This is a genomic window from Pseudomonas sp. MM211, assembly GCF_020386635.1.
In the GTDB taxonomy this organism is placed as follows: Bacteria; Pseudomonadota; Gammaproteobacteria; order Pseudomonadales; family Pseudomonadaceae; genus Aquipseudomonas.
In genome coordinates this window covers 2,471,609-2,529,279 of record NZ_CP081942.1, presented here as the reverse complement: position 1 = coordinate 2,529,279, position 57,671 = coordinate 2,471,609, and the positions used below count along the sequence as shown (strand labels likewise).

Genomic DNA, 57,671 nt, shown 5'->3' with positions numbered 1-57,671 from the left:
GCGCTCGCCTGCCTCTACCAGCGCGCAATACAGCGTAGAGAACACCCCGCCCTGACGTGCCAGGCTACGGGCCAGGCCAACGCCCTCGGCGAGGGAGCCGCGTACCGCCACCAGCAGGCTGCGCAGTGCTGGCTGGACCAGCTGCCGCTCCAGAGTGCCCAGTGCGTCGACCAGCGGAATGCCCGCGCCGGTGAGTGTCGCCAGTTGCCGGGTCAGCTCGCACAGTTGCGCGCGGCTGACCCGCTGACGACGTGGCTGCCGGCTTTGCGGGTCGTGACGGTGCAGCTCACGGGCGAACAGCCCGCTCTCGCGCAATAGCTGTCGGGCGTGGCGCTCGCTGTCCGCCTGCAGACTGGCCTTGTGCGGTTTGCCGGCCAGGTCGACGGCGTGATAGCGATAGGTCGGCATACTCAGCCCTGCACCGCGCGCAGCACTTCGGCGAGGCTGGTGTCGCCGCGTGCCAGGCAGTCGCAGGCCATGGCCGACAGGCTCTGCCGTCGATCCTCTAGGTAGGCCTGCATGCTCACCTCGCTGGCGCCGCTGTACAGCAGCGCGATCAGCCCGGCATCCAGCTCGATGAATTCGTAGAGCCCCAGGCGGCCCTGATAACCGCTACCCTGGCACTGCTCGCAACCGACTGGATGAAAGCTGTGTTCGAGGTCGGCCAGCTCCGGCAGCAACTGCCGTTCGGCGTCCTGCAAGGGTCGACGCTCGGCACAGCTGCACAGGCGGCGCACCAGGCGCTGGGCGAGCACGCCACGCAGGCAGGAGGCGATCAGGAAGGGCTCGATACCCATGTCGCGCAGCCGCGTCACGGCGCCCACTGCACTGTTGGTATGCAGGGTCGACAACACCAGATGCCCGGTGAGACTGGCCTGCACGGCAATCTGCGCGGTCTCCCGATCACGGATTTCGCCGAGCATGATCACGTCCGGATCCTGGCGCAGGATCGCTCGCAAGCCAGTGGCGAAGGTCAGCCCGGCACGCGGGTTGATGGCGGTCTGGCCGATACCGGTGATGGCGTATTCCACCGGGTCTTCGACGGTGAGGATATTGCGGCTGCCGTCATTCAGGCTGTTGAGGCTGGCGTACAGGGTGGTGGTCTTGCCCGAGCCGGTTGGCCCGGTGCTCAGCACGATGCCGTTGGGGCGGCCCAGACAGGCACGCAGGCCCTGCTCCACCGCAGGCGGCATGCCCAGATTGGGCAGCGCCAGCAGGCTGGCCTGCTTATCCAGCACGCGCATCACCACCCGCTCGCCGTGAATGCCCGGCAGCGTGGAAACCCGCACGTCGACTTCGCGACCAGCAGCACGCAGGGTGATACGTCCATCCTGGGGCTGACGTTTTTCGGCGATGTCCAGCCGCGCCATAACCTTGATCCGCGACACCAGCATGGCCGATAACGCCCGTGGCGGGCGCAGGACTTCGCGCAGATGGCCGTCGATGCGCAGGCGCACCACCAGACTCTGCTCGAAGGTTTCGATATGGATATCCGAGGCCTGCAACTGCAGCGCCTGGGCGAACAGGCCGTTGATCAGGCGGATCACCGGCGCCTCGTCATCGCTCTCGAGCAGATCCTCGATGCGCGGCATGTCATTCATCAGGCTGTCGAGATCGACCTGCTCGCCGATGCCCTCGATCAGCGCCGCGTTCGCCCCCTCGCCGGCCTGATACAGCAGGCCGAGACGTTGCTCGAACTCGGCCCGCGGCAAGCGACACACCGATCCGGGCGCGCCTTCGACACGCAGCAACTCCTGCAGTTGATCGCTATCGGCGTCATCGCACAGCCACAGGCTCCAGCCGTCATCAGCCGGCACCCAAGCCACGCCGGTCTGACGAGCCAGGCGATAGGGCAACAGGCTCATTACCAGACGCCCTCGTCGAGGCGTGCGCGGCTGGCCGGAAAGAGCTGCTGCAGCCTGGCGTCGCCGTCCAGTGCGGGTAGTTTGAGCGCCGTTTCGCGTTGCAGGTTCTGGTATTTGTCGGCACTGAAACTGGCGATGCTCGGCCCGTCACGCAGAATGCGCGGACGAATGAACACCATCAGATTCTGCTTCACGCCGCTCTTGCCCGTGGAGCGAAACAGCCGGCCGAGCCCGGGAATGTCGCCTAGCAACGGCACCTTCTGATCCCTGCTGCTGACTTCATCGCTGATCAGCCCGCCGAGAATGATCAGGCCGTTGTCCTCGACCATCACCTTGGTCTTGATCTCGCGCTTGTTGGTGATCACGTCGCTGGCCGAGGCGAAGTCGGCGATCGACGATACTTCCTGGACGATATCCAGGCGCACGCTGTTGTCGATATTGATCTGCGGCTTGATGCGCAGCTTCACACCGACTTCGCGGCGCTCAATGGTCTGGTACGGGTTGCTGTTGTTCTGGGTCACCGAGCCGGTGACGAAAGGTACCTCCTGGCCGACCAGAATCGACGCCTCGGCGTTGTCCAGGGTCAGCAGGGTCGGCGTGGACAGCAGGTTGAAGCCGCTCTTGCTCTTCAGCGCGTTGAGCAGCACCGCGAAATTGAACCCGCCACCGAAATGGCCGATGCCGGCGGTCGCGCCGTTGACACCCGAAAGCAGCTCACCGAGGGCGGCGTTGTCACCACTGGCCGCGGCACCGGCGATACCCGCGATGTTCGCGCCGCCCGCACTGAAGTTGACCACTCCGGCGCCAAGTTTCTCGTCGGCGAACAGCCATTGCACGCCCAGCTCCTCGGCACGAGAGTCGGAGACCTCGGCGATGATCGCCTCGACCACCACCTGGGCGCGGCGGATGTCCAGTTGCTCGACGATGGAGCGGTAGGCCGCCAGCTCGCTGTCCGGGCCGACCATCACCACCGCGTTGGTGCCTTCCTCGTACTCCAGGCGCACGCCTGAATCGCTGATCGGCAAGCGCGCAGCCTGGACGCCCTCCGCCCCCTCGCCGGGTGCCTGTGGCGCCTCCTGGCTGAGGCCGCGCAGCACCTTGACCACCTCACTGGCGTTGGCATGGCGCAGGTAGATCACCTGTGTATTGGAGCTGCGCAGCTCGCCACCCGGCCGATCCAGCTGCGCCAGCAAGGCGCGCACCCGTTCGCGGCTGTCGGCACTGCCGCGCACCAGCAAGGCGTTGCTGCGCGGGTCGGCGATCACCTGGGCGCTGTCGCCGCCCTTCTCGCTGGCCAGCAGGCGAGTGATCAGCACGCTGGTATCGGCAGCGCTGGCATGCTGCAAGGGCATCACCTGCAACGGCTCGTCACTGACCTGATCGAGCTCGGCCAGCAGGCGATCGATACGTTCCAGATTGCTGCGCCAGTCGGTGACCACCAGCAGGTTGGCAGCAGGATACGGCGTGATGACGCCCACCCGTGGGTCGATCAGCGGCTTGAGGATGCCGAGCAACTGTTCGCTGGCGGCATTGCGCACGCTGAACACCCGGGTGGCGATACCGTCGCCGCCGGCCTGCTGCCCGCCACTGGGGTGCACGGGCACCGGTTCCAGACGTGCGGCCTGATCGGGGAGAATCTTCACGCTGCCGTTGGGCAGGTTGACCGCGGCAAAGCCCTGGGCACGCAACTGGGCGAGAAAGATGTCGTAGATCGCTTCGCTGTCATGGCGCTCGACCGTGCGCACGGTGACCTTGCCCTTGACCCGCGGGTCGACGATGAAGGTCGTCCCGGTGATCTGCGACACGCTGTCGATGAACTCGCTGAGCTCGGTGTCGACGAAATTCACCTCGTATAGCGGCGACTCGGCGACCGGCAAATCCAGCACGTCATCGGCCAGAATCTGGGTAGCGCCCAAGGCCAGCAGAGCGGCCAGGCAGTAGCGAACGATCATCTCTTATCCTTGCCGCTTGAAGCCGGTCACGGCAGGCCGTGGCGGCCAGGGCAAGCGCTCGCGCCGCCCCTGGTTATCGAAAATCAGCCCCGTCTCGTCGATGTCCTGCAACACGACGCCAGGCCCCAGGCGTTGCCCACGGCTGAAGCTGCGCACCTGCTGGCCGTAGCGCAGCACCACCACCGAGGCGCTCAGGGGCACGGCACGCAGGCTGCCGAGGTACTGAACCGGCAGGCGCGTCAACGGCAATGCACCGCTGTCGGCGGTCACTTGCCAGTGGCCCACCAGCAGCCCCGGCAGCGCAGCCGTATCGACAGCAACGGCACGGGCCGGCTGCGGTTCACGGCTGAGTTGCAGCACGCACTGCGCCGCCAGCCAGGCACCGAGGGTCAGCCACAGTCCGCCCCACAATCGCTGTGCGCTGATCAACTGACGCCTCTGGGATGCCATCCGGGATGCCCTTGCACATAACGCACGCTGGGCAGATGCAGAGCAGGTAACTGCCAACCGCTCGATTGTGTGACCAACCACGCCTCGACGCGCTGCCACAGCGGTTCACCGGCGTTGGCGTCGTAGGCCATGGAAATACTGCGGCACAGGCCGTCGGGCGGAGCCAGGCCGGAAACACGCTTGCCGGTCGGGCTGTAATTGACCTGCCAGGTTTGCCCCTGCCAACGCGGCAGATCACGACTGTTGTCGAGCAACAAGGGGTTGCCGAACAGCTGATCCGCTGCACTCTCCAGCACGCCTTCGAGAGCCTCGAGCGGCGCCTCCACGACGGGAGCCGGATAACCGCCAGTCAGGCTGATCAGGTGTTCACGGGTGATCGCCTCGCCGGCGGCAACCGGGCTGTCATAACGCAGGCCAGGCAACAGCACCTGCATCTGGCCGTCATCGGACAGTGCCTGATGCAACAGGCGGTCCCCAGCTACCACCGCGGGTATCGCGGCGCCACAGTGCTTGTGGCGCCGTTGCCAGGGGCTGATCGAGCCAGGCCGCGTGAGGCGCTCGCTGGCCTTGCAACTGGGTACGCAGGCGTGCGGCGTGCGCCTGCCCCGCCGGTGAAAGCACCTGCTCGAACGCGGGGTGAAAGCGCGCAACGAACTGCCATTGCCCGGCCTGCCGCTGGCACCCGATATGAAAGGCACCGCTGGCCCGACAGCCACCGAGCACTACCGGCACCAGCCTGCCGCTGGTCTGCAGCACCTCGATCGGCGCCGGCCAGAAATCCTGCCCGCGGGCACACAAAAGCAGATCGGCATCGCTCAGCCGCTCGGCCAGCCAGAGGCCGGGCCCGGTGCCCACATCGGCCAGGGCGATGACCAGATCGGCCTGGGCACGTGCTTCCTTGAAAGCTGGCAGCAGCGATTGGTACCACTGCTTAAGGGAGGCGTTCTGATCGGCGGCATAAGGGTCGGTCACCCCGACGACCGCGATCCGCACCCCGGCGCGCCGGATGATGGTGAAGGGTTCGATGCCCAACGTTTGTGACTGGGCGTCTGCCAGGCCGGCGCCGACGACGGGCCTAGCGAAATGCCGATAAAGACCGGCGCAGCGTTGCGGCCACAGGACGCGCTCATCGCTGCTGACCCGCACCTCGCTGCCAAGCATTTGGCTGCCCTGCGCGCCGCTGCTTCCCTGCGTCAGATAGGCCAGGCCACTGCCGTTCCAGCCCTGGCCGTTTTCCAGGGTCAGGCAGCGATCGGCGCCATGGCGCTGGCGCAGCTCTTCCAGCAAGGCACCCAACACTGCATAGCCGCCCGTGCTGACACCTTCGGCCAGACGTGCATCGAGCAGTGGATTGAGTTCGCTGCGCGACTGGTGGGCATTGCTGCCACTGAGCCAGGGCGCTCGCCCAAGGTGCGAAACCGGCCCCAGCCGAGTGGCCGGCACTACCGGTTGGCCAGGCTGGCGGGCATCCAGCGTATCGGCGAAATACAGCAATTCCAGTTCGGATTGTCCGTCCTGACGCGGGGTCGCGAAGCCCGAGCAGGCGCCAAGCAAAGGCGTCATTGCACCGATGCCCATCCAGCTCATCACTTCACGTCTGCCGATGTTCGTCATCGCCCCGCCCGCCTCACCTTTATGCATTGTCGGGGCGGGATACTGGGCAGCTTATGTGACAGTTTAATGGCGGTTATTCGACAGCCCCCGCCTGACCGCCACTGGAAAAAATCAGATAAATCAGAAAGGTAGCGTCACAAAGCTTTCAATAGCCGTTAACAGAACTGCCAGAAAATCATCACATTCGGTCTCTAAAGTCCCGGTTTCCTCAAGGCGCTTCACCAAAAAAAGGACATGACCTGATGAGTCGAGATACCGGCGATAACCTGGATCGTAATCCCAGTGGCAACCTGCCGATGGCATCGGTTCTGGATTCGTACCTGAGCCGCCGCAGCGTTATGCGCGGAGGCCTGGGCGCCGCGATCGCCATGATCGCGGGCACCGGCCTCACCGGCTGTTTCGACAGCGGCGGTTCCAGCAACGACAGCCCTTCCACCGAGCCACCCGTCGAGCCGAAACTGGCCCTCGGCTTCCAGTCCATTGCCGGCTCGCGCACCGATGCCTGCATGGTAGCTGCCGGTTACAGCGCCTATGTGCTGGCCCCCTGGGGAACGCCGTTCAACAGCGCCGGTGGCACCTGGCAAGCCGATGGCAGCAACACCTCCATCGAGCAGGAAAACTCGGCCGGCATGCACCACGACGGCATGCACTTCTTCCCCATCAACGGCAGCTCCGATGATGGCCTGCTGGCGATCAACTACGAGTACATCGACGAAGACGCCCTGCACCCGAACGGCCAGACCTTCGTCAACGGTCAGCGCCCGGCCGAAGAAGTACGCAAGGAGATCAACGCACACGGCGCTGGCGTCATCCGCATCAGCAAGGTCAGCGGCCGCTGGCAGGTGGTCGATAACGATCCGCTGAACCGTCGCTTCACCACCGCCACCGTCATGGACATCTCCGGCCCGCTGCGCGGCACCGATCACGTCAAGACCAAGTTCTCCACCGCCGGCACCGAGACCCGCGGCACCAACAACAACTGCGGCAACGGTTACACCCCGTGGGGCACCTACCTGACTTGCGAAGAGAACTGGCCGTCGATCTTCATCAACACCGGCAACCGCCCTGCCGATCAGGCACGTATCGGTGTCAGCACCGGCACAGGCCGCTATAGCTGGGAAACCGCTGCCGGGGATGCGTCGGAACAGGACGACGAATTCACCCGCTTCAACATCACCCCGAGCGGCGCGTCGGCGACCGACGATTACCGCAACGAAGCCAGCACCTATGGCTACATCGTCGAGATCGACCCGTACGACTCCAGCACCCGCGCCGTGAAGCGTACCGCCCTGGGCCGCATCCGCCACGAAGGCTGCTGGCCGGCACTGCCGGTAGTCGGCAAGCCAGTGGTGTTCTACACCGGCGACGACTCCAACAACGAGTACCTGTACAAGTTCGTCTCCGACGCGGTTTGGGACGCTGCCGACGCCAACCCGAGCGACCGCCTGGCCACCGGCGCCAAGTACATGGACAGCGGCACGCTCTACGTCGCTCGTTTCGACGCCGACGGCAGCGGTGTATGGATCCCGCTGGTAGCCGCCACGCCGACCACCGATGGCAGCACCCTGGGCACCAAGTTCACCGACCTGCCGGGCATTATCCTCAACACCCGGGGCGCAGCCGATGCTGTGGGCGCGACGCCGATGGATCGACCGGAGTGGTCCGCCGTCAACCCGCTCAATGGCGACGTCTACCTGACCCTGACCAACAACAGCGCGCGCACTGCGGCGGCCGTTGACGCTGCCAACCCACGCGGCCCGAACCGTCACGGCCATGTGATCCGCTGGCATGACAGCGACGATCAGCTCAGCTTCGCCTGGGACATCTTCGTATTCGGCGCCAACGCCTCGGGCACGCCCGATATCAACCGTTCCGGCCTGACCGAGCTCAACCAGTTCGCCAGCCCGGACGGCATGAGCTTCGACAGCCGCGGGATTCTCTGGATCCAGACCGATAACGGCGAATCGAGCGTGACCAGCTACACCAACGACCAGATGCTGGCGGTAATTCCCACCAACCTGGTCGACGCCAACGGCGAGCAGGTACCGGTCAACGCGCAAAACCAAGCGGATCTGCGCCGTTTCTTCGTCGGCCCCAACGGCAGCGAAGTGACCGGCATCGCCTTCACGCCGGACAACAAGACGATCTTCGTCAACATCCAGCATCCGGGTAACTGGCCATCCACCAACGTCGCCACGGACGAAACGCCAGCGGGTACCAGCGTCCGCCCACGTGCTTCCACGGTGGTGATCCAGCGTAACGACGGCGGCGAAATCGGCGTCTGACCTACCCACACGGCACGGGGTCATCCCGTGCCATCTCTCTCCGCCTGGATCGAGCTCCGCGACGTCCAGGCCCTTCTTTCCGTGTATCGCCACGCTCGACACCGGCTACCAAAACACCCGGTGCGCAGCCTGCGATTGGTGGCAACGGCATGCCCATCTGCTCGCATCGCCCGCAAGCGGACTCCTACGGATTAGATCACCATGCATCGTAGGAGCCGCGACCCTGCGGTGAATGGTGGCAACAACGCGGACGTTCAGAATGGCTACCAGCGCATTCGCGCCGAGGTCGACGCTCCCACAAATGTGGTGCCGGACGCTCCTCTTGCAGGCGCCTCGATATTGTAGGAGCCGGCTTGTCGGCGATCCGCGAACGCCCTGTCAATTCATCTGAATGAGCGCTTCGTAGCCTGCGATTGGCCGCATCGCCCGCAAGCGGATCCCTACGGATTAGATCACCATGCATCGTAGGAGCCGCGACCCTGCGGCGAATGGTGGCGACAACGCGGACGCTCAGGATGGCTACCAGCGCATTCGCGCCAAGGTCGACGCTCCCACAAATGTGGTGCCGGACGCTCCTCTTGCAGGCGCCTCGATATTGTAGGAGCCGGCTTGCCGGCGATCCGCGAACGCCCTGTCAATTCATCTGAACAACCGCTTCGTAGCCTGCGATTGGTCGCATCGCCCGCAAGCGGGCTCTTACGCAAGTAGGCGACTTGCGCTACAAAGCGAACGGCAAGGGTTCTCGACTAATCACCTGCACTCGCTGCACCGGCACCTGTGCGTGCCAGCGCACCACACCCTGAGCCTGCACCTGGAACTGGCTGCTGATCAGCCGGCCATCCTGCTCGAACTCGAGCTGCAGCATGAAATCACCGCTGTTGAGCAGCAAGCCCTCGCTCAGGCGCTCGAAGGTCGGGTCATCCACGGCGCCCACTGCCTCGCGCAAGGCCGCCACGTCACGGTAACCATTGGCCGGTCGGCCAGTGATGATGCGAGTCAGCAGCGAGCGCGCGAACTCACCCTCGTAGAGGGCGTCGAGCAGGGGCAAATGCTCCAGGCTCAAGGCATTGGCATTCAAGCGCCAGCCCGAGGTCTGCGGTAGCGCACAGAGCTGGGGATAACGCTGCTGTCGCCCGGGCTGCGGCGTGAGCAGCAGATTCAGTTCGCTCATATCCACCATGGGCTGGTTGGCGGCGAGCCGAGGCGGCGTCTGGCGCAGGTACTGGTCGCTTTCGGCGCCGTGCAGGCGGCTCTGGCCGTCGCTGTCGATCCAGTCAGCCAAGGCATGCACCAGTTGTTCGGCGGCCAGGTCGTCACCGAGCAGGTACTGCAGCTGACGCCCGGCACGCTCAGCCTCCTGGCCGGCCAGCGCATTGACGTTGAAGCAGCTGTGCAGATCGCGGATGCGCAAGGTCGCCGCACCGCCAGCAAAATCGTAACGCAGCGGCTGCCCACGCAGGGCTTGCCAGAAAAGCGGGCTCTGCCGCCAAGCCGGATCCCTCAGAGCTTGCTCGGCGAAAGCCAGACCGGCGACTTCCATTGCCCGTGCTTGAATCCGCTGCTGCTGCAAGCGCACCGCATCGACCTGCTGTCGCCCCTGCTGCACCATCCACGCCAGCCCACCGGCGAGCATGGCCAAGGCCACCAACACCATCAATAACGCCGCGCCGCGCTGCCGCCCGTACCCCATCGCCTACCCCTCGTTCCAGAGAGTCGACAGTCAACAGGCTGAATGTTGCAGACGCGTGGCAACAGCCTCTTTTCGTCATCACCACGTCACCGTAGCGTCATAAAGCACAGGCAGATTAGTCCTTCAATTTCATAGTGTTGGAGATTCTTCATGGGCGGCATCGGTATCTGGCAACTGGTCATCGTGCTGATGATCGTGTTCCTGCTGTTTGGCAGCAAACGCCTCAAGACGCTGGGCGGCGATCTGGGTGAAACCATCCAGGGCTTCCGCAAATCCATGGCCAGTAACAGCGAAACGGATGAGACGCCGGCACAGGTGCAACAACAGGCGCCGTTGCAGGGAGCTGCTCAGCAGTCCCACAGCCAAACGGATCGTCAGGCCTGATGTTCGAAATAGGCTTTACCGAACTGCTGCTGGTGAGCGTGGTGGCGCTGCTGGTGCTAGGCCCGGAACGCCTGCCGGTCGCAGCCCGCACGCTGGGTCGCGGCCTGGGCCAGGCAAAGCGGGCGATGGACATGCTGCGCGATCAGGTCGAACGTGAACTGGATGCCCAGGCCGTGAGCAAGGAACTGGACGCTGCGCCGTTACGGCAACTGGAACAGGAACTGCGTCGCGGCATCAGCCTGCAAGCGGAGCCGCAGCCAGCGGCAACCAAACCCGAGGGAACCGTATGAGCAGCATGCCGTTGACCGCCCACCTGGGCGAACTGCGCAAGCGGCTGGTGCGCTGCCTACTGGTTATTCTGCTGGCGTTCCTGGGCCTGTTTCCCTTCGCGCAGACGCTCTACACGCTGATCTCCGAACCGCTGCGCCGCTACCTTCCCGAAGGCGCGAGCATGATCGCCACCAGCGTGACGTCCCCCTTCCTGGCGCCATTCAAACTGACCATGATGGTCGCCGTATTCATCTCCATGCCCGTGCTGCTGCATCAGGCCTGGGGGTTCGTGGCCCCGGGTCTGTATCGCCGCGAGCGGCGCATCGCGGTGCCTCTGCTGGTCTCGAGCATTCTGCTGTTCTATGCAGGCATGGCCTTCGCCTTCTTCGCGGTGTTCCCGATGATGTTTGGCTTCTTCGCCAGCGTCACGCCGGACGGCGTGGAAATGATGACCGATATCGCCCTGTACCTGGACTTCATCCTGGCGCTGTTCCTGGCATTCGGATTGGCCTTCGAAATTCCGGTGGCCACCTTCATCATCGTCTGGGCCGGGCTGACGGATGTCGACACGCTGCGCCGTAGCCGGCCTTACGTGATCGTCGGCTGCTTCGTGGTGGGCATGTTGCTGACGCCACCCGACGTATTCTCGCAAACCATGTTGGCGGTGCCGATGTGGCTGCTGTTCGAAGTCGGCCTGCTCGCCTGTGGCAGCATCCAACGCCGGCCGGAACAGGAAAGCGAACAGGAACTGGCAGTCACTGAATAACGCTCAAGACGGGTGCCTTGAGCGTGGGAAAGATGGCGGAAGCCAGTCTATCGATAGACTGCTGGCAGGCAGCAGGCTGAGTCAGAACTGCAAATCGGACAAACGCCACACCTCGAAAGCGGGCATCTCGTAGGGATGGCTTTTCTTCATGGCCTTGACCGCGTTGTGGATCAGCTCATCGGCGACTACCAGTTCGACCTTCCACTCCGCGAGCGTTGCCAGCTCACCGCTCTGACCAATGAACGGCGTGCTGTTTTCCAGAGGGCGAAACTGTCCGCGACCCAAGGTTTGCCAGCAGCATTGCTCATAATCGCCAACGCGCCCGGCACCAGCCGCGAACACGGCCGACTTCACATTTTCCAGATGACTCTCAGGAACGTAGAAACAAAATTTATACATACACTGCCTTATGGCCCAGCATTTCCGGGCCTCTCAAGGGTTTACAGGTGCTTTTGGGTAGAAAAATTGGGTAGAATTGCTGCGTAGAAACGCCTCTTGAGATCATTATGCCATCAGCCTCCAAACACCTTGTGCTCCGTGTCTCAACATGGCATTGCCGAATCGACATTCCTGCTGACCTACGCCCCGCATTTGGTAATCGACGCATCCTCAGCCAGAGCTTGAAGACAGGCGACAAGCGCCTAGCTAATGATTTGGCGTCCGTGCAGATTGGACAATGGAAATCCGAATTTCGTCGACTTAGGGAAGAGAGAATTCGACAGGGAGACCGGTGGCAAGAAGGTCTCGCCCAAAAGGCCAAAGAGCATCTTGAAAAAGCAGATGCCGAGATTCTTCGAGCAGTGCGGGGAACGCTGATCCCAGCTAATCGCCCTACACCCACTATCGAAAGCGTGAAGCGCGATCAGGAGGCTTTGCATAGTGCCTACCAATCGCTCTATGACGACGTCTCTCGCATGGAGCAGGAACTAGGTATTCCTGGCCTGCTTGATGAGGTTTATTCGTTGCTGAATGACGAAACTCTACCAACACCCACGAAATTCCAGCGCTTCAGTGAGATTCAGCAACGTGTACTTGCTCATAGCGCTAAAGCTAAGAATCTGCTGCCCGCCTCTGGCTTGGCAGAAGCCTTGCAAATCGCCGCAAAACCGGAGACATACAGCCCCAAGTCGCCGATCAGTGCCAGCGCTCAGTCTCGATTCGCCACGCACCTTGCCGAGCAGAACGCCAATGCTCGCACCAACGATGTGTACCTGAGCAACATCAATCGTTTCTCAAGGTGGCTTACAACGAACGGCAAGGAGCTTGTTTTTGACCATGTGGCGGAATATCTCAACTCCGTCTCCAAGGTTCGCCAAACGCGGCTAGGTCATCTGGCAGCCCTACGAAAATTCCATAAATGGGCTGTACGTTACGACCAGTACTACCGAGAGCAGCAAGCAGCGAAGCAAAGCCCCTTTGAGAATCACGAACACCCTAGAGTCGGTGCCAGCGCTGGCAAAAGTTGGGTAGCGTACACACAGCAGGAAGCTGAACGCCTACACGCTGCAGCCATGGCGAAAGGTGATGCAGATTTGGCCGATTTAATTGCCTTCGCTTGCTTCACTGGGTGCCGTATCGAGGAGCTTGGCCGAATCCGTGTTGATACCACTATCTTCGACGCTGACGGCACGCCGACAGGGTTCAAGGTCGATCAGTCTAAAACCCCTTCAGGCGTCCGAGAGGTGCCGCTTCACCCTCGGTTGATACCGATCTATCAGAAGCGCCTCAAACACCCGCTAGGAGCCACAAGGGCGCTCTTCCCAGGCAATGACGAGACAAAGCACGGTCTCCGCATCAGCGCCTTGTCGCAACGGTTTACGAAGCTCAAACGTTCAGTAGGCTTTGGCGATCAACACGTCTTCCACAGTTTCAGAAAGTGCACGGCCACCCTGCTTCAACAGGCTGGGGTCACTCCACTGACAATCCCTTTCTTGCTGGGGCACGACGTGGGGAACGTTACATTTGACGTGTATTCAGCAGGGCCATCGTTTGAGCAGAAGCGAGAGGCCATAGCCACCCTGAAATTCAGTTTTCAAATATGAAAAAGCCCGCATCACCGGGCCTAGCCTAGCTATCGCGGCCACATCGACCGCCTATCAAAACCTTACGATAATTACAAGCATTTTTCGTGCCAGGTCTTGACACCACAGGATTCTGTGGTATTATAATGGTGAAGATATAGATTTAGTTTCTTACTTCACCATTGACAGGTTTCCTCGATATTCCCTCGCAAAAAAGTTCAACGGTGACTTCGTCACGAATACCGTTCCCTCCGAAGTTGTTTATTGCCATTCCTACCTTGAAAAACTTCCATCAGCCGGTGTGATGACCGATTGCAAGCGCGCTAGCCGCTGCTGATAAAGCTAGCATTAATTCTCCGAACACATTCTCTCCTTGTGTTTTTAAAAGGCGGCTTCTTGTCGCCTTTGTTTTATCTACCCCTTATTACATTACCTAACCTAACTCGAAAGGAGGCCCACTATGGCCCATGAAAAACTCTGCATCGAATGTGGAACAACTCTTCCACTCGATTCACACCCTAGGAAAGTTCTATGCAGCAACCGCTGTACAGTCGCGAGACACAGACGCATCAAGAAAGAGCTAAACCCAGCGGCACCCAAACAACCAAAAATAACGGTACGCTCTCTTAAAGAGGAAGTGCACCAAGTTTTAAAACAAGTACAAGAAGCCCTATCACAAATCAAACTCGCCCAATATCAGGAGAAAATTTAATGTCCAAGATTACCCATGAATTCAACCAAGCAGAACTTGATCACCGCATCACTAATGAACGTGAATTCTATTTAGCTAGGGAGTCCGTGTCGCATGCTCCACATGAAGGCGCCCGTGTTTTAGTATCTGGAGACTACCCTGGCGCATTGATAACAAATGTTATTGAGAAAGTGTCCGAGGGATACACGTTTCTTCCTGAAACTGTAAATGCTTCCAGCGGCTACTCTTTTGCAATGATGTTCAAGCCAAGCTCTGAACAAGAAGCAGATATCAAACTTCTCAGCGACCGCATTACGGCCGAATATAATGCTGAACGTAAATCACTCTATGATGCTCATGTTGCAAAAGTAGTTAGCGAGTCTTTAGATAGAGAGCGCCGCAGTGCTGAGAAAAAACAAGCTGAAGCTGAAGCAAAACTCAGAGAAAAGTTGGAAGCTCAGGCTCTCGCCGCTCTTGGGGCATTTGAATAATGACAAAGACAAGAGAGTACAAAGAACTGACTTTCAAGTATACAACGCCAATTGTTAGTTGGCATGCTGCTGAGTTAGAACGTCATAACGATCAAGAGTGCATTAACTGCGGGGGTGTCCACCGGAAGGACAGTGCATTCTGTAGTTATTTTTGTCAGGTCGAATACAAAAGGGCGGCATGAGCTGCCCATAACCAAAGAGGTTAAATATGCGAATCCTAACTTGTTCATGCCGCCAATGTGGCAAACAAATCATCGTTAAACGCCCTCAACCTTTTTGTAGTGGCGAATGCAAACGAACATACAACTTTATTCATGATCCAGAAGGAATGAGATATGCAACTCAAAACCAAACCTTGCCGATTCTGCAACCAGCTATTTGAATTCAAATCAGCCAAAGCCCAATACTGTACTGAGGCACATAAGAAGCAATTTCAACGTGCAAGATCGAAGAAACTAGATGATCAACGAAAATATCGATTCTCAACAAGCGCATTCATATATTATCTTGCAGATTCCTGCCGCAGAAGTGGAACGATTGAGGTTCTACCAAAAACACTTTCCGAGTTAGAAAAACTTTTTTCTCTTTACAAGTTTTCACTAAAATCTAACGGTTACGGTGAAGACGATCAATTTTCTTTATGCCATATCTTCCCCGCAAGCCATCCCCACTACGTCGGCACCATGCATGCCGAGAACCTGACAGTGAGTTACCGCGACCTTAACAGCAGCCACAGCAACGGTTTCATCGCTGGCGCTGGGCACAAGATCAGCCGCTTCTCACTATCACCAAAATGGATGGTGGGCAAAGAAGATTCCAAAACATCGGTAGTTGCTAAGATCATCGAATACCTTGGTGAGGAGTACACCGCCACTATCGCTGTTAAGTTGAAACTCCAACCGGCTAGACGCCAAGCAGTTCTAGATTGGCTTGCATCATGTAGTGATGATCGTGTTCCAGCTCTTGCAGAACGTGAGGCGATGACAACAGCATCGCTAACCAAGTTGAAAGCTGAGATTACTGGAAAGTCAGCTGGTTATGCTCCAGTTGCTGGAATTAACAGCAATGACGTGTTCTTAGCAGAACTCAAGCGCTTATCACAGCATCGCCCCGACCTGCAAAGAGTTATCGAGCCTTGGTTAGAAGCTATGCCAACTATCCTGCCCTTGGTCTTTGATTTGCAGTGGTGTGGAAAGTCTCAATCAGAGCACAACTCCGCTCTCGCTCCCCTGAAGGCTCTCAGAGAAGCTCAGTTCATTTTGCTACATGGTGGAAAGGTTAAAGACTTTCTAATCGTGCTCAACACTTACCACACTTCTGAAAGCCTAGTGCTGCCTATTGCTCCTAAAGTTGTCCCTGTTTTTAAGGACGATACTGCCTCTCAGATTGAACCAACTAGGAGCGCTATTTTCCTCTCTGAGGATTTTGCCGAACTTGCAGCGCTTGAAGCTGCGTTTGACAGCATAGTACACCCTGATCTAGCCCCCTTCATCATCGATGATGACGATGACAAAGAACCCATATTCGAACTATACAAGCCAAAAGAAAAACAAACCAATCACACATGGAGATTTAAATTATGAATACCGTATCTTATAACCTAGACCTCACAGACGAAGCTTTTGCTGTTATTCAACACTACGCAAAGCGTTTTGATTATTCCCCTGACCTAGCTCTTGAACTAATCCTCAGAACAGTTGCTGACCTACATACAAACGACGCGTCAGAAGGAGATGAATGATGAGCAACGTAGATCGAACAAAGCTGTTACTTCTCCAAAAGTATGGCACACCAAGCATGCAAGAGAATGCAACCATCGTTCTTAAAGCGCTGCAAAAAACTATCGTGGAAGATGAAGTCGCAGTAACTAAGGCGCTACTTGATAAGGCCAGTCAGCCATTACTACACGGAAGTGCATACGACAGCATCGACGCCATCATCGAAGACATTCAGCTAAAACTTTCGAAGTCGCCTAGAAAATCTCAAGCTGATGTTTTCAAGCTGCTTCTGGAACAGAGAATGGGAGTATAGAAATGGATCACACAGCTGAAATATTGAAGGCCAAGTATCACCAACAACCAAAGCTTAACGTACATGACATTTCACAATGGTTTAACACAGCAACGCCTATTGATCAGGCAATCACGATACAAGATTGGTTCTCTGACAATCGACACCTTTTGAACACTCTACCTGATGATGTTCGCATTACAGTTGATCAAGCGGCTAAAGATCGATTTGCTTCAGCAATGCGGGAAAGGGTGAATAAACCAGATCCATTTTTAACCATACGATCTAAGGGCGCATAATTCGTGTCAGAAAGAGTAATAGCTAGCTTAGTTGGTAAGCTGAGGTTTGATGTTGACAGCGCTCCCCTTCTTAGATTCGAAAGAATGATGGATAACATCAACCGTAAAATGCGAGAACTGGAGAAACAAGCTACACGCTTGGAGCGTAAGCTAGGCATGGCGCCTAAAGGCTCAGCCAACGTTCAAAAGCAACTGCAACAACAACAGCGACTAACACAAGCCCAGTTTCAACAGATGCTGAAAACTTCGAAGCTCCAACTGTCTGTCGATCAGCAGCAGGCGAAGCTTCAAAGCCTTCAGGCCAAAGCTGGAACACAGCAGGCCCGACAATCACAAGCTGAACATCGTGCAAGCCTGGGTAGGTTGAAAACCGAACAAGCAGCCCAGGCATTCAGCCTTCGACAAGAGCAGGGTCGTTTAAAGCTCCAGCAAGAGCAGTTGCGTACCAGTGCAGCAGCAAGCCGCCTTGAAGCCACCAAAGCACGCACACAGGCTGCTTCTGATCGTGCACGTATCACGGCATTACGCCTTGAAGAACGCATCAACAAGCGCCTCCCTGGCTCGATGCGAAGTCCTGCTGGCCGTTCCCCCACTTCTACTCCGTCCCATAGCATCTGGCGTAGTGCTGGGGGTCGTGGTTTCGGTAGTTCGCTCGGTCAGGTTGCAAGTGCTGGCCTTGGTGGTGGTATTGGTGCCTCGATTCCTGGCCTTGGCATGTTTAGTGGTGCTCTGCATCCTGCTGCAATCGCCATAGGTGCCTTGGGTACAGCCGCAGTGCTTGCCCAAGCGAAGCTCAATGAGTTTGCCAAGACAGACGTAGCCGCAGGCGATACAAGAGCTGTAGAGCGTGCCAACCTGCGTGTTTTGACTGGTGGTGATGCTGCCCTAGCAGCTCAGCAGGAACAGGCCCTAAACAAGTTCGTTGATGACCTGGGCTTGCTTCGTAGTGCCATCGCCAAGCCATACGTCATGAGCGCTGTGAACCTCACAGATGCTGGCCTGCAACGCGATCAATCAGTGTCTCTCATCCAAGGCATCATGAAGTTTGCCCGTGGTACAGGGACGACAGAAGACGACATGGCAGGTGCCCTGCGTGCTATTGGACAAGCCTTCTCGAAAGGCCAGCTCTACGCAGAGGAATGGAAGGGTCAGTTTGCTGAACGTATCGGTGGTGCTGACAAGCTGGGCGTACAGGCATGGGCAGCGGTAACGAAGTCCGGCTTGACAGGTGAGAAAGCCAAGGGTGATTTCGCTAAGAACATGAGTGACGGCAAGATCACCGGCCAGTTGATGAACAAATTCTTCATCACGCTCGGTCAGATGATGGACGACAAGTCCAACCTCGAAGGTCGTCTTGACCTCATCTCACAGAGTGCTCAGTCATCCGCCAACCGCATCACCAACATGCAAGCGGAACGTAGCATCAGAACATCTGAATTCAATGATGGCGCCCTCAAGCAATCCTCTGTCGAGCTTTACCAAGCTAAAGAACGTCTTCAGGTTTCGCTTGAAAAATTGATCCCAGGATTCTCAACGCTGGAATCTGCAAGCTTGAGACTGGAAACCCGTTTCGTCGATGGCAGTACGCGCATGGTGCTGTGGATCGAGAAGCTGCAATCCAAGATCAACGAGCTTACCGGCGATCCAAAAGCCATCCAATACCTCGACCAGCTTGGTGCCAAGTTCGATCAGTTCGTCACACACATCGAGCCGTTGCTTGAGCTGCTAACAGACGTTGTGACGTTCATGGGTAGCGTTGCCCTGGACAAGCTAGCTGACAATTTCGAAACGCTCGCAGAGCGCCTAGATACAGCATGGACAGCGCTTGAACCGATCCTTGGCGAAGTGCCAGACGCATTCGACTTCCTTGTCACTCAGCTCAGAACCATCATCGATAAATTCTTTGGTGCCATTGGCCTTGGTGACCGCTGGCGGAAGCATCTGGAGCAACGCGATCAGGAAGACACAGGGCTTTCCACAGAAGCCCGTATCCCGTTCCTTGATCGTCCATCGCCGCTGATACCGACAATCAGCCCTCGCATGCTGGAACGGTTAGCTACGAACCCAGCCCAGGCCATGCAGCAGTTGATCGACTCCAGCACGACGAACACCAACAACGTCACAACCAACCAGTTCAACGTTGCGGTTACCGCGTCAGGTGCCAATGCTGAGGAGATCGCTGACCAATTGACGGATCGCTTTCAAAAGATGGCGGTAGAGGCCTCGCGCTATCAGTTCGATAAGACCGTGGCCATCACGAAGGTCAACTTGTTGGAAACCAAGCGATGAAGCACCTCAGCTCAGTTTTGCAGGTGCTCAATTCGATAGTGTTGTTTGTTTTCCTGGGGGTCGTCTGCTGGAACACCAGCGAGATCACTACACGCATCGAGGCTGTCAGGTTTCAACACCAGCACACAGAATCGACGTTGTTACGTGCAATCGATCACCAGTCACTGAGGGTATCCGAGGTGGCTGGAATCATCCGATCACCAGCGTTCTGCAACCCGGCATACCTTAGTCAGAGTAAGACAACAATTAGTGCAGGAACCAACAAGATCGAAGTCCCAGGCCCTGGCGGAATCATCAGCGCTGGCAGCATTTTCAACATCGGAACTGATGCAAAGAAGCCCTGAACGCCTACTCCCACCTATTGCTCCTAAAAGTGTCCCGATTCTTGGGCGTAACTTATCGCCAGATTATTCGCGCTTAGGAGCTTAAATTCTCTCGTCACGCTCGTGACAGACAAAGGAACTCAAAATGGATACAACACCTCAACAGCACCATGATTGGCTTGCCAATCGATATGCCATACACCCACCTATACGACTATCCACCCTCCACGACGAAATCGAGGAAGAAGTCTTTGTAGACCAGCTTTTCGCTGGCGTAGCCCACGTCCGTGGCGTCTACGCAGAGCCGGTGAAGCGTGGGCCGGGAAGGCCAAGAAAACACCCTATCAAGGGGTGAGACGCTAGCGTCGAAATTACCCTGTAAATACATAGAAAATGCCCCGCCATGTGCGGGGTTTTCTTTTGTCTGGGTTATGTAGCCCGTCTGTAGCCCAGCAATTACGCTCCCCCAGATTCCCTTGGGTTAAACCAGACAGCTTTCCCCTCCCCTTTTGCAAAATTGCTCCAGATAACCCAAACGAAGCAAAACATGCCGCATGCATGAGCCGCGATATCGAGTCAACAGGGAATTTTCTACGTAATACAAATCCAGCTCCTGCCGGGCAGCCTCTTCGCGTTTACAGTCTTATGATTGCTACGTCTTCAGAGTGATTCCATACGTTGAGTGCTCCATACAAGACAACAGCTTTCGACTGCTGCTGGTGGGCGTAATCATAAATATCCGTTCTGGGGTGATACATACCATTTTCATGCAAGATCGCGACGTTAGCCTGATCCCCAAGATCTCTCAGAGCAACAATCCAGTTGTCCCCCTTGATCAGCTCACTAGGCTCCACATCCTCGACTCTCCCGGATGCAACCACCACTCCTTCGATAATCAATTTGTATTCCGTGCCCATGCATCACCTCCTGCTGGTTGTATTCATTCAAGTGTAGCCATACGACCATTCATCCGTGACTACAGAAGCCATACGAAAAACGTATTCATTAGGATTGCTTTAGATAATGAATACACATAACATGACAACCTCTAGACCCAATTGAATACAAAGAGGCAGGTCATGGCTCAGGTTGCGTACATTCGCGTTAGCTCGGTTGACCAGAACACAGCCCGTCAGCTCGATGGCCTGCAATTCGACAAGGTGTTCACTGACAAGGTATCGGGAGCCACCACGGATCGCCCCCAGCTCCAGGCCATGCTTGGATACGTGCGAGAAGGTGACACGATCAATGTTCACAGCATCGACCGGCTAGCCCGCTCCCTGGCCGACCTTCTGGGTATGGTCGAATCCCTCACCGCAAAGGGTATCGCTGTGCGCTTCCACAAGGAGCAATTGCACTTCACTGGTGAAGCCAGCCCAATGCAGAAACTGATGCTTTCGATGATGGGTAGTTTTGCTGAGTTTGAGCGTTCGATGATCAAGGAGCGTCAAGCGGAAGGTATTGCAGGTGCCAAGGCCAGAGGGGTCTACAAGGGACGTACAAAGACGATTGATGATGATTCGATTCGTGCAGAGGTTACTGCTGGCTTGTCATTCCGCAAGACAGCAGAGAAACTTGGCGTCTCCCTCTCGACAGTGCAACGAGCTATGCGCCCTGCCTGACTTCGAATGATGGGCTGTGCCAATGAAACACAGCTCTCCCAACTGACTCCATTAGAGCCTTCTGATCCCGCTCAGAACACGCCCTGACAGCGCGCGTGAGACGTCTACGTCGATTCCCAATACCATCGATAAGGGCTGTGCTAACGCACCTCACAACGCCTGCTAGGAAGACACACAGTGTCGCCCCCTCTGATATTTTAGAAAGACCAGCGCTCAGCAGTGGCCTGGGTGGGCTGTGTTAAGTGGCGCTCCTCTAGCGAAGCATTGATATTTTCCGGTGCAAGAACCAGAGGACGGGCCGAACAGAACCCCATTTCGGCGGGGGAAATAGCAAGGTTGTTCCCCAGGCCACGCACCAGACGGAGGATCAGGTGTATAGCGTCTTGACACGGAAAAGGTGTTGTCCGCTGTAGGTCTGAGGGGCTATCTTTAAGAGGCTTCAACCTAAAGAGGTTCAACACAGCGAGAATCCTAATGGATGATCACCCACCAATGGCTAGACAAGACAGCTCGTGTGCTGATGCCGAGCCATTGCTCGATAGCGTCACTACTGAGCTGAAAGCTGAGTTTGCAAGACTTAATAGAGAGGCAGCACTAAACGACCTATCAAGTAGAAACAATGCTACTCACGAGCGGAGAGCATTTAGCAGCTCGCCAGTTCGCGGTGTGCAACGAGAAGAGCTGACCCGACAAGCCGGCCGCCTACGCGTAATCATCAGCAGATATGAAAGTTGCAGCTTCTACCCTGAACCCACCCTCGACCACTGCGGCAGGAATTACAGTTCTGGGTTGACGCTCTTGAATCTACTCTAGAGGCACTGGCCAAGCTAAGTGCTCATTTCGCTCGCTCCCTTCAAGCAGTCCTACGTACTCCCCTCTTCCTCGACGGCCCCGAGCTGAGCGGTTACAAGCACCGCCTTCGCTGATCTCCCACACCTCGAAAAATCTTGTCTTTTCCTTTCCTTTTTTCGAACTGGGAGCATGTACTCATGCCCGCAAAAAATCGCCGTCCCCGTTCACGCCGCCGCGAGCGCCGTGCAGCAGCTATTCCGCCTCAACCTAAGCGAAAATCAAGGCATAACCCAATCCAGCCCCCTGGAAAATCGTGGCAGGATCGCCTGTTTAGTATCGTGCCGGCGCTAATCTCATTAGCCGCCGCGATCATTAACTACTTTAAGTCTTGAGGAACGCGAGTAGGGGCATGGGAGCCTTCTGGCTCCCTCCCCTTCTGTCAGCAGACGGTTAGGAGTGCTCTCAAAGGGGTGAGTTAACACCTCAGGTAGAGAGATAATCGGCTGTCGCCTCGACGTAGCGAGCTTCTGGCCCGCCAGATATTTCTCTATGGCTTTATGGCAGACTACGACGCTAGTGTTTGGCTCTGTTTCGGCGGGAGGTCAATTGGAAAAAGATAATCCTGCATTACGACCGTGCAAGCTTTGCGGCGAGAATAAAAACCTCTGCAACTCCCACATAATCCCCAAAGCCTTCTTCAGAAGAATAAAAGACGGCGACCCACAGCTTTATAGAGTTACTGTTGACTCAGACCCCATAGCCCGATCATCTAATGGTGATGAAATTCAGCGTCTCTTATGTTTCGAGTGCGAACAATTTTTCCAGAGAACATATGAAGACTACGGAACAGAGCTATTCATCAACCAGAAAAATATTTGCGAAAATGAAGACTTCGTATTCATCACCCGCTTCCAGTATGAAAAATATTATTTATTTATTATAAGCATTCTTTGGCGAGCCTCGGTATCCACGCTAAAGAACTTCAGAGAAATACATTCTCTGATAAGTGCCAATAAAATTCTTAATCCATGCTTGAGACTACAAACTCTTAATATCTCATTGAAGAACAACATTCGGCTTGACGATTTCATCAAAATCTCTGCTACCAGGATTATTGATCCCCAAGACAACATCCCTCAATCTGTTATTGACGGTGTGATGAGTGGCCTTAGTTTTGGGCGAGGAAACTCCCCAGAAGAAGGGGTGCACTATTACTTCATGGTTGATGGGTACATTATTCTCATCAACTTATACCCACCAAACTCCCCAACCCTGAAAAATTGGCATCCTAAGTGCGCTATAAAAGATAGAACATATCTTAAAATCCCTAAAATCCCTTACTACGAAATTAAAGAAGTGAAAGAAGGAATGGCAGCATTGGCACAAGCAAGAGCCCCTGAGCCGAAGAGAGGCCGTGGCAAGCAATAGGCAACGCCAACCTGCGATCTTTGAGCGCAGGAGTCAGAAAACGGGGCGAATAGAATCCCGTTTCTTGCAGTCAAATTTTCAAACTTGGGGTTGTTGGCCCGACTCCTCCCAGACCAAACGCCCTAGTCGAGCATCTGAGATAACCTTATCGTAGCGTTCAACAAAAGCAGTAAATTTAGAAGGCTCGACGCTGTAAGTTTCTAGCCATTTACCAATAGCATTACCGATGATCAAAATCAATTGATGAAGATCGAAGTAATGGACATCTCCAGCTGTCATGTGAGAGCCAAAAGGATTTCTCCCAACAAATGAAGATATGCGTCTGACATCCTTCTTAGCTACCTTCTTGCTCTCAAGGTTGCTCATGTGTAGCAACCCATTTCTATGCTCCCAAAGCTCCGCTGGCGTTATGCCGATGGGGGTTAAGTCAGCGAATTTACTTAACCAAGTGACGAATACGTTATCTTTTGTTCCGCCGTACTCAACGTAAGCCAAGCTATCAATACAAGACACAAGAAGCTTAGTCGCCGAGACGTACATACCCTTGTTAAACAGAATCTTGATCGCCTCAAAATAGTCATCATTTATCAGCTGCGTCAGATGCAAACTGCCATCAATGTGATAACGCATTAGCCAGTCTTGCATCTCGCTATTGCCTAACTTTCTATCAACATCGGCAATATCTATCGGTTCATGATCAGCTTGTTGATAATCAACCTTAATGACTCCGTTTACTACCGGAGTAACACAGAAAATAGGCTGATTTACAGGATGTTCAGCAAATACATGTGCAAACAACTTATACACGTCACCTAACCTAGCATGGGCGTTTACAGTACCAAGGGTCATGCCGGTGGGCGCACGTTCAAGCTTTGCAATTCTGAGGTCAACCTCGACACGCCTTCTAAGAAAATCCGTTTTATCTTCGTCTGACCCTTCAATCTCATGTACAACATGACCGAAAAACAAGACTCGCTCGCTATCGTCATACAGAATGAAGAGGTTGAATACCTTTTCCTTGCCCATATAAAATCCTTGAATTTAAACCTCAAACAGTAAATCGGCAGGGGGAATCCAGCCTGTAAAATTTGCCCACTGCTGGCATATACTTGTTATATCGCTCACAATCTAAGTAAACACATTTGCACTATCAGACAGGGTAGAGACAACTGTTCCCATCGTCACTCTTTCAGAATTGACCCCTTCCAAGAAATAGTGCTTAGGCATTCAACTAACTATTATTTTGGCGCGGTGTTCATGATGACTAATGAGTACTGACAATCACAATTGTGTTACCACCAAGATCACTAGCACTTAAAGCTTGGCACCACAGGTGCACTGTCAAGCATCGGACGCACTTAAGATAAAATTATGCAAAGCTCAGGAAATAAGAAAAAACCGGAGCCTATATCTACACAAGAAAACCTATGGATTCAAGCCTCCCGCAGAACGCCAACATCAATCCTTGCCGCCAGGATGCTCGCGAAATTTTGACGCCAAATCCAGAGCAGCTAACGCGTATTCCTTAGCATCAGCTGCCGCTATCACCTCCGAACTATGGGCGGCCTTGTTTCTCAGTTCCTTTAGCCGAACATAAAGTTCATACGTGGATTGACTCAAGAGCCCTTTGGTTTGCATCTCTTTAACTGAGGCATTACCTGATACCCTGCCTTTCCCTCCTCTCACAGATAGCCCGGCATGCAATGCGGCAGATATCGCCGCAAGCTCAACCTCACGCCAAGCGTCTACCACAGCTCCATTTGGTGAAAGCTCTGCTAGACGCTGCAATTGGCCGCCTTTAGAATCGTATGCCCTAGACTGACTTAAAAATCCGTTTTCTTCAGTTGTCTGCCGTGTCTCAAGTAATATAGCTCCAAATTCAGCTCTGACGCCACCAGCCTCTACCGCATTTACTCGCGCGATAACTTTTAGAACAGCTGGCCTTAAGGCCGAGGCAATGACAAGCACCGTAAATGGCCATGCCAGGATTTCAATGAGACTTAGAACTTGTCCGGCATCCATAGAACCTCCAGCATGCCTCTTAACGAGAAATGACTAACACTATATGGTTAAGACTGAGCCAATTAAAAAGTTCAGAGCCTACTAGAAAGCTTCAAACGTTTAGTGGATATATTTTCTTTTGTTTTTTTGAGATCACTTAAGCTTCTTAAAGACTGGAAATACGAAAAGCAACATGCAGCTGAAGCTCCCCAAGCACCTATTGCAAACATGTATATTAGGGTTTTAAGAGGCTGAGGAAACGGAAACAGGTTCGTCGCCAAGACCACTGCACCTGACATAAAAACCATAAACAAGCAGAGCGAAAAAACACGAAACCCTGACCTAATCAGCTCCACATTTCCCTTGCTAATTTTTTCAATGAATTTCTCTTCGTAATCAAGCTCCTCAATTTTTCTTCTTATATTTTTCTGCTTACCCTTAAGATACGCAGCGATTATTGCCGTTGCGATTAGAGAGCCTACAACCCCGATCACAACTCCAAAAGCCACTTCAGTCATCTGCATAAATCGGCAATCCTACATTTAGAAAAAATTTATCCACAAATCTCTATATTTTCGAGTGCGTTATTTTTATGTGCAACCAACACGCTTACCGCATATTGGGCAAACTGCGCTTTTTGCATAACTACTGATAACAAACCCACAACACCCACCCTCTTGTGTAGGGCCGATGCCGTCAGTCACAAACGAATCTGGCTTTTCAGCTCGGGCAAGAATTTGTAAATCCCATCGAACAGGCTCCCAAGGAGCATCTGTATATCGATGGAATTCAGCAAGGCAAATCCTAACTTCTTCAACGTTAGGATCGCAAAGCTCTACGCTTCGGTTTTCGAGAGCAAGGTTTATCAGTTCAATCAGATCACGCTGCGAAAGAAGCATTAGCGATTTCAATAGATCATCATGCCCCTTATCACTCATGATGCTTTACTCGGCTGCCAATCATTAGCCCTATCCCACAACGTATGTATGCCTCAGTCAGGCACACCTTTTCTTTCTGAATTTTTCACCCAAGATGCGATGCTACCAATAAAATCCCAAACATCGCCCTCGGCTGGTTTAACATAGCTTGGGAGCGCAGAATCCTCCCCCATAGCTTCGAATACTGTGTTCAACCAAGTCGATTTCCCCCGATCCAGCGGTAATGACTTGAGCCAGGACTCTACCTCACCAAACGGAACAACAAATATCCCATACTCACTCAGTTTAGAGAAAAAATTAGCACAAGCTTCTTTTTCGGCACCCGCTAATATGTCAATTCCGCCATCACGCTTCATGTCCTTACCACTACATTTGAAGGCGTTCAGCAGCGCAGCTCTCTCCGTTCCTAGAGACTGATGAGTAATGCCTGGGACGAATGCTCCATTCATAGGCTTGGCCCAGACCGCCCCCCTTCTTTAAGTACGTCTATATCAACTATGCCTGCTGCTGGAATTCCCAGCTCTCTCAAGGGATGGACTATATCCCAAACAGTTTGTTTATTTTGCGCATTCAAAAACAAGCAGCCTTCTATACCTCTTGGATCACCCGCCTGAAGCAATCGCTCATTTATTTCTTGATAAAACGCACGATCAGCATCAGCCTCAGCCACTATGACAGCATTGTAGAATAATGCATCAAGAACTCCGATTGAGCGGAGGAGTGGATTCCGCATTAGTGGGAGCAATCTTTCTTGGCTGAGTAGCCTGGCGGTTGAAGTATGCCCATCATACGTTACACGCACGATATTAATAGCCGCACCACCTTGAACACATCCCATAAGGAAATTTGAGCTATGTGTTGCAACGAATAGCCTCTTGTTAGTTCCAGTTAACGCGTTAGTAACCTCTTTGCCAAGTCTTGAAGAAAGAGTGGGGTGTAGAAAAGCTTCTGGCTCATCAATAAGAGTTATATAAGGCTCACCTGCAATTAGAGTTGTTAGCATTCCAACAAAAGCTTTAACACCATCACTTGCTCCCGAAAGAGGTGTTGCCTCGGAATGGAATTTCCGCGAGCGATCATCCCAACCTTGCTCCTCTCTGTTGTCTTCTGGGGCACGTGAGGATAGCCGAAGCCGAAGAAACCCAATATTCGTTGGATCTACTACAAGATACTTGCCAAAAGCTTCTTTAACGATTCTTCTAACGGACAATCGAGCCGTCTCATCTACAAAAAGCTTTGCAAGATGATTGGGAGCCTCACTAAGCAAATCACCAGCTGGCTTATCGTCTATCAGAGATAGTCTGCTTCGCCCATCAAGACGCAACGTGAAAAGAGAAAGATAGCCCGCATAATGATATCTTGGGCGAGAATTAGGACTCGTCGCGTCAGACAGCAGAGCCTCCCTATTCAGCTGCATTCGAACGGCAGAGCCATCTTGAGGGTTTAATTTCCCAACCAGAATATTATCTGCGTTGACCATCTCCCCACTAACCGGCCGCACTAAGAATTTTTTCAGCTCTTCCTCAAACTTACTACGCTCCCAGGCGAGAAAGTCGATTTTTTTTATTACTTCCCCTTCAGACGATTGAGCCGTACTTATGAATTTTTCGATTTCAATAAGAGCACGTGACTTACCACTGTTGTTAGGGCCAACAAAAACCGTTACAGGTGCGAGTGCAATTTTTAAAGCAGGTTTACCGGGGCTTGTTCCTGCCTGAAGCTCGATGTGCGTAAGCATTACTTCAATCCTTTGAGTTTTAGGACATGTTCTGTCCGTCCAAAACTTAGTCTTAGGCGGAATTAATATTTAGCTGGGGAGAATTGTGACATTTCGGATCGGGGTCAACAATAGCATATTGCCACACCGCTAAAAACTCGAAATACAATTTGTTGAAGGCCATTATTTACAGACAACCGTCCATAGCTGATCCAATCGCGTCGTGTAACTTTGACTTAACATCTCCCTCTGCATACCCCATTCTGGCTGCAGTTCTACACGTCCAGGGCGTAGCGTTCCCCTACCCCACTTGGCGTTAATCTCATCGAGGACGGACATAACCTTTGTAGACTCAACTGATTGCTGTGGAGCGAACAAGTCGCCAGTGATCTCGTTACGCTGACAAAGGTCTAGCAGCATCACTTCTGCTTTGCTGTACGAATACCCCCCCGGTAAGCCTGCTGCAGAGCCGTCAACGCATATTGAGTGATCATCCGTGTATCGTCAGTTGCCCAAGGCAGCTGCATGGTTATGCCCTTGGCGTATTTCGCTTCATCCGGGTTGTGCATCCCCGTTCGTACACCAACACGAATCTGGCGGCATACCGAGCGCTGTGATCGCAGCTTTTCACATGCTGTCGCTGTGTAGGTGGCCACGGCCTCGCGTATAGGTGCGATGTCCTGCAGACGTTTACCGAACATCCGGCTTGAGCAGATTTCCTGCTTAGGTGGTGCCGCCTCTTCCAGGCTAAGGCAAGTCACACCACGAAGCTCCCGTGCAGTCTTCTCAATCACAACGCTGAACTGCTTACGCAACGTCCATGCATCAGCTTGTGCGAGCTGCCATGCTGTCTGGATGCCTTGAGCGTTCAAATGAGCTGTCATGCGACGGCCAATGCCCCAAACAGCGCTAACAGGTAACGCCTTGAGCACTTTGTCTCGCCGCTCTGGATCACGCAGGTCAACCACTCCACCGGTTTGCTTCTGCCACTTCTTTGCCGAATGATTTGCAAGCTTGGCGAGGGTCTTAGTGGTCGCAATTCCTACGCCGGTCGGAATACCGGTGTATTTCAGTACACGGGCTCGAATTTGCCGTCCGATATGCTCCAGATCACCTTGCACGCCGGTCAGGTCGGCGAAAGCCTCATCGATGCTGTACACCTCAACAGCAGGCACCATGGATTCAATTACGGTCATCACTCGTTCGCTCATGTCTCCGTACAACGCGTAGTTACTGCTGAACGGAACAATACCGTGCCGCTTCAGCAAGCCCCTCACCTGGTGAAACGGCGCCCCCATCTCTACGAATGGCTTTGCATCCGCAGATCGTGCAATCACACACCCGTCGTTGTTACTCAGCACTACCAATGGCACCTGCTGCAGCTCAGGACGGAACACACGTTCGCAGCTGCAATAGAAACTGTTGCAGTCGATCAGAGCGATTGCCGTATCAGCCATAGCAGCGATGCTTCCGAATGCTGCTGATCACAACGCCCCAAATCATCAGCTCATCGCCCTCCAGAACGTAACGCGGTGGGTATTTTGGGTTCGCTGAACGCAGCACCAACTGATCGCCTTCACGAGCAAAAGTCTTCACCAGCGGCTCACCATTGATTGCGGCAATCACCACCTCCCCAGGAGCTGGATCAAGTGCTCGATTCACCACCAATAGGTCTCCGTCGAATATGCCGACTCCCGTCATGCTCTCCCCATCAGCACGCACGAGATAGGTTTGCGGGGCATCAATGTCTAGCAGCTCATCAAGCGAGATTCGGCTTTCGAGGTGGTCATTGGCAGGGCTTTCGAAGCCTGCAGGAACACGGAAAGAAAAAAAGGGCAGCTCAACACCGGAGCTGCCCACTGGGCCGAGGAAGGTTGCATTGCCCATGAGAGAGACCTGAGAATAATACTGTATGGATATACAGATACCAAATCAGTCGAGATGCGGTCAAAGGATGATGATGGCCATCTGACGACCGGAGAGTTCCATGTGTGGACGATTCACGCAGTACCGAACCGTTGATGAGTACGCAAAGGCTCTACAGCTGGGCCTGCTTGATGGGGATTGGGCAAAACACCTCCTGGAGCGCTACAACGTGGCTCCACAAAGCCGGGTGACGCTGTTTCATCAAGACGCATTGAGTATCTATGCCCTGCACGTTCGCTGGGGCTACGCGCCGCATTGGGCAGACGGCAAGCGTCCACCGGCTATCAACGCACGAATCGAGACGGCCAGCACGAGCAGATTTTGGGGTGCGATCTGGAAGAAAGGCCGGGTGTTGGTTCCGTCGGATGGCTGGTACGAATGGAAGAAACACCCAACCGACAAGAAATTGAAACAGCCCTACCTTATCCGGCTGAAAAGCCGCGAACCTATGTTCTTCGCGGCCATAGCTGAGCTGCCATCACCTGAGCACGAAGGCGGCGGATTTGCCCTGATCACAGCAGCGAGCGAGGAAGGGATGGTGGACATTCACGACCGCCGCCCGGTTGTCCTTCGACCCGATGTTGCTAGGGAATGGCTGCAGCCTGGACTACTGTCAGAGCATGCCGAGGATTTGCTAAGACACCACGACACGCCGGCAGATGAATTTGAGTGGTTCGCCGTGGATAAATCAGTAGGTAATAATCGAAACAACGGGGCCGAGTTGATTTTACCGAAAACTCTAATATTCTAAGTAGTATCTTTCGTCTGTAATGGCAGCACAGTCGCCTTTCGAAATAAAGCCAATCCATTCTCATTTTTAGGTTTAGAAATGAAAAGCCTTGCAATAACGAATGAAGCTAAAATTCCTCCATGGTTTGAAGATCGTTCATTCCAAGAAGGTCTTACTCGATGGAACTATTTTCCGAACCAAAAAGACGCCGCAAGTGAATTACCACCCAGTATATGCACTAAACGGTTCACTCCTGAAATTGCTAGTTTATTAGCGATAGAAAAATCAGGCAGCGAAAGAGGAATACAGGGCTTTGACGTAACTGAGTACAGAGCGACGCGCTATAACAATATCCCTAGATCCCTTGGCCTCATACACCCGCTAGCATACTCTAAGATATTTAGCGCCTTAGCTTCGCACAAAACAGACATCGAAGATGCGATGCGTGATGAAAATAGTCAAATCCAGATGGGGTACCACCTAGATGGACGTATTTTCATCATGAATTACGAAGACCAAGATAAGAAATCAGAAACAGTCATAAATCAATGCTTCGGGAAAAAATTTTTAGCACACTCGGATATATCCAACTGCTTCGGGTCTGTGTACACCCACTCTCTGGAGTGGGCAGAGTTCGGTTTAGAGCAGGCAAAAGCCAATCTAACAATAAAACCACCAATTAAATCATGGAGCGCAAAGCTCGATTCAGCGTTACAGTTATCGAAGAGAAAAGAGACCATAGGCATCCCTATTGGCCCTGCATCTTCGAGTATCGCAGTGGAAATCATTCTAGCAAGTGTTGACAAGAATCTTCGTGAAGACTTCAATTTTGTTCGCTACATTGACGATTATACTGCTTTTTGTTCATCACATGATGAAGCTCAAAGATTCATCCAGTCTTTAGACAAAGAGATCAGCAAATTCCGCCTTACACTGAGCCTATCAAAAACATCTATCGTGGAATTGCCAGAACCATTGGAAGACAACTGGATTGCACAATTGATGACATCTTTTCCTATTATGGAGCTGGAGAAGGAGAAACTCACAATTCCAAATACGAGAGATGCTATTCGCTTTCTCGATTATGCGGTACAGCTCAATAACCGGACACCAGACGCAAGCGTTATCAAATACGCAACATCAGCTGTAGCTCATCGAGTTACCGGGCACACCGCCTACAGAGTTTTTCAATATATTCTTAGTCTATGCTGGCACTACCCTGTTTTACTCCCATACCTTGAGAAGATAGACTTAGAGATAACTGAATTCATTACTGACGACATTATCGAAAAGCTAAACGCCATCATCAAAGTCAATGCTGCACATCGTCGCTCTGATGGCATTTGCTGGTGCCTATACTATTTAGAAAGATTAGAAAGCAGCCCATCAGACGAATCTGCAGATGAGATCATCAAATGCAGGGATAGCGTATCTATAACCATGCTTAGCCGATTCGATGAGCACATTGAAAAAGTTAAGCTCTATGCAAATGAACTCATCAGCAAGCACATCTATGAAAGAGACCAAAACTGGCTCTTGCTATACCAGCTTTATTACCTCGGAATGGTAGCTAACGCTTATCCTGATGAGAATACATTTGAACTCCTAAAATTTCACGAGGTTGACTTCTTCTCTAACACAGAAGAAAGCAAAGCCGAAAATTACTGCCAAATCGCTTATCATCCTTTTGCAGACTTAGAAAACATTGTGCCATATACAGAATGGTTGAAAACTTTATAACCAGCTCGCAACATCAGATGCTAGAACCTGGGCAACCAACATTTCGCCCCTCTATCTAAGGCACTCTTGGCAAGCAGTTGACCGCTCATTTCAGGCATTATCAGTGCAGAGGCGGGAAGAAGAATCAGCGCATCAGATTCTGGCAGCAACTGGGCTACATCAGCTGGTCTGCCTCCCCTCTCGCACTAGATACTTATCTACGTGAACAGCCATGCGTAGGATGCAGTTTCGATAATAAAAAAGAACACCTAAGAAGGCGCTGAATACAAAATAACCGAACAAGCCCGCATTCGTAATCCGGTCGAACTCATCCCTTTTCCCTATGTTCTCGTGGGCAACGCCACCGTAAAACACTGTATCAAATAGTTCTCGGTTCGTGGTTGACCGACTAGCATGGATTCGCACCAGACAGGGCTGATCTAATTTCTGTTTGAGTGTATTACGGGCCTCTCTGATTCCCTGAAGTAAATCGCTATCCCTTGCCCCCCATTTCTCAGCAATTTGGCCTACAAGCCTCATCGAATAACCGTCTGTATCTTGAATCATCTGTCGTAGGTTAAGGCAAAAAGATTCGAACGCTTCCTGATCTAAACCATCGTGAGCAAGCCACTCGCCTTTAAAGATTCTGTCCATGTCAGACGCACCACGCCGAGTCTGCATCCATTTCCAAAACGTGCTCGTCACTAAACGCTCAGCACGTTTTACGAATCGCCTCAAATTGTCCAAGTCCGCTAAATGATCGCTGACCATAACACTTCCCATGCACCTATATTCCTTGGGAATCCAAGAGACTCCCATTCATACTAATAACACAGAGCCATTCAGCAGAAACAAACAGATATCTTTAGATTGTGTTTTAACAATATAAATCTATCTCTTTGTCTGTCTTATATATCTATCTTACTCATGGTGCATCCTGATCCATGCGTAGCGGTCAACCTGCACCATTGGTACAGCTCATTTTGACCCAATCGAGCAGCGCTGACTGATCTAAGCCCAGTCAGGGACGTCCTCCGTACACCATTCAGGCGGGCCATCGACCATAGGGTCGGACTGCTCTCCCCGATACTCAAGGACTCGGAAATCAGGTTGATTCTCATCCTCTACGATACGTGCATCATTAGCGGCTTGCGGGAGCACTGGAGCTGTCTCAGCCATGCTGACTTTCAGGTCAGCAACGAACGTGTATCGATTGCTGCCCATACTGGCCTTCACGGTTAAATAGCCATGATCGCGTAGAGCCTGAATCGTGCGCTTCACCGTAGCGACTGATACGCCGCAAGCGTCGGCTATGGACTGCTGGGAATCAAAGTACTCGCCGCCTTGAGTCTTGAAGTAGTCGTGACGACCTTTCATCTGCAGGAAAATGATTTTGTCGTTGGCACTCAACGGCAGCAGCTCACCCGTGTTCAGCGATACGAATCGCGTAGCACTCAGGATGGTATGTGGGAGCTTCAGAAAAGTGCCTGTTGAGGCAGGGAGCTTCAGGGAAGCCGGTGTAGCGAAGGGATATTGCAGAGCGGCATTGGTAGCCATAGATGTTTCCTCCTTTTGGTCAGTTCATTTCAATAGGCAATTCCTTTCCGGGCAGTCCGGGGGTTGGTTAAGGGTGCGAATACTACATCAAATATCTAGATCAAGTCAATGCGAAGCCGTCAACCAATTATTTACAATTAGCATCGAAGGCCACCAAACAGGCCGTATAACGCACGACAGCACCGCACCCTATCAAGCCCCTACCCCAGCCCGCTAACGTGCGTTAGAACGCCTCCCGCGAGGCTTGAGGCCAATCAGATTCTGGCAATCACGATAGTTTTGCTAAGGATTATTGGGTAGAAATATTGGGTAGAATTGATCAGCTCAAGAACTTTTAATCAATTGATTTATAACGATTTTTTATTGCGGCGGTAGAAACAAAATTTGTACATCAACTACTCCGCTGCAAGTCGCTGAAAACAATGAGCTAATCATGTCACAGAATAATGGCATATTGACACATATGGTGCGTGACGCAGCCGACACTGCTGACATATTCAGACTCGCTTCAGGAGGCACCGTTCCCGGCTGGAAAGACGTTGTAATGGGATTGGGCGATGCGTCGCACACTTCGCCTGAAGGCATTGTGGGGCGCAGCGATGGTGGGTTAAGGCGCGACGAAGACCCTTTGGTTTCCCGAGGAGGGTCAGATACCGCCCTTATCCTGCGGATATAGCCTTATACGTAGCGCTGAAACGAAAAACGCCAGGCAATGCCTGGCGTTTTTCTTGTCACCGACTGTGGATCAGTCGACCCACACCCGCGCATTGCGGAACATGCGCAGCCAGCCGCCGTCTTCCTGCCAGTCATCCGGGCGCCAGGAGTTCTGCACGGCGCGGAACACGCGCTCCGGGTGCGGCATCATGATGGTCACGCGGCCGTCACGGCTGGTGAGGCCAGTGATCCCGCGCGGCGAGCCGTTGGGGTTGGCCGGGTAGTTTTCGGTGACCTTGCCGTGGTTGTCGACGAAACGCATTGCGACGATGCCGGACAGATCCGCTTCCAGCAGTGCCTCTTCGCTCTCGAACTCGGCATGACCTTCACCGTGGGCGATGGCGATCGGCATACGCGAACCCGCCATACCACGCAGGAAGATCGATGCCGACTCCTGCACCTGAACCATGGCGACGCGGGCTTCGAACTGCTCGGAACGGTTGCGCACGAAGTGCGGCCAGAACTCGCTGCCCGGAATCAGCTCGTGCAGGTTGGAGAGCATCTGGCAGCCGTTGCACACGCCAAGGGTGAAGCTGTCCTTGCGCTCGAAGAAGCCCTGGAAGGCATCACGGGCACGGGCGTTGAACAGTGCCGACTTGGCCCAGCCTTCACCAGCGCCGAGTACGTCGCCGTAGGAGAAACCACCGCAGGCGACCAGGCCCTTGAAGTCGTTCAGGTCGACACGACCGGCGAGGATGTCGCTCATGTGCACGTCCAGCGCAGCGAAACCGGCGCGGTCGAAGGCCGCGGCCATTTCCACCTGACCGTTGACGCCCTGCTCACGCAGCACGGCAACCTGCGGACGCACACCCTTCTTGATGTAAGGCGCGGCGATGTTGTCGTTGACGTCGAAGCCAAGCTTGACGCTCAGGCCAGGGTTGTCTTCTTCCAGCAGCGCATCGAATTCCTGATCCGCGCAGTCGACGTTGTCACGCAGACGCTGGATGCGATGGCTGGTTTCAGCCCACTGACGCTGCAGCAGACGACGCTGGCCAGTGAACACCGACTGGTCGTTGAAGCTGACGGCCACGTCCCCGTTGTTGACCGGCTGACCGATTACCGCGACGCAGTCGGCAAGGCCGGCAGCGCTGAATTGTGCCAGCACGTCCGGGGTGGCGTCCTGACGAACCTGGATCAGCGCACCGAGCTCTTCGTTGAAGAGGATGGCCGCCAACTCCTCGCGGCTTTCGGCCAGGCCGTCGAGCTGCAGGTTCAGGCCGCAATGACCGGCGAAGGCCATTTCCAGCGCGCTGACCAGCAGGCCGCCGTCGGAGCGGTCATGGTACGCCAGCAGGTGACCGTCGGCGTTGAGGCCCTGGATCACCGCGAAGAACGCCTTGAGATCTTCGGCGTCGTCGACGTCCGGCGCCTGACGGCCAAGTTGGCTGTATACCTGGGCGAGGATCGAAGCACCCATGCGGTTCTGGCCACGGCCGAGGTCGATCAGGATCAGATCGGTCTCGCCCTTGTCCATGCGCAGCTCGGGTGTCAGGGTCTTGCGCACGTCGGCGACCGGCGCGAAACCGGTGACGATCAGCGACAGCGGCGAGGTGACGCTCTTCTCTGCGCCCTCTTCGCTCCACTTGGTCTTCATCGACATCGAGTCCTTGCCTACCGGAATGGTCAGGCCCAGCTCGGGGCACAGCTCCATGCCGACGGCTTTCACCGTGTCGTACAGGCGCGCGTCTTCACCCGGGTGACCGGCAGCGGACATCCAGTTGGCCGACAGTTTGATGTCGGACAGCTTCTCGATGCGCGAAGCAGCGATGTTGGTCAGGGTTTCACCGATGGCCATGCGCCCGGACGCCGGGGCATCCAACAGCGCCAGCGGAGTGCGCTCGCCCATGGCCATGGCTTCACCGGTGTAGACGTCGAAGCTGGTGGCGGTGACGGCGACGTCGGCCACCGGAACCTGCCACGGGCCGACCATCTGATCACGGGCAACCAGGCCGGTGATGGTGCGGTCGCCGATGGTGATCAGGAAGCTCTTGCTGGCCACGGCCGGGTGGCGCAGTACACGCTCGGCGGCTTCGGTGATGTCCAGGGTGCTCGGGTCGAAGTCATCGCCCAGCTCGGCTTCACGGGTCACCGAACGGTGCATGCGCGGTGGCTTGCCGAGCAGCACTTCCAGTGGCATGTCCACCGGCGTGTTGCCGAAATGGCTGTCGGTTACGGTCAGTTGCGGCTCTTCGGTGGCTTCACCGACTACCGCGAACGGGCAGCGCTCGCGCTCGCAGATGGCCTGGAAGCGGTCGAAATCGACAGCGCTGACGGCCAGTACGTAGCGTTCCTGGGATTCGTTGCTCCAGATCTCGTGCGGGGCCATGCCCGGCTCGTCGTTGGGCACGTTGCGCAGTTCGAAGCGACCACCGCGGCCGCCATCGTTGACCAGTTCCGGGAAGGCGTTGGAGATGCCCCCCGCGCCAACGTCATGGATGAAGGCGATGGGGTTTTGGTCGCCCAGCTGCCAGCAGCGGTCGATGACCTCCTGGCAGCGGCGTTCCATTTCCGGGTTCTCGCGCTGTACCGAGGCGAAATCCAGATCGGCCGAGCTGGCACCGGTGGCGACCGACGAAGCGGCGCCGCCGCCCAGACCGATCAGCATGGCCGGGCCGCCGAGCACGATCAGCTTGGCGCCAACGGTGATTTCGGCCTTCTGCACGTGATCTTCACGAATGTTGCCCATGCCACCGGCGAGCATGATCGGCTTGTGATAGCCGCGCACTTCGTCGCCATGGGGGGTGCTGATCGACTGTTCGAAGGTACGGAAGTAGCCGGTCAGCGCCGGACGACCGAATTCGTTGTTGAACGCAGCGCCGCCCAGTGGGCCTTCGATCATGATGTCCAGTGGCGTGACGATGCGCTCAGGCTTGCCGTAGGCCTGTTCCCAAGGCTGTTCGAAGCCGGGGATGTTCAGGTTGGAGACGGTGAAACCGGTCAGGCCGGCTTTCGGCTTGGCGCCGCGACCGGTAGCGCCCTCGTCGCGAATCTCGCCGCCGGAACCGGTGGAAGCACCCGAGAACGGCGAGATGGCCGTCGGGTGGTTGTGGGTTTCCACCTTCATCAGGATATGCACCGGCTCCTGCACCGCGCCGTACTGGCGGGTTTCAGGATTGGGGAAGAAACGCCCGGCGGTGTGGCCGACGATGACCGACGCGTTGTCCTTATAAGCGGACAGCACGTTTTCGCTGTTCATCTGGTAGGTGTTCTTGATCATGCCGAACAGGGATTTTTCTTGGGCTTGGCCGTCGATGTCCCAGCTGGCATTGAAGATCTTGTGGCGGCAATGCTCGGAGTTGGCCTGGGCGAACATCATCAGTTCGATGTCGTGCGGGTTGCGCTTCAGGCCCTGGAAGGCCTCGACCAGATAATCGATTTCGTCTTCGGCCAGGGCCAGGCCCAACTCGGTGTTGGCCTTTTCCAGCGCGGCACGACCGCCACCGAGGATATCCACGGCGCTCAGCGGCTTGGGCTCGGCATGGCTGAACAGCTTGGCGGCGTCTTCCAGGTTGCTCAGCACCAGCTGAGTCATGCGGTCATGCAGTAGCGCGGCAGCCTGCTGCACATCGGCGTCGCTCAGCTCGCCCGAGACGTAGTAGGCGATACCCCGCTCCAGGCGGCGAATCTTGCCGAGACCGCAGTTGCGGGCGATGTCACTGGCCTTGCTCGACCAGGGCGAAATGGTGCCAAAACGCGGGATGGTCAGCAGTAGACGACCGCTTGGCTCCTGCACCGGCACACTCGGGCCGTACTTCAGCAAACGGGCCAGCACTTGCTCTTCATCGGCACTCAACGCACCGTCGACATCGGCAAAGTGTGCGAACTCGGCGTAAAGGCCGGTCACAGCGGGAACCTTGCCGGTCAGTTGCTCGAGCAATTTACCGTGACGAAAAGCAGAAAGGGCGGGAGCGCCGCGCAGGATCAACATCGGGGACAGCCTCTGGGAAGGGGGTGTACTTTGAGGCCGCGTATTCTAGCCTAAAGCGTCGTTCGCGGCACGCCCGCTCGTGCTGTGCGGTCATAGGCGGGTGACAAGTGAAATACGTCGAAAAAAGCATGTTTGCCTAGCAGAGCGCGGCTTCGCTGTCCAGATATGGAACGGCACGACGTTGGCGTATACTGCGCCGATGCCCTCCTCCTACCTGATTGGCAAGCGCTACGCCGGCTGGCTCTCGGCGATCGGATTACTCCTGATGCTCAGCGGCTGCGCGGAACCTCCCAGCAGCCTTGAGCGTATCAAGGAGGAAGGCGTGCTGCGCGTGATAACCCGCAACAGCCCGGCTACCTACTTCCAGGATCGTAACGGCGAAACCGGCTTCGAGTACGAGCTGGTCAAGCGCTTCGCCGACGATCTCGACGTAAAGCTGGAAATCCAGACCGCCGACAACCTCGATGACTTATTTTCCCGCCTAGGCCAGCCCAACGGCCCAGTGCTGGCTGCCGCCGGCCTGGTAGAAAGCCAAGGGCGCCAGCAAAGTGCGCGCTTCTCCGTGCCTTATCTGGAAGTCACCCCGCAGATCGTCTACCGCAACGGCCAACGCCGCCCCAGCAGCCCTGCGGATCTGGTCGGCAAGCGCATTCTGGTGCTCAAAGGCAGCAGCCATGCCGAACAGCTGGCCGCGCTGAAGATCGAGGAGCCGGAGCTGCAGTACGAGGAATCGGCCGATGTCGAAGTGGTCGACCTGCTGCGCATGGTCGATGAGGGACAGATCGACCTGACCCTGGTCGACTCCAACGAACTGGCCATGAACCAGGTGTATTTCCCCAACGTGCGCGTCGGCTTCGACCTTGGCGACTCGCGCAACCTGGGCTGGGCCGTGGCGCAGAGCGAAGACACCAGCCTGCTCGATCAGGTCGACGGTTTCCTGCGCCGCTCCCAGGACAACGGCAGCCTGCAACGCCTGAAGGAGCGCTATTACGGCCACGTCGATGTACTCGGCTACGTCGGCGCCTACACCTTCGCCCAACATCTGCAACAGCGCCTGCCGCGTTACGAAAAACACTTCCGCAAGGCGGCCCAGGAAAACGATCTGGATTGGCGCATGCTCGCTGCCGTTGGCTATCAGGAATCACTCTGGCAGCCCGGTGCTACCTCCAAAACCGGCGTGCGCGGCCTGATGATGTTGACCCTGCGTACCGCCCAGGCGATGGGCGTGTCCGACCGCCTCAACCCGCAGCAGAGCATCCAGGGCGGCGCCAAGTACCTGGTGCACGTCAAAGAGCAACTGCCGGACAGCATTCAGGAGCCGGATCGCACCTGGTTTGCCCTCGCCTCTTACAACGTCGGCGGCGGGCACCTGGAAGATGCCCGCAAGCTGACTGAAGCCGAGGGGCTTGATCCCAACAAGTGGCTGGACGTACAGAAAATCCTGCCGCGCCTTTCACAGAAGCAGTGGTACAGCAAGACCCGCTACGGCTACGCCCGCGGTGGTGAGCCGGTACATTTCGTGCGCAACATCCGCCGTTACTACGACATCCTCACCTGGGTGACCCAACCGCAGCTGGAAGGGAGCCAAGTCGCCGAAAGCGGCCTGCACGTTCCCGGCGTCTCCAAGGATCACCCCGAAGAGCAGGACAAGACGCCCCTTTAGCGTTCTGTCGTGTGGGGCTCCACCTTCTGACCATTGCGATTTCAGATCGCATCGCCGGCAAGCCGGCTCCTACAATGGGATTACTGGATCAGGTAAACCTAGATTCGTAGGAGCCCGCTTGCGGGCGATATCGCCTGCCGGATCGCATCGCTGGCAAGCCAGCTCCTACAGTGTGATGGTGAGGATTGTTTACGTATGGAGAGGCACGGGAATGGATTCCAGCCACTTTGCCCACCGAGGGCATGCTTTGCGTTCGGGGCGCTTTTCCGAGCGCGGGCGTATTTATCTGCTGACTGCAGTCACCTTGCATCGACAACCGATCTTCGGTGACTGGCAACTCGCTCGCTTCCTGGTAGCGGAGATGCGCCGACTACACGATGGTATGCATCTGCGCTCGTTAGCCTGGGTGATCATGCCGGATCATCTGCACTGGCTGATTCAACTGGAAAATATGCCACTGGAAAAGCTGATGCGGCAATTGAAGTCGCGTAGCGCCATCAGCATCAATCACTACAGCGGCCGTACCGGCCGACTCTGGCAGAAAGGCTTCCACGACCATGCCCTGCGACACGCGGATGCACTACTTCCAACAGCCCGTTACATAGTCGCCAACCCCTTGCGCGCGGGGCTGGTTCGCCATCTAGCCGACTACCCCCTTTGGGATGCTGTTTGGCTACAAGGCCAGAACTAATCACCGGCAAGCTAGGCCCCACCCTTCCTGACCGTAGGAGCCCGCTTGCGGGCGATATCACCTGCCGGATCGCATCGCTGGCAAGCCAGCTCCTACAATTGGGCGGTCACAGGAATTGTGATAAGTCCCAGTGCGTAGGAGCCGGCTTGCCGGCGATCCGCTATCAGCGAGCTGCCTGCGGCTGATCTTCCGAGATTGCTTTACGCACATCCCCCGCCAGGCTGAAATCGAATGCCTGCTGCACATCCAGCTGTTTCGGTAGTACGCCATGGCGGTGGAAGAAGTCTGCGGCTTTCTGCAGGCTGGTCGCGACTTCCTCGTCCAGTGCGGCGGGCTGGATGCGCGCCTCTTCCACCCAGCGACGGGCGACGTTCTGGGGAATATTGAGGTCTTCGGACAGCGCGTCAGCCATTTGCTGTGGATGGGCAAGCGCCCACTGCTGGGCCTTGGCCAGGCGAACCAGCAGGTCGCCGATGGCGGCTTTCTTGTCGGCATCCGCCAGGGCTTTTTCGCTGGCCAGGGCGTAGGAATAGCCGCTCATGATGCCTCGACCATCAGCAATCACCCGCGCGTTGTCGATCAGGATGGCATTGGAGGTGTAGGGTTCCCACGGCACCCAGGCATCCACTGAGCCACGCACTAGCGCGGCACGACCATCGACCGGCCCCAGGAAAGAGAAGGTCACATCCTTATCGGTCAGGCCGTTCTTCTCCAGCAGACCAAGAGCCAGAAAATGCCCCCAGCCGCCACGATTCACGGCAATGCGTTTGCCTTTGAGATCCTTCACGCTCTGCGCGGTTGAACCCTCAGGCACCACCAGGGCCACGGTCGCGGTGTTGTAGCGCCAGGCACCTACCGCCTTCAACTGGGCACCGGCGGCATGTACGAACAGAAACGGGATATCGCCGGTGAAGCCAACGTCCAGGGCATTGGCATTCAGCGCTTCGAGCACTGGGGCACCGGCAGCGAATGGCGTCAGCTCGACCTTGTAATCGAGGTTCTCCAGCTCGCCCGAGGCGCGCAGCGAGGCGTAGCGATCACCCTTCACGTCGCCGAGGCGAATGGTGACGGGCTCGGCGGCCTGCAACAAACTGCTGAACGACAGCGCGGCCAGCAAAGAAACAGTGGTAAAGCGAAAAAGGGACATGCAAAAGCTCCAGTGGCATTGGTGCGCGGGAGCTGCTGCGTTGGAACGCTCACAGGCTCGAAAGATAGTCGTTGCTCGGTACGGTGGCAGGCCCTGGCTTACTTGAAGGCGCTGCCAAACGAGGTGTCGATAACCGCCTTGGTGTCGAATGCCTTGGGCAATGCGCCGGTTTCGACGAGGAAGTCGGCGGTGTCCTGATAATCACGGGCTGCCTGCTCATCCACCGGGCCGACGCTCATGTTGGCCTGGCCGATCCAGTGGCGGGACACGGCAGGATCCAGATTGGCCTTCTTCGCCCACAAATCCGCGTAGGTTTCCTTGTTCGCCTCAACCCAGGCGCGGGCCTTCTGCAGGCGACCGAGGAAATCGCTGATAGCGGCCCGTTTCGTATCCAGCGTGTCGGCGTTGGCGGCGATACTCGACAGCCCCGGCATCAGGTCGCGGGCGGTGATGATCGGCTTGGCGCCGGAAAACACGATCTGCTGGGAGATATAGGGTTCCCACACCGGGAACGCGTCGATGCTGCCCTGTGGCAACGCCGCAGCAGCGTCGATGGGCATCAGTTTGACGAACTCCACGTAGTCGCGGGGTAGCCCGGCTTTCTCCAGAGCCCGCAAGGTCAACTGCTGGCTCCAGGCTCCTGGCCAGTAGGCAACCTTTTTGCCTTTCAGGTCAGCGATGGTCTTGGCTGGCGAATCCTTGGGCACCAGCAGCGCGATGGTGTCCGGGTTCTGCCGCGATACGCCGATCAGCTTCACTGGCGCGCCCTTGGCAGCCAGGAAGATAAAGCCCGAATCGCCGAGAAAGCCCAGATCCAGCGCGCCCGCATCCAGGCCTTCCGCGACTGGCGCGGCGGACTGAAAATGCTTCCAGTCGACCTTGTAGGGCGCGCCTTCCAGCACACCGGAGGCCTCCACCGAAGCGCGGACGTTGTAGTAGTTCTGGTCACCCACGCGCAGGGTGATCTGCTCGGCCGCCTGAACCAGAGGCGCGGCCAGGAACGCGCTAGCCAGCGCGGTGCGCAACAGTGCGGACAATTTCATTGCAAGGTTTCCTCAGGAAGGTTGCCCAGACGGGCGATGTGTTCATGAATGGCAGGGATCAGTCCCTGGCCATAGGTGATGGCGTCGCCCAGTGGGTCGAAACCACGAATCAGAAAGGTGGAAACCCCGAGTTTGTAGTACTCACCCAACGCCGCCGCGACCTGCTCGGGCGTGCCGACCAGTGAGGTAGAGTTCCAGCGCGCGCCAGTCAACCGAGCAACGCCCATCCACAAGCGGCTGTCCAGTACCTCACCCTGCCCGGCAGCCGCCAACAGGCGCTGCGAACCGACGTTTTCGGGGGCGTGCTCGGTGAGTGGCAAGCCCAGGCGAATGCGATTTTCGCGAATCTGTTCGAGTATCTCGGCAGCACGCTTCCAGGCGGCCTCTTCGGTGTCGGCGACGATGGGTCGAAATGACACCGAGAACCTCGGCACGCGGCCATGTACGGCGGCGGCAGCCCTTACGCTGGCAACCTGTTCGCCCACCGAAGCCAGGGGCTCGCCCCAGAGCATGTAGGTGTCGGCATGCTGCGCCGCGACCTGCACCGCCGCTGCCGAAGCACCACTGAAATATATCGGGATGTGAGGGCGCTGAGTGCAGCGCACCGCAGGCGAGGCGCCCTGGAAACGATAGAAGTCGCCACTGAAATCCACCGGCTGCTCGGCCGTCCAGATCGCTTTCAATGCCTGCAGGTATTCTTCAGTGCGGGCGTAACGCTGAGCGTGATTGAGGTAATCACCGTCGCGCTGCAAATCCTCGTCATTGCCGCCACTGACAACGTTGAGTGCCAGGCGCCCACCACTGAACTGATCCAGCGTGGCGAGCTGCCGGGCAGCCAGAGGCGGCGCGATCATCCCTGGCCGATACGCCAGCAGAATGCCCAGCTTGCGCGTCGCGGCAGCAGCGAAAGAGCTGACCACTGCCCCCTCCGGGCCGTTGGAAAAATAGCCGACCAGTACCCGGTCGAAGCCCGCCTCTTCATGGGCCTGGGCGAACCGGGCGACGAATGCTGGATCAACCGCATCGCCCAGTGGCTGATCCACTTCCGAAGCTGGCGCGGCCGTAATCATGCCGATGATTTCAATGCTCATGTCGCGATTCCTGTCACGTGGTCATGTCCGGGAGCCAAGGTGCTACAAACGTCTCGCTTATAATGAAAACGTCTTTAATGGCTAATTCTTATAAAATTTATAGATAGACGAACAAGAAATGAAATTCATTTTAGGAATATCCTAATATGCGAAATAATAAAAATCGCACAACAGGCTCAAGCATGGCCTGCAGCCACGTGGTGACGATGGAAATAACCCGTTCATGAACGACGGGGGAACCCCGCAGGGAGAGAAGGCGAGCCGAGCAACGCGCCAAAAAATTACACAATTCGCATATTAGCTTATGCATAAATTGAATTTTTATAATCAATGGCGGATTGCTACCTTAGGCTCCAAACCGCTACGGATTACCCGCCATGAGCCACCCCACAACTCCGGAACGCCTGAACGCCTTCGTTGCCGGCCTCTCGGATCTGCTGAACCGCGAGCCCGATGAGGGCACCCTGATCGAACGCGGTGGTGAGCTGCTGCAGCAACTGGTCAGCCATGACGACTGGCTACCGCGCGAACTCGCGCAGCCCAGTACCGAGCGCTACCAGCAATACCTGCTGCACCTTGACCCAGCGCGGCGCTTCTCGGTGGTCAGCTTCGTCTGGGGCCCAGGGCAAAGCACACCGGTGCACGACCACCGCGTCTGGGGGCTGATCGGCATGCTGCGTGGCGCCGAGGATTCCCAGGGATTCAGCCGCCAGGCCGACGGCAGCCTGCACGCCGATGGCGACGTCGTGCGCCTCAAGCCCGGCCAGGTAGAAGCGGTATCGCCGCGCATCGGCGACATCCATCAAGTCAGCAATGCCTTCGATGATCGCGTGTCGATCAGCATCCACGTCTATGGCGCCGACATCGGTGCGGTGCATCGCGCCGTGTACCGCGAAGACGGCAGCGAAAAACTGTTCATCTCTGGCTACTCCACGCCTCCTTCCATTGCCCAACGGCAGCCTGCCCAACACGAGTCCTGAACCATGAGCCAAGTCGACACCCGCTCTTTCGCCGATATCCGCACCGCCCTGCTGCAACAGCAGGAAGTCGCCCTTATCGATGTGCGCGAAGAAGCGCCCTTTGCCGAAGAACATCCACTGTTCGCTGCCAATATTCCGCTGTCCAAGCTCGAGCTGGAAATCTACGCGCGGGTGCCGCGCCGCGACACCGCGATCACCGTTTATGACGATGGCGAAGGTCTGGCCCAGGTCGCCGCTGAACGCCTGCTGCAACTTGGTTACAGCGACGTAGCCCTCCTGGAGGGCCAGTTGGCCGGCTGGCGCAACGCCGGTGGCGAGCTGTTTCGCGACGTCAACGTACCGAGCAAGTCTTTTGGCGAACTGGTGGAAAGCCAACGCCACACGCCATCGCTGGCCGCCGAAGAGGTACAGGCGCTGCTCGATGCCAAGGCCGACGTGGTGGTGCTCGACGCCCGCCGCTTCGACGAATATCAGACCATGAGCATCCCCAGCGGAATCAGCGTACCGGGTGCCGAGCTGGTGCTGCGCGCCCGCGAGCTGGCGCCTGATCCGGCCACGCAGATCATCGTCAACTGCGCGGGGCGCACCCGCAGCATCATCGGTACTCAGTCGCTGGTAAATGCCGGCGTGCCCAACCCGGTCGCCGCACTGCGCAACGGCACCATCGGCTGGACTCTGGCGGGTCAGCAGCTGGAACATGGCCAGAGCCGCCGCTTCGGCGAGGTCAGCGCGAACAACCATGAGCAGGCTGCACGCTCGGCACGCGCCGTGGCTGACAAGGCCGGCGTCGGCCGTGCCACGCTCGAACACCTGAGCCATTGGCAGGCACAACCAGCGCGCACCACTTACCTGTTCGACGTGCGCACACCGGAAGAATACGAAGCCGGTCACCTGCCCGGCTCACGCTCCACGCCCGGCGGCCAACTGGTACAGGAAACCGATCACTTCGCCAGCGTACGCGGTGCGCGCATCGTGCTCGCCGATGACGACGGCGTGCGCGCCAACATGAGCGCCTCCTGGCTGGCCCAACTGGGCTGGGAGGTGCACGTGCTGGACAACCTGCCACAGAACGCTTTCAGCGAAACCGGCGCCTGGCCGACTCCCCTGCCCGCCCTGCCGCAGGCAGAGGAAATCAGCCCGCACACCCTGCAAACCTGGCTGGCCGCAGGCGACACCGTAGTGATCGACTTCACCACCAGCGCTAACCACGTCAAACGCCACATCCCCGGCGCCCACTGGGCGATCCGCGCACAACTGCCGCAGGCCCTGGAAAACTTGCCAGTGGCCGAACGCTATGTACTCACCTGCGGCAGCAGCCTGCTGGCCCGCTTCGTGGTCAGTGAACTGCAGGCTCTGACCGGCAAACCGGTGCTCCTGCTCGCGGGTGGCAACGCTGCCTGGTTCGCCGCCGGCCTACCCGACGAATCCGGCGAACAGCACCTGGCCGTGCCACGCAGCGACCGCTACCGCCGCCCCTACGAAGGCACGGACAACCCACGCGAAGCGATGCAGGGTTACCTGGACTGGGAGTTCGGCCTGGTCGAGCAACTGGGCCGGGATGGCACCCATGGGTTCAGGGTGATCTGATTGTTTCGGTGGATCACGCTCCATTGATCCACCGAAGCATTTCTGCCGATGACTACCCTTCACTCACGCCGCGCACTCGAACCACCGCCTGATAGGGCTTCATAGCACCCTCATATGAGGGTGGATAAGCATTGTCGTCCGCGCGCGCTCAGCCCATGCGGCCTGAATGCAATCAGAACTCCAGCGTACTGGACACTTGAACCTGGCGCGGATCACCCACCGAGACGTTGAGGGTGTTCACCGAAGAGCTGTAGTAGGTCTTGTCGAACAGGTTCTTGACGTTGAGCTGCAGCTTGAGCTTGTTGTCGCCGAGGCGGGTGTCGTAGCTGGCGAAGGCATCGGCCACCGTATAGGACGGCAGGGTGAAGGTGTTGCCGGCGTCGCCTTCCCGCTCGCCGACGTAACGCGTACCGGCGCCAGCGCGCAGGCGGTCGCCGCCGAACAGCGCGCCAAAATCGTAGACAGCGGAAAGCGAGCCGGTCTGCCGGGCGACGTTCTGTAGCCCGTTACCCTTGAGATCGGGGTCTTTGGTCACCTCGGCATCGGTCAGCGCGAACGTGCCGATCAGGCTGAGGCTGTCGGTCAGTTGCCCGGTAACGTCCAGTTCCACACCGCGGGAGCGCACTTCGCCAGCGCCGGTAGCGATGGTTTCAGTGCCAATGGTCTGGGTGACGAGGACGTTTTCCTTGACGATATCGAACAGCGCCAGGGTACCGGTAATGCGCCCCGGCATATCCAGCTTGGCACCGAGTTCCCAGGATTTACCCTCCTCCGGCGGCACGCCATTGATCGTCACGCCGTTGCTCAACGGTGCAATCGTCGAGTTGGGCTTGAAGGACTCGGTATAACCGCCGTACAGCGACAGCTCGTCGTTGAGCTTGTAGACAAGGCCCACGCGCGGCACCCAGACCTGGCCGTCGATATCGGTGTTCTTGTTGAACGGCCGCCCACGCCCGGCGAGCTGGTCATACAGCTGATAGCGGGCGCCAGCCACGAAGATCCACTGCTCGTTGAGGTGGATGGAGTCCTGAATGAAAGCTGACTGGGTGACCACACGATCAGTCTGGTCGCTGTCCGAAGCAGCCACCGTCGTCGGCACCGGTACCACGCCGTAGACAGGATTGAACGGATCGAAGCGAATGCCGGTGTTCTGACGCAGCAGGTCGGCACGATAGAACTTGCGGTACTCGTGATCCACGCCCATCAGCAGATCGTGCTGCATCCCGCCGAGCATCACCTTGCCATCCAGATCGAAGGTGGCGAAGTGCGAGGTGCTGACCGCGCCCTGGGTGCCGTCCAGGCGCCTGGTGTAAGTGCCGTCGCTCTCTGCGCGGAAGATTCGCGCCTGGTAATCGTCATAACGATCACGGTTGTAGCTGTAGGCGAAGTGGGCCTTCCAGTCTTCGTTGAGCTGATGGGACAGGTCGAAGATGGTCAGGTGCGAGCGGCCGTCAGTGATGTTGTAAGCCTCGTCCAGACGGCGCTCGGCAGGAATGCTCAGGGGTTTGCCGTCACGGAACACCGTGCCACGATCGAAAGGCACCGAATACTCGCGGTACTCGTGGCTGAGGGTGATGGTGGTGTCTTCGCCGTACCAGGCCAGGGACGGCGCAAAGGTCTTGTCGCGGTTATTGCCGAAGCTGCGCCAGTAGTCGGCGTCGTCGTAATCAGCGACCAACCGATAGGCCAGGCCTGTTTCGCCCAGCGGGCCGGTGACATCGAGGGTGCCGCCACTGCCGTTCTTGCCGTGGCCGAAGGTCGAGGCACGGCCGGTGATGGCGCGGTAGCTTTCCAGCTGCGGTTTCTTGCTGACCACGTTGATCACACCGCCCGGATCGAGAATGCCGTAGAGCATCGACGATGGCCCTTTGAGCACTTCGACCCGCTCGGCGGTGGCGGTGAAATTGCGGCCCTGGATAGTGCGCATGCCGTCTCGCAGAATGGAGCCGTCACGGTTGTCACCGAAGCCGCGCTTCATCACCGCATCGAGCGTGCTACCCAGGGTATTGGACTGGGTGATGCCACTGACGTTGGCCAGGGCATCGTCGAGATTCTGGGGCTGCTGATCCTGCAGCACCTGCGCCGGCACCACGGCAACGGCCTGGGGAATCTCCAGCAGCGGCGTGTCGCTGCGCATCAGCGAGGTGGTTTCAGGTGGCTGATAGCTGTAGGCCGTGCTGCGTTGCGACTGAATGTTCACGGCATCCAGATTGACCGCGCCCTCGCTGCGCAGCGCCTGCAGCGCCACGGTATTGGTACCGGCCTGACGGTAGGTGAAACCGGAGCCAGCCAGCAAACGGGCCAGTGCCTGCTCGACGCTCATGCGCCCCTGCAGTGCCGGAGCCTGCACGGCGTAAGGCGCTTCGTCGGTGTATACCAGGTTGAGGCCGGTGGTTCGGCTGAACGCGTCGAGTGCCTGCGGCAGCGGTTGCGCAGGTATGGCGAACGCGTAGGTCGCCGCCTGATCGGCAACGGCCTGGGCCAGCGCGGGCTGTGCCAGTGGCAGCATACCTGCGCTCAGCAGCAGCGCCGCCAGGCCCACATGTTTCAAGGTGGCATCCTGCCGACGCATGGTGCGGTGATTCATGGCTTTGTTCATCCCGGGTGCTGGTTCTCTTTGCGAAAAAGTCGCATTCAAAGCAGTACACGGATGCCGACGGGGTTTACCTCATCCTCCAGCGAAAATATTTTCAGCGCAGGATGATCAGCCGCCCAAGCACCTTGTGTTGCTCGAAGCCGACCACCGCCTGCAGGGCATCGAGAATTGCCTGGGGATTCTGGCTGGCGAAGCTGCCACTGACCCGCTTCTCGCGCAGCTCATCGTTGAGCAGCACGATGCGACCTGGGTAATAGCGGCGTAGCTCGGCAACCACCTCGCCCAATGGCGCGCGATAGAAACTAAAGCGGCCATCACGCCAGGACGTTAGCGCTTCGACATCGACACCCTGCAGCGTGCCGCTGACCCCATCGGCAAAACTCAGTTGCTGGCCGGCAGTGAGTACCCTCGCCGTGTCCGCGGGCCCACCGCGGACGGCCACTCGGCCCTGCATTACCGAAACCCGCGCGCCGTCATCGAGCCGGCGTACTTCGAAACGTGTGCCGAGCACCCGCGCTTCGCCACCAGCAGCCGCCACGGTGAAGGGAATATCGCCCGGCACCACGCTGAAATACGCCGCACCACGCCGCAGCTCAATGTGCCGCTCGCCTGCGCCATATTCGACGGCGATGGCGCTGTCGGCATCCAGCACCACGGTGGAGCCATCGCTCAACGTCACGCTGCGCACCTGCCCCGGTGCCGAGACCACGTCCGCGCCCAGGTCATCGACCCAGCGCAACGGCTGCCACCCGCCTCCCCAGACCACCAGCAGCAGGCAGGCGGCCAGCGCCAGTGCCGAGGCCCAATAAGGACGCCGGCTCGGCGGTGGGCGCAGGTACTGCTGCAGGGCGTCAGCCTCTTCCTCGGCGAGGTGCTGGGCAGCCGGGCGGCTCAGGTGCCAGAGCGACTGCATGCGCACGAAGGTATCGACATGCTCGGGCGCGGCGGCCAGCCATTGTTCGAAGGCCATCTGCACCTTGTCGCCCGGCTGGCCCTGCAAACGGCCGAGCCACAGCCAGGCGTCCTGCTCGATGCGCGACAGTGACTCCTCCTGTAGATATGACTCGTGGCTCATGGCGCGGCGCTTTCGTGTGAGTGGCTGGCCGGCGTGTCGATGACGCTGGCCTTGCAGGCTTCCAGGGCGCGCATCATATGTTTTTCCACGGCGCTCTGGGAAAGCGCCATGCTGCGGGCGATCTGCCCGTAAGTCTGGCCGTGAATGCGATTGAGCAGGAAGATATGCCGGGTTCGCTCCGGCAGCGCTCGCAGAGCGGCCTCCACGCGACGCAGATCGCTGCCCGCCTCCAGCGCTGCATCCGGGGAAACGCTGCCGTCGCCACGCTGTTCGGACAGCAGACCGGCTTCGTTGCGCGCGCGCGCGCCCTCGCTGCGCAAATGGTCGATGGCCAGGTTGTGGGCGCTGCGGATCAGGTAACTGCCCATGTCCTCGAGCGGCGCACTGGGCCGTCGCCAGAAGCGCAGGAACAGCTCCTGCACCAGATCCGCCGCAGTCGCCCGACAACCGACACGCCGCCGCAACACCGCCTCCATCTGTTCACGACGGGCGAGAAAAGTGCGCAGGAAGGCATCGCGCTGCACCGGCTCCGTCGTGGACGGATCGGGCTGGCGAGGCTCGAGTGAAGACGGCTGGTCGACCATGAAGTGGGGTTGCTCGTGACGATGCGCCAGAAGCGTGGCAGCAATCCGGCGAATGATAATTCTTATCAACAAATACCGATAGCGTCGTGACGACCGACAAGCGGAACGATCGCGGCCGGTCCGCGGCCTAAGGCATATGCGCATAAAGGAGCCGCCATGACTTTTTCCATCGTTGCCCGCTGCCCCAGAACCGGCCAGTTCGGCGTTGCCGCCGCTACCGCCATGCCCGCCGTTGGCAAACTGCTCAGCCATGCCGCCGCGGGAGCGGGCGCAGTGGCGACCCAGGCCCAGGTCAACCCGTACCTGGGCCTCGACGGGCTGGCATTGCTACGTCAGGGCCATTCGGCCCCCGCAGCACTCAAACGGCTGATGGATACCGACCCGTGCATGGAGCTGCGCCAGTTGGCCCTGATCGACCGTAACGGTGACAGCGTGTGCTGGACAGGTGATGAGTGCATTCCCTGGGCGGGCTCGCTGTCCGGTGAGCAGTTTTCCGTACAGGGCAACCGCCTGGCCGGCCCGCAGGTGCTGGACGCAGTGGCCGATGCATTCCGGCTTGGTGAAGATCGCCCGCTGGTCGAGCGTCTGATCGATGCCCTGGAGGCAGGTGATGAGCGCGGCGGCGACCGCGAGGGTGAATCTTCGGCAGTGATCTATATCGTCGACCGCGAGGAATATCCGCTGTGGGACATTCGCGTCGATCATCACCGCGATCCAGTTGCCGAGCTGTGGCGCCTGCACGGCGTATTCGCGCGCGAAGTGCTGCCGGAAATACTCGCCATGCCGACCCGTGAAAACCCGGCTGGCAAGGCGGCTGAAGACTCGGTCTGAAAGGTCGCCGTCAACCGGAACAACTGCCCGCCTCCCCTATCGATGGAGCACAGGCTAAGGTGTAGGCCCCACCCCCTTCCCATGGAGTACATCATGAGCAAGCGTGCCCTGATTCTGATCGACATCCAGAACGACTACTTCGCCGACGGCAAATGGCCGCTGCACGGCATCGACGCGGCAGCGCTGAACGCCGCACGCGTGCTGGCAGCCGCTCGCGCTGCCGGCGATACGGTGGTGCACGTGCGTCATGAATTTCAGGGAGACGGGGCGCCCTTCTTCGCCGCAGGCTCCGCCGGTGCGCATATCCATGCCAGCGTGCAGCCGCAGGCGGGTGAGAGCGTGGTGCTCAAGCACAAGGTCAACGCGTTTCGCGACACCGACCTGAAGGCGCAACTCGACAAGGCGGGTATCGAACAGATCACCCTGGTCGGCGCCATGAGCCATATGTGTATCGATGCCGCCGCCCGCGCCAGCGCGGACTTCGGCTACGCCACCACGGTGATCCATGATGCCTGCGCGACACGCGACCAGGAATTCGAAGGCAATCAGGTTCCAGCCACTCAGGTACAGGCTGCCTATATGGCCGCGCTGGCATTCGCCTACGCGACCGTTATCTCGACCGAGCAATACCTGGCGGGTTAGGCGTTAAACCGTAGCCTGTGGTTGAGCGCAGCGATACCCAGGGAGATCGCTCCCGGGTATCGCTACGCTCAACACCGGGCTACCGACGGAAAAAGACCGTAGGAGCTGGCTTGCCAGCGAATCGATCTACGCCCCAACACCGGCGCGGAATTTGCCACCGACATCGCCGGCAAGGACTAGGCGTCCCCCCGGCTCCTACAACCGCTGCACCTGCCGAATTCTTCTGCTGCACCAGATGCCGCGGGTGGTGCCTCAGCCCAGCTCTTTGCGCAGCTGGCGGGCGGCGGCGACCATGTTGACCAGCGCGGCTTCGGTCTCGGGCCAGCCGCGGGTTTTCAGGCCACAATCGGGATTCACCCACAGGCGTTCGGCAGGGATGCGGCGCACGGCCTTGCGCATCAACTTGACCATTTCGCCCGTGTCCGGCACCCGCGGCGAGTGGATGTCGTAGACGCCCGGGCCGATCTCGTTGGGGTACTCGAAGGCCTCGAAGGCGTCCAGCAGCTCCATGTCCGAGCGCGAGGTCTCGATGGTGATCACGTCCGCATCCATGGCGGCGATGGACTCGATCACGTCGTTGAATTCGCTGTAGCACATGTGGGTGTGGATCTGCGTTTCGTCACGCACGCCACTGGCGCACAGCCGGAAGGACTCCGTTGCCCAATCCAGATAGTGTTGCCAATCGGCTTTGCGCAGCGGCAGCCCCTCGCGGAATGCCGCTTCGTCGATCTGCACGATACGGATGCCGGCACGCTCGAGGTCGACGACTTCGTCGCGAATCGCCAGGGCCAGCTGCCGGGCCTGCACTTCGCGGCTGACGTCTTCACGGGGGAACGACCACATCAGCATGGTCACCGGGCCGGTCAGCATGCCCTTCATCACCTTGCCCGTGAGGCTCTGCGCATAGCGAATCCACTCCACGGTCATGGCCTGGGGCCGGCTCAGGTCGCCAACGATCACCGCCGGTTTCACGCAGCGCGAACCATAGCTCTGTACCCAGCCGAAACGAGTGAACAGGTAGCCATCCAACTGCTCGGCGAAGTACTCGACCATGTCGTTGCGCTCGGCCTCGCCGTGCACCAGCACGTCCAGCCCCAGGCGCTCCTGAATCTCTACCGCATGGCGAATCTCGCTGTGCATGGCATCGGTGTAATCCCCCAGCGATAGCTTGCCCTGCTTGAAGGCCTGGCGTGCCAGGCGGATCGCCGAGGTCTGCGGGAACGAGCCGATGGTGGTAGTCGGGAACGGCGGCAGGTCGAGGCCGGCACGCTGTTTGGCGATACGTTGGGCGAACGGCGACGCGCGCTGGCTATCGTTGGCGGTCACCGCAGCCAGGCGCGCCTGCACCTGCGGCTTGTGGATACGTGGTGACGCCGCTCGACTGGCCTGCACGGTGCGGCTCTCGGCCAACGCGGCGCGCACGTCGGGAGCGTCCGGCTGATTGACGGCGCGAGCCAGCAGCGCCACCTCGGCACATTTCTGCGTGGCGAAGGCCAGCCAGCCTTTCAGTTCGGCATCCAGTTGATCTTCACGCTGCAAGTCGACCGGGCTGTGCAACAACGAGCAGGACGGCGCGATCCACAGCCGTTCTCCGAGCCGGCTGTGGGCATGACCAATCACCGCCAGGGCGTTTTCCAGATCGCAGCGCCATACGTTGCGGCCGTTGACCACGCCAAGGGACAGCACCTTGTAGGCCGGCAGGCGGTCGAGGATGGTCGGGTACTGCTGCGGCGCGCGCACCAGGTCGATGTGCAGGCCGTCCACCGGCAGGTTGGCCGCCAGACCCAGGTTCTCTTCGAGGCCGCCGAAGTAGGTGGCGACCAGCTTCTTCAGCGGTTCGCGTTGCAGACTGTTGTAAGCGCGCTCGAAGGCGTTCTTCCAGTCCTGGGGCAGGTCGAGCACCAGAATCGGCTCGTCGATCTGCACCCATTCCACGCCCTGTTCGGCCAGGCGCTGGAAGATCTGCCCGTAGAGCGGCAGCAGGCGCTCGAGCAACTCCAGCTTGTCGAAACCCTGAGCATCGCCCTTGAGCTTGCCCAGCCACAGGTAGGTCAGCGGGCCGATCACCACCGGTTTGACGTTGTGGCCCAGGGCACGGGCCTCATCTACTTCCTCGAACAGCTGTTCCCAACTGAGAGCGAACTGCTGGTCAGCGGTGAACTCGGGCACCAGATAGTGGTAGTTGGTATCAAACCATTTGGTCATCTCCTGCGCATGGGCGCCGCCGCAGCAGTTGTCGCCGCTCACGCCGCGGGCCATGGCGAACAGGGTATCCAGGGTCGGCTTGCCGCTGGCAGGGCGAAAACGCTCGGGGATCACCCCGAAGGTCAGGGAATGGGCCAGCACCTGGTCGTACCAGGCGAAATCGCCGACCGGCAGCAGCTCGATACCGGCATCCTTCTGCACCTGCCAGTGCCGGGCACGCAACTCACGGCCCACGGCACGCAGGCCGGCTTCGTCCAACTCACCTTTCCAGAAGGCCTCTTGAGCTTTCTTCAGTTCGCGGTCACGTCCGATTCGGGGGAATCCGAGGCTGTGTGCGAGGGCCATGGCGATATCTCCAATGCATAAATGATGGCGTGCATTGTCGAGGCCGCGACCGAGTGAAACAAACTCAATCGATTAACATTAAAAACAAGTTTTACTCACGTTGATCACGCGCGGCTCATCTTGACCATCCACTTGAGGCCTCAGCCGGAGTCGGGCAAGCTGGCCTCTGCGCCTTGGACGAACCCGGCATGCCAGATATCCCCGACGACCCCGCCCAGACCGAACGCACCCGCGAAACCGTGCTGCGCTATCACTACAGCTGGAAGTACCGCGATCTGGATGCGGTGATGGCGCTCTATCACCCGGAGGTCGAGTACCACGACTTCTTCCTCAACCGCAGCATGGGCCTGGCCGAACTGCGCGACTACGTGCTCAGCACAATGCCGCGCCACCCGGACGAAGCGCTGGAACACACCGACCGCATCCGCATCGACGGCCATACCGCATTCATCCAGTACCGCACCACGCTGCATGGCGGCGAGGGCCTGGTGTCGTTCCGCACCGCTGAAGCCATCACCGTGCGCGACGGGCTGATCTGGCGGGTCAACGAATACGCCTCGCTGGTGCATGAAGGTCAGGACACGCGGCCACCGATACAGACCAGCGCGGCGATCAGCAAACTGGGCCTGTCGACCCGCCAGCTGGGCTTCATGGCGCAGGACCTACAGGACTATTTCCAGCGCCGGCAGCCCTTTCTCGACCCAGCCCTGAGCCTGCAGCAGGTGGCCAGCGCCACTGGCTACAGCCGCAATCAGATTTCCTACCTGCTCAACCAGGTGCTCGGCCAGAGCTTCTACCGCTACGTCAACCAGGCGCGCCTGCAGCACCTGCTGCAACGCCTGCAGGCAGGCAACGACCTGCGGCGCATGGACGAGCTGGCCTTCGAAGCCGGCTTCAATTCCCTGACCGCCTTCTACAGCACCTTTCGCCGCCACACCGGCCTGTCACCCAAGGCCTACCTAAAAGACCTCTACGCGCGGGTACGCGCGCAAGACAACGCCTGATCGGGCTTCTAGTCTTGCTGCATACATTCTGCGTGGAAGCGGTGCATGAACGACTGGCGCAATATCAGCCTGTGGATGGATCAACTGGATGAGCCGCTGACACCGCGCCCATCGCTGCAAGGCGATATCCAGGCAGATGTCGCCATCATCGGCGCGGGCTACACCGGCCTGTGGACGGCCTACTACCTCAAGCGCCAGGCTCCCGAGCTGCGCATCGTCATCGTCGAGGCGAAGATCGCCGGCTTCGGTGCCTCCGGGCGCAATGGCGGCTGGCTGATGGGCAACCTGCTCGGCGAGGATCGCCTGCTGTCGGGCCTGTCCCCGCAAGCCCGGCGTGAATCCTACGACTTGCTGCATGGTATTCCCGATGAAGTCGGCCAGGTGCTACAACGCGAAGGGATCGACTGTGATTACCGCAAAGGCGGTGTGCTGTATTGCGCGGCCCGCTATCCCGAGCAGGAACTGCGCTTGCGCGAATACCTGCGCGGCTATCGTGAAGAAGGCTTGGGCGACGACGACTACCGTTGGCTACCCGCTGAAGAACTCGCCCAGCAACTGCGCATCCCCGGCGCCTATGGCGCACTCTACACGCCCCACTGCGCGACCATTCAGCCGGCCCGCCTGGTGCGCGGCCTGGCACGCTGCGTGGAAGCGCTGGGCGTGAGCATTTACGAAGGCACGCCGGCCCTGAGCTGGCAGGCCAGCAGCGTGCGCTGCGAAGCGGGCGAAGTGCGCGCAGACTGGATCGTACCTGCCGTCGAAGGCTACGCCGCCAACCTGCCGCCGCTCGGCCGCCATCAGATTCCGGTGCAGAGCCTGATCGTCGCCACCGAGCCACTGCCCGCCTCGACCTGGGCGGAGATCGGCCTGGAGCGCGGCCAAGCCTTCTGCGAGACCAGCCGCCAGGTCACCTATGGCCAACGCAGCCGCGATGACCGTCTGATCTTCGGCGCTCGCGGCGGCTATCGCTTCGGTAGCCGCCTGCGCAGCGACTTCAACCTCAACGACGAAGAACGTGGCCTGCGCCGCTACCTGTTCAGCGAATTGTTTCCGCAACTGCGCAATGTGCGCATCACCCACGCCTGGGGCGGCAACCTGGGCATGGCGCGGCACTTCCATCCGCACATGCTCTGCGACCGCGGCAACGGTATCGCCCTTTCCGGTGGTTACGGTGGTGAGGGCGTAGGCGCCAGCAACCTTGGCGGGCGCACCCTGGCCGACCTGATCCTCGGCAACGACACCCTGCTCACCCGCCAGCCCTGGGTGCGTCACGACACCCGTGTGCAGGACTTGCCGCGCTGGGAACCGGAGCCCTGCCGCTGGCTCGGCTACAACGCCATCATCCGCAGCTTCGTGCGCGAGGACAAACTGCTGGCTGACCCATCCAGCCGCCCGTGGCAGCGCTACATGGCGCAGCGCGTGGCCAGCCTGATGGAAGGTTTCATGAAGTGAATACCCTCACCCGACACTCAGGTTGCAAGCCATGACCATCACGCATTTCCGTAATACCGACAGCGTTGCACTCGACGAACACAACCCGGTCGCGGTACCGCTCAGCGAGCCCGCCGCCGTCACTTCGGTAACCTGCGTGGAGCGCGATGATGGCGTGGAAACCGGCATCTGGGAATGCACGCCCGGGCGCTGGCGCCGACAAATCGTGCAACAAGAGTTCTGCCACTTCATCGCCGGGCGTTGTACGTTCATTCCGGACGTCG

General features: G+C 57.5%; 47 protein-coding genes and 2 pseudogenes (2 of these 49 running past the window's edge). 24 read left to right on the top strand and 25 right to left on the bottom strand.

Features of this window, described 5'->3' with window-relative positions; genetic code table 11:
• The 5 genes and pseudogenes from gspF to K5Q02_RS11480 form a co-directional block, all read right to left on the bottom strand.
• On the bottom strand, positions 1 to 408 hold the 5' portion of the coding sequence (gspF, locus tag K5Q02_RS11500; RefSeq protein ID WP_225839302.1) for a type II secretion system inner membrane protein GspF. 795 nt of this gene lie to the left of the window's left edge; 408 of the gene's 1,203 nt are visible here — the first part of the coding sequence; the start codon lies at positions 406 to 408; the stop codon falls past the left edge of the window.
• Positions 409 to 410: 2 nt separating this feature from the next.
• On the bottom strand, positions 411 to 1,859 hold the full coding sequence (locus K5Q02_RS11495) for a GspE/PulE family protein (RefSeq protein WP_225839661.1): 1,449 nt from the start codon (positions 1,857 to 1,859) through the stop codon (positions 411 to 413).
• Positions 1,860 to 1,864: 5 nt separating this feature from the next.
• Entirely contained in the window at positions 1,865 to 3,799 is a 1,935-nt protein-coding gene (gene gspD / locus K5Q02_RS11490; protein ID WP_442964000.1) for a type II secretion system secretin GspD, read from the bottom strand.
• A gap of 21 nt (positions 3,800 to 3,820) precedes the next feature.
• The gene (locus K5Q02_RS11485; RefSeq protein ID WP_225839299.1) at positions 3,821 to 4,267 is read right to left on the bottom strand and encodes a pilus assembly protein PilZ; all 447 of its coding nucleotides are present in this window, start codon (positions 4,265 to 4,267) and stop codon (positions 3,821 to 3,823) included.
• Positions 4,243 to 5,881: pseudogene (locus tag K5Q02_RS11480) on the bottom strand (lipoprotein UxpA). Before K5Q02_RS11480 ends, K5Q02_RS11485 begins: the two are co-directional and overlap by 25 nt.
• A gap of 242 nt (positions 5,882 to 6,123) precedes the next feature.
• On the opposite strand from K5Q02_RS11480, the gene K5Q02_RS11475 reads away from it, so the two are divergent.
• The gene (locus K5Q02_RS11475; RefSeq protein ID WP_225839298.1) at positions 6,124 to 8,166 is read left to right on the top strand and encodes a PhoX family protein; all 2,043 of its coding nucleotides are present in this window, start codon (positions 6,124 to 6,126) and stop codon (positions 8,164 to 8,166) included.
• Between the two features lie 457 nt (positions 8,167 to 8,623).
• On the top strand, positions 8,624 to 8,767 hold the full coding sequence (locus K5Q02_RS11470) for a hypothetical protein (protein WP_225839296.1): 144 nt from the start codon (positions 8,624 to 8,626) through the stop codon (positions 8,765 to 8,767).
• 117 nt (positions 8,768 to 8,884) lie between these two features.
• On the opposite strand, the gene gspK is transcribed toward K5Q02_RS11470, so the two are convergent.
• Entirely contained in the window at positions 8,885 to 9,856 is a 972-nt protein-coding gene (gspK, locus tag K5Q02_RS11465) for a type II secretion system minor pseudopilin GspK (protein WP_225839294.1), read from the bottom strand.
• Positions 9,857 to 10,006: 150 nt separating this feature from the next.
• Here gspK and tatA point away from each other — a divergent pair, with 150 nt between their 5' ends.
• From tatA to tatC, 3 genes are read left to right on the top strand one after another with little or no spacing between them, the layout of a single operon-like run.
• Positions 10,007 to 10,240 carry a twin-arginine translocase TatA/TatE family subunit gene (tatA, locus tag K5Q02_RS11460; RefSeq protein ID WP_225839293.1) on the top strand — a complete coding sequence of 78 codons (234 nt, stop codon included), beginning with the start codon at positions 10,007 to 10,009 and terminating at the stop codon, positions 10,238 to 10,240.
• Positions 10,240 to 10,530 (top strand): Sec-independent protein translocase protein TatB, encoded by a 291-nt coding sequence (gene tatB, locus K5Q02_RS11455; RefSeq protein ID WP_225839291.1) that lies wholly within the window; start codon positions 10,240 to 10,242, stop codon positions 10,528 to 10,530. The genes tatA and tatB overlap by 1 nt, the downstream gene beginning before the upstream one ends.
• Positions 10,527 to 11,276, top strand: a complete 750-nt coding sequence (tatC, locus tag K5Q02_RS11450) for a twin-arginine translocase subunit TatC (RefSeq protein ID WP_225839289.1) — start codon at positions 10,527 to 10,529, stop codon at positions 11,274 to 11,276. Before tatB ends, tatC begins: the two co-directional genes overlap by 4 nt.
• A gap of 81 nt (positions 11,277 to 11,357) precedes the next feature.
• On the opposite strand, the gene K5Q02_RS11445 is transcribed toward tatC, so the two are convergent.
• Positions 11,358 to 11,675: a Nif3-like dinuclear metal center hexameric protein gene (locus K5Q02_RS11445; protein ID WP_225839287.1), complete on the bottom strand. Its 318-nt coding sequence runs from the start codon at positions 11,673 to 11,675 to the stop codon at positions 11,358 to 11,360.
• A gap of 107 nt (positions 11,676 to 11,782) precedes the next feature.
• On the opposite strand from K5Q02_RS11445, the gene K5Q02_RS11440 reads away from it, so the two are divergent.
• The 6 genes from K5Q02_RS11440 (at position 11,783) to K5Q02_RS11415 (ending at position 19,077) form a co-directional block, all read left to right on the top strand.
• Positions 11,783 to 13,318: a DUF6538 domain-containing protein gene (locus K5Q02_RS11440; RefSeq protein WP_329959558.1), complete on the top strand. Its 1,536-nt coding sequence runs from the start codon at positions 11,783 to 11,785 to the stop codon at positions 13,316 to 13,318.
• A 690-nt stretch (positions 13,319 to 14,008) separates the two neighbouring features.
• Positions 14,009 to 14,479, top strand: a complete 471-nt coding sequence (locus K5Q02_RS11435; RefSeq protein WP_225839283.1) for a hypothetical protein — start codon at positions 14,009 to 14,011, stop codon at positions 14,477 to 14,479.
• Positions 14,480 to 14,814: 335 nt separating this feature from the next.
• A complete protein-coding gene (locus tag K5Q02_RS11430; protein ID WP_225839281.1) occupies positions 14,815 to 16,062 on the top strand; it encodes a hypothetical protein in 1,248 nt (415 codons plus the stop codon).
• A 157-nt stretch (positions 16,063 to 16,219) separates the two neighbouring features.
• The gene (locus tag K5Q02_RS11425; protein WP_225839278.1) at positions 16,220 to 16,510 is read left to right on the top strand and encodes a hypothetical protein; all 291 of its coding nucleotides are present in this window, start codon (positions 16,220 to 16,222) and stop codon (positions 16,508 to 16,510) included.
• 2 nt (positions 16,511 to 16,512) lie between these two features.
• Positions 16,513 to 16,788 (top strand): hypothetical protein, encoded by a 276-nt coding sequence (locus K5Q02_RS11420; protein WP_225839276.1) that lies wholly within the window; start codon positions 16,513 to 16,515, stop codon positions 16,786 to 16,788.
• A gap of 87 nt (positions 16,789 to 16,875) precedes the next feature.
• A complete protein-coding gene (locus K5Q02_RS11415; protein ID WP_225839274.1) occupies positions 16,876 to 19,077 on the top strand; it encodes a tape measure protein in 2,202 nt (733 codons plus the stop codon).
• A gap of 958 nt (positions 19,078 to 20,035) precedes the next feature.
• Here the strand turns inward: K5Q02_RS11415 and K5Q02_RS11410 are convergent.
• Positions 20,036 to 20,317 (bottom strand): hypothetical protein, encoded by a 282-nt coding sequence (locus tag K5Q02_RS11410; RefSeq protein ID WP_225839272.1) that lies wholly within the window; start codon positions 20,315 to 20,317, stop codon positions 20,036 to 20,038.
• 162 nt (positions 20,318 to 20,479) lie between these two features.
• Here K5Q02_RS11410 and K5Q02_RS11405 point away from each other — a divergent pair, with 162 nt between their 5' ends.
• Positions 20,480 to 21,022 (top strand): recombinase family protein, encoded by a 543-nt coding sequence (locus K5Q02_RS11405; RefSeq protein WP_225839270.1) that lies wholly within the window; start codon positions 20,480 to 20,482, stop codon positions 21,020 to 21,022.
• A gap of 1,341 nt (positions 21,023 to 22,363) precedes the next feature.
• Positions 22,364 to 23,242, top strand: coding sequence for a hypothetical protein (locus K5Q02_RS11400; RefSeq protein WP_225839268.1), 879 nt, complete (start codon positions 22,364 to 22,366; stop codon positions 23,240 to 23,242).
• 78 nt (positions 23,243 to 23,320) lie between these two features.
• Here K5Q02_RS11400 and K5Q02_RS11395 read toward each other — a convergent pair whose 3' ends face one another.
• The 7 genes and pseudogenes from K5Q02_RS11395 to K5Q02_RS11365 form a co-directional block, all read right to left on the bottom strand.
• The gene (locus tag K5Q02_RS11395) at positions 23,321 to 24,268 is read right to left on the bottom strand and encodes a hypothetical protein (RefSeq protein WP_225839266.1); all 948 of its coding nucleotides are present in this window, start codon (positions 24,266 to 24,268) and stop codon (positions 23,321 to 23,323) included.
• Between the two features lie 432 nt (positions 24,269 to 24,700).
• Positions 24,701 to 25,264 carry a hypothetical protein gene (locus tag K5Q02_RS11390; protein ID WP_225839264.1) on the bottom strand — a complete coding sequence of 188 codons (564 nt, stop codon included), beginning with the start codon at positions 25,262 to 25,264 and terminating at the stop codon, positions 24,701 to 24,703.
• Between the two features lie 71 nt (positions 25,265 to 25,335).
• Complete coding sequence (locus K5Q02_RS11385; RefSeq protein WP_225839262.1) at positions 25,336 to 25,767, bottom strand: hypothetical protein; 432 nt, start codon at positions 25,765 to 25,767, stop codon at positions 25,336 to 25,338.
• A gap of 467 nt (positions 25,768 to 26,234) precedes the next feature.
• On the bottom strand, positions 26,235 to 26,630 hold the full coding sequence (locus K5Q02_RS11380; protein WP_225839260.1) for a hypothetical protein: 396 nt from the start codon (positions 26,628 to 26,630) through the stop codon (positions 26,235 to 26,237).
• Positions 26,627 to 27,919 carry an ATP-dependent nuclease gene (locus tag K5Q02_RS11375; RefSeq protein ID WP_225839258.1) on the bottom strand — a complete coding sequence of 431 codons (1,293 nt, stop codon included), beginning with the start codon at positions 27,917 to 27,919 and terminating at the stop codon, positions 26,627 to 26,629. Before K5Q02_RS11375 ends, K5Q02_RS11380 begins: the two co-directional genes overlap by 4 nt.
• Positions 27,920 to 28,081: 162 nt before the next feature.
• Positions 28,082 to 29,355, bottom strand: a pseudogene (locus K5Q02_RS11370) (Y-family DNA polymerase).
• Positions 29,348 to 29,785 carry a LexA family protein gene (locus K5Q02_RS11365; RefSeq protein ID WP_075933145.1) on the bottom strand — a complete coding sequence of 146 codons (438 nt, stop codon included), beginning with the start codon at positions 29,783 to 29,785 and terminating at the stop codon, positions 29,348 to 29,350. Before K5Q02_RS11365 ends, K5Q02_RS11370 begins: the two are co-directional and overlap by 8 nt.
• Positions 29,786 to 29,885: 100 nt before the next feature.
• Here K5Q02_RS11365 and K5Q02_RS11360 point away from each other — a divergent pair, with 100 nt between their 5' ends.
• A complete protein-coding gene (locus K5Q02_RS11360; RefSeq protein WP_225839257.1) occupies positions 29,886 to 30,575 on the top strand; it encodes an SOS response-associated peptidase in 690 nt (229 codons plus the stop codon).
• Between the two features lie 78 nt (positions 30,576 to 30,653).
• Positions 30,654 to 32,294, top strand: a complete 1,641-nt coding sequence (drt4, locus tag K5Q02_RS11355; RefSeq protein ID WP_225839255.1) for an antiviral reverse transcriptase Drt4 — start codon at positions 30,654 to 30,656, stop codon at positions 32,292 to 32,294.
• Between the two features lie 159 nt (positions 32,295 to 32,453).
• On the opposite strand, the gene K5Q02_RS11350 is transcribed toward drt4, so the two are convergent.
• The 3 genes from K5Q02_RS11350 to purL all read right to left on the bottom strand — a co-directional run bounded on the left by K5Q02_RS11350 (position 32,454) and on the right by purL (position 38,472).
• Entirely contained in the window at positions 32,454 to 32,927 is a 474-nt protein-coding gene (locus tag K5Q02_RS11350; protein ID WP_225839253.1) for a hypothetical protein, read from the bottom strand.
• A 357-nt stretch (positions 32,928 to 33,284) separates the two neighbouring features.
• Positions 33,285 to 33,830, bottom strand: a complete 546-nt coding sequence (locus tag K5Q02_RS11345; RefSeq protein ID WP_225839252.1) for a helix-turn-helix domain-containing protein — start codon at positions 33,828 to 33,830, stop codon at positions 33,285 to 33,287.
• Between the two features lie 745 nt (positions 33,831 to 34,575).
• The gene (gene purL / locus K5Q02_RS11340; protein ID WP_225839250.1) at positions 34,576 to 38,472 is read right to left on the bottom strand and encodes a phosphoribosylformylglycinamidine synthase; all 3,897 of its coding nucleotides are present in this window, start codon (positions 38,470 to 38,472) and stop codon (positions 34,576 to 34,578) included.
• A 199-nt stretch (positions 38,473 to 38,671) separates the two neighbouring features.
• On the opposite strand from purL, the gene mltF reads away from it, so the two are divergent.
• On the top strand, positions 38,672 to 40,135 hold the full coding sequence (gene mltF, locus K5Q02_RS11335) for a membrane-bound lytic murein transglycosylase MltF (RefSeq protein WP_225839248.1): 1,464 nt from the start codon (positions 38,672 to 38,674) through the stop codon (positions 40,133 to 40,135).
• Between the two features lie 211 nt (positions 40,136 to 40,346).
• Positions 40,347 to 40,826: an REP-associated tyrosine transposase gene (locus K5Q02_RS11330; RefSeq protein WP_225839246.1), complete on the top strand. Its 480-nt coding sequence runs from the start codon at positions 40,347 to 40,349 to the stop codon at positions 40,824 to 40,826.
• A gap of 163 nt (positions 40,827 to 40,989) precedes the next feature.
• Here K5Q02_RS11330 and K5Q02_RS11325 read toward each other — a convergent pair whose 3' ends face one another.
• From K5Q02_RS11325 to K5Q02_RS11315, 3 genes are all read right to left on the bottom strand, one after another.
• Positions 40,990 to 41,973 carry an ABC transporter substrate-binding protein gene (locus tag K5Q02_RS11325; protein WP_225839244.1) on the bottom strand — a complete coding sequence of 328 codons (984 nt, stop codon included), beginning with the start codon at positions 41,971 to 41,973 and terminating at the stop codon, positions 40,990 to 40,992.
• 98 nt (positions 41,974 to 42,071) lie between these two features.
• Positions 42,072 to 43,016, bottom strand: a complete 945-nt coding sequence (locus K5Q02_RS11320; protein WP_225839242.1) for an ABC transporter substrate-binding protein — start codon at positions 43,014 to 43,016, stop codon at positions 42,072 to 42,074.
• Positions 43,013 to 44,086: an LLM class flavin-dependent oxidoreductase gene (locus tag K5Q02_RS11315; RefSeq protein WP_225839658.1), complete on the bottom strand. Its 1,074-nt coding sequence runs from the start codon at positions 44,084 to 44,086 to the stop codon at positions 43,013 to 43,015. Before K5Q02_RS11315 ends, K5Q02_RS11320 begins: the two co-directional genes overlap by 4 nt.
• 398 nt (positions 44,087 to 44,484) lie before the next feature.
• Between K5Q02_RS11315 and K5Q02_RS11310 the strand changes: the two genes are divergently transcribed.
• Positions 44,485 to 45,087, top strand: a complete 603-nt coding sequence (locus K5Q02_RS11310) for a cysteine dioxygenase (RefSeq protein ID WP_225839240.1) — start codon at positions 44,485 to 44,487, stop codon at positions 45,085 to 45,087.
• 3 nt (positions 45,088 to 45,090) lie between these two features.
• Complete coding sequence (locus tag K5Q02_RS11305) at positions 45,091 to 46,674, top strand: rhodanese-related sulfurtransferase (RefSeq protein WP_225839238.1); 1,584 nt, start codon at positions 45,091 to 45,093, stop codon at positions 46,672 to 46,674.
• 172 nt (positions 46,675 to 46,846) lie between these two features.
• Here K5Q02_RS11305 and K5Q02_RS11300 read toward each other — a convergent pair whose 3' ends face one another.
• The 3 genes from K5Q02_RS11300 to K5Q02_RS11290 all read right to left on the bottom strand — a co-directional run bounded on the left by K5Q02_RS11300 (position 46,847) and on the right by K5Q02_RS11290 (position 50,929).
• Positions 46,847 to 49,261 (bottom strand): TonB-dependent siderophore receptor, encoded by a 2,415-nt coding sequence (locus K5Q02_RS11300; RefSeq protein WP_442963984.1) that lies wholly within the window; start codon positions 49,259 to 49,261, stop codon positions 46,847 to 46,849.
• A gap of 103 nt (positions 49,262 to 49,364) precedes the next feature.
• Positions 49,365 to 50,345: a FecR family protein gene (locus K5Q02_RS11295; protein ID WP_225839236.1), complete on the bottom strand. Its 981-nt coding sequence runs from the start codon at positions 50,343 to 50,345 to the stop codon at positions 49,365 to 49,367.
• Positions 50,342 to 50,929 (bottom strand): RNA polymerase sigma factor, encoded by a 588-nt coding sequence (locus tag K5Q02_RS11290; protein WP_225839234.1) that lies wholly within the window; start codon positions 50,927 to 50,929, stop codon positions 50,342 to 50,344. The genes K5Q02_RS11295 and K5Q02_RS11290 overlap by 4 nt, the downstream gene beginning before the upstream one ends.
• Positions 50,930 to 51,085: 156 nt before the next feature.
• On the opposite strand from K5Q02_RS11290, the gene K5Q02_RS11285 reads away from it, so the two are divergent.
• Together K5Q02_RS11285 and K5Q02_RS11280 are read left to right on the top strand one after the other, a co-directional pair.
• Entirely contained in the window at positions 51,086 to 51,760 is a 675-nt protein-coding gene (locus tag K5Q02_RS11285) for a DUF1028 domain-containing protein (protein ID WP_225839232.1), read from the top strand.
• Between the two features lie 93 nt (positions 51,761 to 51,853).
• Positions 51,854 to 52,402, top strand: a complete 549-nt coding sequence (locus K5Q02_RS11280; protein WP_225839230.1) for a cysteine hydrolase family protein — start codon at positions 51,854 to 51,856, stop codon at positions 52,400 to 52,402.
• Between the two features lie 252 nt (positions 52,403 to 52,654).
• Here the strand turns inward: K5Q02_RS11280 and metE are convergent, their stop codons facing one another.
• The gene (gene metE / locus K5Q02_RS11275) at positions 52,655 to 54,952 is read right to left on the bottom strand and encodes a 5-methyltetrahydropteroyltriglutamate--homocysteine S-methyltransferase (RefSeq protein ID WP_225839228.1); all 2,298 of its coding nucleotides are present in this window, start codon (positions 54,950 to 54,952) and stop codon (positions 52,655 to 52,657) included.
• 188 nt (positions 54,953 to 55,140) lie between these two features.
• Between metE and K5Q02_RS11270 the strand changes: the two genes are divergently transcribed.
• The 3 genes in view from K5Q02_RS11270 to K5Q02_RS11260 are tightly spaced (at most 45 nt apart) and all read left to right on the top strand, a layout consistent with a single transcriptional unit that may run on beyond the window.
• A complete protein-coding gene (locus tag K5Q02_RS11270; protein ID WP_225839227.1) occupies positions 55,141 to 55,956 on the top strand; it encodes an AraC family transcriptional regulator in 816 nt (271 codons plus the stop codon).
• Positions 55,957 to 56,001: 45 nt separating this feature from the next.
• Positions 56,002 to 57,408: an NAD(P)/FAD-dependent oxidoreductase gene (locus K5Q02_RS11265; RefSeq protein WP_225839225.1), complete on the top strand. Its 1,407-nt coding sequence runs from the start codon at positions 56,002 to 56,004 to the stop codon at positions 57,406 to 57,408.
• A 31-nt stretch (positions 57,409 to 57,439) separates the two neighbouring features.
• Positions 57,440 to 57,671, top strand: the 5' portion of a protein-coding gene (locus K5Q02_RS11260) for a cupin domain-containing protein (RefSeq protein WP_225839222.1). 110 nt of this gene lie beyond the right edge of the window; only the first 232 of its 342 coding nucleotides appear in the window; its start codon is at positions 57,440 to 57,442; the stop codon falls past the right edge of the window.

What these genes read in the sequence shown, in the direction of transcription:
- K5Q02_RS11265 (WP_225839225.1), top strand. Translation starts at nt 56,002, where the DNA reads ATGAACGACTGGCGCAATATCAGCCTGTGGATGGATCAACTGGATGAG.
- K5Q02_RS11315 (WP_225839658.1), bottom strand. Translation starts at nt 44,086, where the DNA reads ATGATTACGGCCGCGCCAGCTTCGGAAGTGGATCAGCCACTGGGCGAT.
- K5Q02_RS11400 (WP_225839268.1), top strand. Translation starts at nt 22,364, where the DNA reads ATGGCTTTATGGCAGACTACGACGCTAGTGTTTGGCTCTGTTTCGGCG.
- K5Q02_RS11280 (WP_225839230.1), top strand. Translation starts at nt 51,854, where the DNA reads ATGAGCAAGCGTGCCCTGATTCTGATCGACATCCAGAACGACTACTTC.
- K5Q02_RS11330 (WP_225839246.1), top strand. Translation starts at nt 40,347, where the DNA reads ATGGATTCCAGCCACTTTGCCCACCGAGGGCATGCTTTGCGTTCGGGG.
- K5Q02_RS11410 (WP_225839272.1), bottom strand. Translation starts at nt 20,317, where the DNA reads ATGGGCACGGAATACAAATTGATTATCGAAGGAGTGGTGGTTGCATCC.
- K5Q02_RS11300 (WP_442963984.1), bottom strand. Translation starts at nt 49,261, where the DNA reads ATGAATCACCGCACCATGCGTCGGCAGGATGCCACCTTGAAACATGTG.
- K5Q02_RS11485 (WP_225839299.1), bottom strand. Translation starts at nt 4,267, where the DNA reads ATGGCATCCCAGAGGCGTCAGTTGATCAGCGCACAGCGATTGTGGGGC.
- K5Q02_RS11290 (WP_225839234.1), bottom strand. Translation starts at nt 50,929, where the DNA reads ATGGTCGACCAGCCGTCTTCACTCGAGCCTCGCCAGCCCGATCCGTCC.
- K5Q02_RS11360 (WP_225839257.1), top strand. Translation starts at nt 29,886, where the DNA reads ATGTGTGGACGATTCACGCAGTACCGAACCGTTGATGAGTACGCAAAG.
- K5Q02_RS11435 (WP_225839283.1), top strand. Translation starts at nt 14,009, where the DNA reads ATGTCCAAGATTACCCATGAATTCAACCAAGCAGAACTTGATCACCGC.
- K5Q02_RS11415 (WP_225839274.1), top strand. Translation starts at nt 16,876, where the DNA reads ATGGATAACATCAACCGTAAAATGCGAGAACTGGAGAAACAAGCTACA.
- K5Q02_RS11305 (WP_225839238.1), top strand. Translation starts at nt 45,091, where the DNA reads ATGAGCCAAGTCGACACCCGCTCTTTCGCCGATATCCGCACCGCCCTG.
- mltF (WP_225839248.1), top strand. Translation starts at nt 38,672, where the DNA reads ATGCCCTCCTCCTACCTGATTGGCAAGCGCTACGCCGGCTGGCTCTCG.
- tatB (WP_225839291.1), top strand. Translation starts at nt 10,240, where the DNA reads ATGTTCGAAATAGGCTTTACCGAACTGCTGCTGGTGAGCGTGGTGGCG.
- K5Q02_RS11390 (WP_225839264.1), bottom strand. Translation starts at nt 25,264, where the DNA reads ATGGATGCCGGACAAGTTCTAAGTCTCATTGAAATCCTGGCATGGCCA.
- K5Q02_RS11270 (WP_225839227.1), top strand. Translation starts at nt 55,141, where the DNA reads ATGCCAGATATCCCCGACGACCCCGCCCAGACCGAACGCACCCGCGAA.
- K5Q02_RS11375 (WP_225839258.1), bottom strand. Translation starts at nt 27,919, where the DNA reads ATGCTTACGCACATCGAGCTTCAGGCAGGAACAAGCCCCGGTAAACCT.
- K5Q02_RS11320 (WP_225839242.1), bottom strand. Translation starts at nt 43,016, where the DNA reads ATGAAATTGTCCGCACTGTTGCGCACCGCGCTGGCTAGCGCGTTCCTG.
- K5Q02_RS11440 (WP_329959558.1), top strand. Translation starts at nt 11,783, where the DNA reads ATGCCATCAGCCTCCAAACACCTTGTGCTCCGTGTCTCAACATGGCAT.
- metE (WP_225839228.1), bottom strand. Translation starts at nt 54,952, where the DNA reads ATGGCCCTCGCACACAGCCTCGGATTCCCCCGAATCGGACGTGACCGC.
- K5Q02_RS11310 (WP_225839240.1), top strand. Translation starts at nt 44,485, where the DNA reads ATGAGCCACCCCACAACTCCGGAACGCCTGAACGCCTTCGTTGCCGGC.
- K5Q02_RS11350 (WP_225839253.1), bottom strand. Translation starts at nt 32,927, where the DNA reads ATGGACAGAATCTTTAAAGGCGAGTGGCTTGCTCACGATGGTTTAGAT.
- K5Q02_RS11425 (WP_225839278.1), top strand. Translation starts at nt 16,220, where the DNA reads ATGAGCAACGTAGATCGAACAAAGCTGTTACTTCTCCAAAAGTATGGC.
- K5Q02_RS11380 (WP_225839260.1), bottom strand. Translation starts at nt 26,630, where the DNA reads ATGAATGGAGCATTCGTCCCAGGCATTACTCATCAGTCTCTAGGAACG.
- K5Q02_RS11295 (WP_225839236.1), bottom strand. Translation starts at nt 50,345, where the DNA reads ATGAGCCACGAGTCATATCTACAGGAGGAGTCACTGTCGCGCATCGAG.
- K5Q02_RS11405 (WP_225839270.1), top strand. Translation starts at nt 20,480, where the DNA reads ATGGCTCAGGTTGCGTACATTCGCGTTAGCTCGGTTGACCAGAACACA.
- purL (WP_225839250.1), bottom strand. Translation starts at nt 38,472, where the DNA reads ATGTTGATCCTGCGCGGCGCTCCCGCCCTTTCTGCTTTTCGTCACGGT.
- K5Q02_RS11395 (WP_225839266.1), bottom strand. Translation starts at nt 24,268, where the DNA reads ATGGGCAAGGAAAAGGTATTCAACCTCTTCATTCTGTATGACGATAGC.
- K5Q02_RS11285 (WP_225839232.1), top strand. Translation starts at nt 51,086, where the DNA reads ATGACTTTTTCCATCGTTGCCCGCTGCCCCAGAACCGGCCAGTTCGGC.
- K5Q02_RS11345 (WP_225839252.1), bottom strand. Translation starts at nt 33,830, where the DNA reads ATGGCTACCAATGCCGCTCTGCAATATCCCTTCGCTACACCGGCTTCC.
- tatA (WP_225839293.1), top strand. Translation starts at nt 10,007, where the DNA reads ATGGGCGGCATCGGTATCTGGCAACTGGTCATCGTGCTGATGATCGTG.
- K5Q02_RS11420 (WP_225839276.1), top strand. Translation starts at nt 16,513, where the DNA reads ATGGATCACACAGCTGAAATATTGAAGGCCAAGTATCACCAACAACCA.
- K5Q02_RS11475 (WP_225839298.1), top strand. Translation starts at nt 6,124, where the DNA reads ATGAGTCGAGATACCGGCGATAACCTGGATCGTAATCCCAGTGGCAAC.
- tatC (WP_225839289.1), top strand. Translation starts at nt 10,527, where the DNA reads ATGAGCAGCATGCCGTTGACCGCCCACCTGGGCGAACTGCGCAAGCGG.
- gspK (WP_225839294.1), bottom strand. Translation starts at nt 9,856, where the DNA reads ATGGGGTACGGGCGGCAGCGCGGCGCGGCGTTATTGATGGTGTTGGTG.
- K5Q02_RS11365 (WP_075933145.1), bottom strand. Translation starts at nt 29,785, where the DNA reads ATGGGCAATGCAACCTTCCTCGGCCCAGTGGGCAGCTCCGGTGTTGAG.
- K5Q02_RS11430 (WP_225839281.1), top strand. Translation starts at nt 14,815, where the DNA reads ATGCAACTCAAAACCAAACCTTGCCGATTCTGCAACCAGCTATTTGAA.
- K5Q02_RS11470 (WP_225839296.1), top strand. Translation starts at nt 8,624, where the DNA reads ATGCATCGTAGGAGCCGCGACCCTGCGGCGAATGGTGGCGACAACGCG.
- K5Q02_RS11385 (WP_225839262.1), bottom strand. Translation starts at nt 25,767, where the DNA reads ATGCAGATGACTGAAGTGGCTTTTGGAGTTGTGATCGGGGTTGTAGGC.
- drt4 (WP_225839255.1), top strand. Translation starts at nt 30,654, where the DNA reads ATGAAAAGCCTTGCAATAACGAATGAAGCTAAAATTCCTCCATGGTTT.
- K5Q02_RS11325 (WP_225839244.1), bottom strand. Translation starts at nt 41,973, where the DNA reads ATGTCCCTTTTTCGCTTTACCACTGTTTCTTTGCTGGCCGCGCTGTCG.
- K5Q02_RS11445 (WP_225839287.1), bottom strand. Translation starts at nt 11,675, where the DNA reads ATGTATAAATTTTGTTTCTACGTTCCTGAGAGTCATCTGGAAAATGTG.